The organism is Streptomyces sp. NPDC002867 (assembly GCF_053591895.1).
In genome coordinates this window covers 55,759-113,429 of the sequence record NZ_JBSFUR010000012.1, presented here as the reverse complement: position 1 = coordinate 113,429, position 57,671 = coordinate 55,759, and the positions used below count along the sequence as shown (strand labels likewise).

The window sequence follows — 57,671 nt, the reverse complement described above, 5'->3', positions numbered from 1 at the left end:
CGTCGTCGGCGGGGCGGATCTCGCCGCGCGAATCAGCCGCGTGCGGGGCACTGTACTTCCTGGCTTCCTTCCGGACGCCCCCGCCCACGGCCGCCAGGCCCGGCGGACAGGGGCGGCTCGGGCCAGGCCCGCGGAGTCAGGGGCAAGCCCCCAAGCACGACGGCCACCGAGGCGCAGGACGCCCGATCCGGGCCGAAGCCTCGGCCCGCGCCCGCCCGGGCGCAGGACGACGGGGTCCGGGGGGAGCCGCACATCGATACGGCGGGAAGGGGCGGGGTGGAGTAACTCAGGACGAGCCCGGCCACGGCCCGTGCGGGCCGAGCTCCGGCTCCGGGTCATGCGGCGCGAAGAGGCTCGTCAGCCCCAGGTGCACCGCCATCGCCGCCAACGGCCACGCCAGCAGCGCGTTCTTGGCGCCCAGTTCCAGATACGCGTCGAACGTCACGCCTTCGCCCACCTGGCGCGCGTGTTCCACCACGTCCTGCGTCGGGCCGAACCAGACGCCCACGCCCCAGCCGAGCAGCGAGGCCAGCAGGCCGCCGAGCGCGAGGGCCAGCACCAGGACGATTCCGCCGCGGCGGCGATACAGGAAGACGGCCGCCGCGCTCAGCGCGCCCAGCCCGGCCGCCAGCAGCACAAACGTTCCGTCCGCGCCGATGGCCTCCTCTCCCTCCGTGTCCTTGAGGAAGACGCCGCGCTCGTTGGAGACCAGGGGCACCCGCGGCGCCAGCCACAGCCACAGCAGCCCGAGCACCACACCGAGCACCGTCACGGCCACCAGCACCACGGCGCCGTCCTTGAGGTCCTTCCTCAGGTCGTCCGTGTCCGGCCCGTCCTTCGGGGCCGGCCCGTCGCCCGTCCAGGTCGCACCCGCGGGGACAGGGCCGGTGGGCGGTGCCTGCCAGGGGTTGTCGCCCGAGGGCTGCCGGTTCGGCCGGTGAGGAGGAGTCAGCGGTGCGGTCACACCGCCATCGTGCCAGGCTCACCCGAGTGACGCCTCACCGGACTGCCGCCCGCCGGTACGCCCACGTCGCCACCGCCAGCGACACCACGCCGACGGCCGCGCAGACCGCCAGGTCGAGGCCGACCGCCGCCCAGTCGGGGCGCGCGTCGAAGGTACGGGCGAGCGCCTCGACGCCGTACGTGGAGGGCAGCAGGTCGCGCGCGTACGAGATCGGTCCCGGCAGCCGGTCGGCCGGGAGCACCCCGAGCAGCAGTGCCGCCGACATGCCCAGCTGGCCGAGCAGCGTGGCCAGCTCCTGGCGCGGCGCGAGCAGGCCGAGGGCCGCGCCCAGGCCGGCGAGTGCCGCGCCGGACAGCGGGATCACCGCGGCCAGCACCCACAGGTGCGTCAGCGGCAGCTGGAAGAGCACGCTGCCGGCGACGGCCGTCACGACGGTGCCCGGCACGGTGAAGGAGGCGTACGCCCCGGCCGCCCCGAGCACCACCGCCGCGGGCGGCACCGGCAGCGTGGCGTAGTGGTCGAGGCCGCCCCCGGCACGCAGCTGCCCGAAGTACTGCGCGAGCAGGTTCAGCGCGACGAAGGCGACGACGAGCACGCTCGCGCCGGCGACGACCGCTTTCGCCTCGGCGCCGCCGTCGACGACCCCGCGCATCAGGACCATGATCCCGACGGACTGGAAGGTCGCGACGAACAGCAGCGGGATCCGGGCGACCCGCGCCCGGGACAGCTGCGCGCGGTACACCGCGGCGAGCGCCGGCAGCAGTCGCGCCCGTGGCGCGAGCGGTGCGGCGCCCTCCGGGACGGGGGCAGCCCCGCGCACGGTCCTCGCCGATGCGGCGGAGATGATGCTCACGCCTTGACCAGCCCCTTCGTCGCGTTCCCGCCGAGTGCCAAGTACACGTCCTCCAGACTCGGGGTGGCCAGCGTGAAGTCGTCGAGCGCCGCGAACGCCGCGCCGCCCGTCACCGCGGCGACCGCGGCCCGCGCCTCCTCCGGCGCGAGCCGCAGCACCCAGCGGCGGCCCGACTCCTGTGCGAAGTCCTGCAGCGCGGCGACCTCGGGAACGTCCAGCGGCGCCCGCTCGCGCCACACCAGCTCGACGCGGACCTCGCCCGCCACCCGCTCCTTGAGCCCGGAGGGAGTGTCGCAGGCGATGACGCGGCCCTGGTCGAGAACGGCGACGCGGTCGAGGACGGTCTCGGCCTCGATGACGTTGTGGGTGACGAGGAGCACGGTCGCACCGTGTTCGGCGCGACGGCGGTCGACGGCCGCCCACACGGCACGCCGGGCGACGGGGTCCATGCCGGTCGTCGGCTCGTCGAGGACGAGGACGGGCCGCTCGCCGACAAGGGTCGCCGCGAAACAGGCGAGGCGCCGCTGGCCGCCGGACAGCTTCTTGAGGGGGCGCGCGGCGAGGGCGGTGAGTCCGAGCTCGTCCAGGACGGCGTCGCGTTCGTCGCGTGCCTGCCGTACGGTCAGTCCGCGCAGCCGCCCGGTGGTCTCGGCGGCGAGGGCGACGGTCAGTTCGTCGAGGGCGGTGGACTCCTGGCCGAGGTAGCCGACGAGCCGGGCCGCCCGTTCGGGGTGGCGCACCAGGTCGTGGCCGAGGAGCTCGACGCTGCCGGAGTCGGGGCGCATGAGCCCGGTGAGCTGGCGGACGAGGGTGGACTTGCCGGCGCCGTTGGGTCCGAGCAGGCCGAAGATCTCGCCGCGCCGGACGTCGAGACTGATCCCGTCGGTGGCCCGCACCTCGGGTGTCCCGGGCGTGCCCCTCCTGCCGCGCGCGGCGGGGTACGTCTTGACCAGATCCCGCACCACGCACACCGTACTCACGAGGTACGAGACTACGGGGTCCGGCCGCCCCGGATGCCCTCGGGCCCCGACTGCTCCCCCGTCGGGGCGTGCTCGGCGGCCGTTCTCACGTCGATCTCGCGCCAGAATCCCGCGCGGATGGCATAGCGGTCGTGCTCGTCGATCTGGTCGTCCTTGTGGGCGAGAAGTCCGAAACGCGCGGCGTAGCGCAGCAGTTCACCGTCGATGCGGTGCGGGATGCGCGGGTACATGCTGGACAGGTTCTGCACGTGGCCCGCCTCGGGCAGCCGCTCCATCCAGCGGCGCGCGAAGACCTGGCCCACTTCGAAGGGGTCGCCGCCGACGGTGGTGATGTCCTCCTCGCGGTCGGCCCAGCGCTGCTCGGCACTGGTGAGCTGGGCGAGGGTGGGCAGGGACGCGCTCTCGGGCGGCTCGCCGAGGGCTCCCTGGCCGGAGCGGTCGATCCAGCCCTTGTCGGAGGACCAGCGCAGGGTGGCGTTCGCGGGGGTGGCCGGCGCGTGGTGCAGGCCGGGGGCGCGCAGTCCGGCGAGGTCCTTGGGCGTGGGCACGCCCTTGGAGGGGGCGGGTGCGGATGCGGTGCCGGTGGCGGCGTCGGCGGACGCGGTCGGTGTGCCGTTGCGTGGGGTGGTGTCGGCCGCGCGCTCGTCGGAGGCGGCGAGCGCCGACTCGGGCAGCGGCGCGGACAGGATGGCGGCGATCTCGGGGCGGGGCACGGGGGCCGGGGCGCAGATGCCGCTCAGCTCCTTGGCCCGTACGGCGCGGGTGATCCAGGCCCGGTCGAGAACGCGGCGTTCGTCGGCCTCGGCGACGAGGTCCTCGGACTGGTTGTAGTCGCCGTCGGCGGCCTGGACGGCCCACAGGTGGACGGCGACGCCGTGTTCCTTCGCGGACATCAGACCGGGCAGGAGGTCGCCGTCGCCGGTGACAAGCACCACGTCGGAGCAGGCGCGGTTCCTGGCCAGTTCGGTGAGTTCGGCGTGCATGGCCGCGTCGACGCCCTTCTGCGCCCAGCGGCCGTCGCTGCGGGTCAGGGCGCCCAGCCGGACGGTGACGCGCGGCATCACGCGCAGCCTGCGGTGCTCGGGCTGGGGCACCCGGTCGGGGGCGCCGTCGAACCAGTAGATGCGGAGCAGCGGGCGTTCGGTGTCGGCCTCGGCGAGGTCGCGCAGGCCTTGGATGAGGGCGGAATGATCGACGGTGATCCGCGACCGCGCCGGTTCTCCCGCGAGAAGGCTCGCGGCGGCGCCCAGCAGATATCCGGCGTCCACCAGGACGACGCAGCGGTCCACGCGTTCCACCCTCTTTCGGGGACTCTTTCGGCGACGTTCCGGAGCCCTTCCGCGATCACCGCTTGTGCGGTGGCCATCGGGAACTCGGAGGTCGGGAAAGGTCCGGATCAGGGATTGTTCCGGGTTTCCTTCGAGTCTGCCCGACTGCCGCAGGGTTGACGGCCGGAACTCGATCATCGGCGTGGCGGATCGGGCGAGTCCAGGACTCCGGCGGGCGATTACGGTCCGCAATGATCCAAAATGCGCGGGTTGTTCGGCTATGTGAGCCTGACAGCGGCCCTGGCCCCTAGAACCCACAGGAGGCACCCACCATGGCCAAGAACAAGAACCGTGAGCGCAGTCAGAAGTCCTCGCCGGCGGAGCGCGGCCACCAGGAGGCCACCAAGTCGTCCATGGAGGCGCAGGCCGAGCAGCGCGCGGCGCAGGTCACGCCGTCCGATGTCGCCCACAAGGGACGGCAGAAGCGCTTCGGCCACAACTGACGGACTTGATGGGCAGAAGGGGCGCGCCCCTGACGACGGGCGCGCCCCTTCTGCGTGCCGGCAGGCGGCTGAGGGGGTGTCCGGCGGATCTTGGCCGGACACCCCCTAGCCGGCCAGGCAGGACGGGCCGAGCAGCACCTTGAGGTCGCCGAACAGGGCGGGATCGGGCTGGACCCGGTGCCGGTCGAGCCGGAGCACCGTGGTCTTGCGCGGACCCTGGAGCTTGATCCGCACCTCGGTGTTGCCCTTGTGGTGGCTGAGGATCTCGCCGAGGCGGCTGACCATGGGCGGGGTGACCTTGACGGTCGGGATGGTCAGGACGACCGGCGCGTTGGTCCCGGCCGACGACAGGTCGGGGACCATCAGCTCCATGGCGACGAGCCGCGGGACGTCCTCCCGCTTGTCGAGCCGCCCCTTGACGAAGACCACGGTGTCCTCGACGAGCTGCGTGGACACGAGCTGGTACGTCGCCGGGAAGAACATGCACTCGATGGAGCCGGCGAGGTCCTCGACGGTGGCGATCGCCCAGGCGTTGCCCTGCTTGGTCATCTTGCGCTGCAGACCGGAGATGATGCCGCCGATGGTGACGACCGCGCCGTCCGCGTGCTCGCCGCCGGTCAGCTGGGAGATCGCCGCGTCCGTCTTGCCGCTGAGGACGTGCTCGATGCCGAACAGCGGGTGGTCGGAGACGTAGAGGCCGAGCATCTCCCGCTCCTGCGCGAGCAGATAGGACTTGTCCCACTCGACGTCGGAGAACTCGACGTCGAGTCCGAAGCCGGGCTCGCTGCTCTCCTCCTCGCCCATGCCGCCGAAGAGGTCGAACTGCCCCTCGGCCTCCTTGCGCTTGACCGCCACCACGTTGTCGATCATCGGCTCGTGGTGCGCGACCAGGCCCTTGCGGGTGTGGCCCATGGTGTCGAAGGCGCCGGCCTTGATGAGCGACTCGATGGTGCGCTTGTTGCAGACGACGGCCTCGACCTTGTCGAGGAAGTCGGGGAAGGAGCTGTACTTCCCCTTGGCCTTGCGGGTCTTGATGATCGACTCCACCACGTTCTGGCCGACGTTGCGCACGGCGGTGAGGCCGAAGAGGATCACGTCGTCGCCCTGGGCGGCGAAGTTGGACATCGACTCGTTGACGTTGGGCGGCAGGACCTTGATGCCCATGCGCCGGCACTCGTTCAGATAGACGGCCGACTTGTCCTTGTCGTCCTTGACCGAGGTGAGCAGAGCCGCCATGTACTCGGCGGGGTGGTTGGCCTTGAGGAACGCCGTCCAGTAGGAGACGAGTCCGTACGCGGCGGAGTGTGCCTTGTTGAAGGCGTATCCGGCGAAGGGGACCAGCACGTCCCACAGGGCCTGGATGGCCTCGTCGCTGTAGCCGTTCTTCCGGGCGCCGGCCTGGAAGATGGTGAAGTTCTTCGCCAGCTCGTCGGGCTTCTTCTTGCCCATGACGCGGCGGAGGATGTCGGCCTCGCCGAGCGAGTAACCGGCGATGATCTGGGCGGCCTTCTGGACCTGCTCCTGGTAGACGATCAGGCCGTAGGTGACGTCCAGGACCTCCCTGAGCGGCTCCTCCAGCTCCTTGTGGATCGGCGTGATCTCCTGCTGCTTGTTCTTGCGCAGGGCGTAGTTGGTGTGCGAGTTCATGCCCATCGGGCCCGGGCGGTAGAGCGCGGACACGGCGGAGATGTCTTCGAAGTTGTCGGGCTTCATCAGCCGCAGCAGGGACCGCATGGGGCCGCCGTCGAACTGGAAGACGCCGAGGGTGTCACCGCGCTGGAGCAGCTCGAAGGTCTTCGGGTCGTCGAGCGGCAGGGCGAGCAGGTCGATGTCGATGCCCTTGTTGGACTTCACCATCTTGACGGCGTCGTCCATGATCGTCAGGTTGCGCAGGCCGAGGAAGTCCATCTTCAGCAGGCCGAGCGACTCGCAGCTCGGGTAGTCCCACTGGGTGATGGTGACGCCGTCGGTGTGCCTGACCCACACAGGGACGTGCTCGGTGATGGTCTCGCTGGACATGATCACGCCGGCGGCGTGCACGCCCATCTGCCGGACCAGGCCCTCGACGCCCTTGGCGGTGTCGATGACCTTCTTCACGTCCGGCTCGTTCTCGTACATCCCGCGGATCTCGCCGGCCTCGCTGTAGCGGGGGTGCGAGGGGTCGGTGATGCCGTTGAGGTCGATGCCCTTGCCGAGGACGTCGGCGGGCATGGCCTTGGTGAGCCGGTCGCCCATCGCGTACGGGTAGCCCAGCACGCGGGCGGAGTCCTTGATCGCGTTCTTCGCCTTGATCTTGCCGTACGTGCCGATCATGGCGACCTTGTCGGCGCCGTACTTCTCGGTCACGTACCTGATCACCTCGACGCGCCTGCGCTCGTCGAAGTCGATGTCGACATCGGGCATGGAGACGCGCTCGGGGTTGAGGAAGCGCTCGAAGATCAGACCGTGCGGGATGGGGTCGAGGTCGGTGATGCCCATGGCGTACGCGACGATCGAACCGGCCGCGGATCCTCGGCCCGGGCCCACCGCGATGCCCTGGTTCTTGGCCCACATGATGAAGTCGGCGACGACGAGGAAGTACCCCGGGAACCCCATCTGGATGATGACGTCCATCTCGTACTCCGCCTGGCGCCGGCGGTCCTCGGGGATGCCGTCCGGGAAGCGGCGGTGCATGCCGCGCTGGACTTCCTCCTTGAACCAGGTGACCTCGGTGTGGCCCTCGGGGATGTCGAACTTCGGCATGAGGTCGCGCTTCTCGAACATGCCGGTGGTGTCGACCTGCTCGGCCACCAGGAGGGTGTTGCGGCAGCCCTCCTGCCAGGCGTCCGAGGAGTCGATCGCGTACATCTCGTCGGTCGACTTCAGGTAGTAGCCGGTGCCGTCGAACTTGAAGCGGTCGGGATCCGAGAGGTTCTTGCCGGTCTGGATGCACAGCAGCGCGTCATGGGCGCCGGCCTCGTGGGCATACGTGTAGTGCGAGTCGTTGGTGACCAGCGGCGGGATGCCGAGCTTCTTGCCGATCTCCAGCAGTCCGTCGCGGACGCGGCGCTCGATCTCGATGCCGTGGTCCATCAGCTCCAGGAAGTACCGGTCCTTGCCGAAGATGTCCTGGTACTCGGAGGCGGACTTGAGGGCCTCGTCGAACTGGCCGAGGCGCAGCCGGGTCTGGAGCTCTCCGGAGGGGCAGCCGGTGGAGGCGATCAGGCCCTCGGACCACTGGGAGATGGTCTCCTTGTCCATACGCGGCCACTTCTGCAGCCAGCCCTCCGCGTACGCGTCGGAGGAGAGGCGGAAGAGGTTGTGCAGGCCCGTCGCGCTCGCCGCCCAGATGGTCTTGTGGGTGTAACCACCGGAACCGGAGACGTCGTCCCGCTTCTGGTGCGGCTGGCCCCAGAGGATCTTGCGCTTGTTCCGCCGGGACTCGGGGGCGACATAGGCCTCGATGCCGATGATCGGGGTGACCCCGGCCTTCTTCGCGGAGTGGAAGAAGTCGTACGCCCCGTGGAGGTTGCCGTGGTCGGACATGGCGATGTGGGTCATGCCCATCTCGTTGCACGCGTCGAACATGTCCTTGAGCCGCGCGGCACCGTCCAGCAGCGAGTACTGGGTGTGGACGTGGAGGTGCGTGAAGGGCGGCTTGGTCACGGTGGCGGGCCTCCGGGCTGCAGTCTTCTGGGGGGCGGCCCCCAGACCCCCGCTTCGGGGGACAGCGTGGAAGTCTACGTCGCGGGACTGACACTTCGCGGGCACTCCTGCGTACCGTCATGCGTTGGACGGGGCGGAAAAGCTGTCCCGTTTGTCATGCACCAGGAGGCACTCCGCGATGCCGGTCCCGCAGCCCACCGCCGAGCAGCGCGGCGAGGAGATCCTCGCCGTCTTCGACACCGCTTTCGGCGAGCTCCTGGCCGCCGACCCGGCCGCCTTCAAGGTCAAGTTCCGCAAGATGGCGGCCTCCGCCTTCGCGTTCTACCGGGGCACGGCCTGCCTGTTCTACAGCGACCTCGAGAGCGAGCGGCACGGCGGGCCCTTCCTGGACGAGCGCACCGGCCGGGTGTGGATCCACGGCGATCTCCACGCGGAGAACTTCGGCACCTACATGGACGCCAACGGCCGCCTGATCTTCAACGTCAACGACTTCGACGAGGCCTATGTCGGCCCCTTCACCTGGGACCTCAAGCGCCTGGCCGCCTCGCTCGCCCTGATCGGCTACACCAAGGCGCTCGGCGACGAGCAGATCACCGACCTCGTGCGGATCTGTGCCGCCGCCTACCGCGAGCGCATCCACGCCCTCGCGACCGGCGCGAAGACCGAAGAGGTCCCGCCCTTCACCCTCGACACCGCCGAAGGTCCCCTGCTCGGGGCGCTGCGCACGGCGCGCTCGCTCACCCGGTTCTCGCTTCTGGACTCGATGACGGAGATCCGCGACTTCGAGCGCCGGTTCGCCGCGGGCGGCGGCTCGATCGAGCTGGACGCGGCCATGAGGTACAAGGTGCTCGCCGCCTTCGACGGCTACCTGGAGACGCTGCCGGAGTCGAGCCTGACCCGGCCCGACTCCTACCGGGTCAAGGACGTGGTGGGCCGGCGCGGCATCGGCATCGGCTCGGCCGGCCTCCCGTCGTACAACATCCTCCTGGAGGGCAACAGCGACGCCCTGGAGAACGATGTCGTGATCTACATGAAGCAGGCGCAGACGCCGGCCGTCTCCCGGCACATCACCGACCCCGCCGTCCGCGGCTACTTCCAGCACGAGGGCCACCGCACGGTGATCTCGCAGCGCGCGCTCCAGGACCACGCCGACCCGTGGCTGGGCTGGACGGAGCTGGGCGGCTCCGGCCAGCTGGTCGCCGAGGTCTCTCCGTACGCGGTGGACCTGGACTGGTCGGACATCGACGACCCGGCGGAGATCGCCGCCGTCGTCGCCGATCTCGGCCGGGCGACGGCGACGATGCACGCGGCGGCGGACGACGAGAGCGGGCACTCGCTGGTGCCGTTCTCCACCGAGCGCGCCATCGACGCGGCGATCGCGGCGGACGAGGACGGCTTCGGCGACCTGCTCGTCTCCTTCGCGCACGACTACGGCGCCCGGGCACGCGCCGACCACCAGATCTTCGTGGACCTGTTCCGCAACGGCAGGATTCCTGGCCTGCGGGCTCTTTAGGGATCTCTTACAGCAGGGCGTGGCACACTCACCGGCGATGGACATATCAGGGACGCGGCTCAGAGCGCTGCGGGCGGCGGTCTTCACGGCACTGGTCGTGACGCTGTCCGCCGCTTCCCATGTGCTGCTCTCGCGGGCCCCGCTGCCGCTGGCCACCGTCGCCGTGCTCGCGGCCGCCGTCTTCGCCGTCGCCTACGCGCTGTCGGGCGAGGAGCGCGGTTTCGGGCGGATCGCCGCTCTGCTGATCCCGCTGGAGCTGGCCGCCGACACGGTCTTCACCGCGGGCCAGCACGCGTGTTACGGAGCTGCCGGCGGCCCGGTCACCGGGTCGCTGCGCTCGGTCGGCCTCGACGTGCTGTGCGGCGGCAGCGTCGGCGCCCGGCTGCCGGGCGTCGCGCCGGGCGCGGAGGCAGGCGGCCTCGGCGGCGTGCTGGACTCGCCCGACCCCGCCGTGCCCTGGCTGCTGCTCGCCGCCCATGTCTCGGTGGGGCTGCTCGCCGCGGCCTGGCTGCGGCGGGGCGAGGCGGCGCTCGCCGCCCTGCTGCGCTCGGTGGGGACCTTCGCCTTCCGCCCGCTGCTGCTCGCGGCCGCCGCGCTGTGCGGCACCGAGGGCGCTCCGCGCACGACGGGCCGCCGGGGGCACCGCGAGCCCCGCTCCTCCCGTGCGCGCCTGCTGGTGCACTCCGTCGGACGGAGGGGACCCCCGCGTCCGGTCGCGCTCTGCGCGTGAACCGCGCTCTGCGCGCCCGGCCGGAAGTCCCTGTGCCACCCCCCGTCCCCATGGAGTGAATGATCATGAGCAAGCGCAACAGCCAGGCCAACAAGGCGGCGGCCCGTGAGCGGCTGCGTCTGGAGCGCGAGCGCCAGGCCAGGAAGGACAAGCTGCGCCGGCAGCTGATCGTCGCCGGCACGGGCGTGCTGGTCCTGGCGATCGCCGGCGGTGTCGGCTTCGGCATCATGCAGGCCAACAAGCCGTCCCACTGGGAGGCGGCCGCCGACGCGACCAGCGTCACCGCCCCGAAGAACACCGAGGGCAAGGACGGCACGAGTGTCGTCATCGGCAAGGCGGACGCGAAGAAGACGCTGGAGCTGTACGAGGACTCCCGCTGCCCGGTCTGTGCGGTGTTCGAGCAGGCCGTGGGCGAGACGGTCGACAAGGACGTCGAGGCCGGGAAGTACAAGATCAAGTACGTCGGCGCCACGTTCATCGACAAGGCCGACAACGGCGAGGGGTCGAAGAACGCGCTGAGCGCGCTTGGCGCCGCGCTCGACGTGAGCCCCGACGCCTTCATGGCGTACAAGTCGGCGCTCTACTCGGAGAAGTTCCACCCCGAGGAGAGCGACGACAAGTTCGCCAAGGACGCGTACCTGCTCGAGGTCGCCGACTCGGTGCCCGCGCTGAAGAACAACAGCGAGTTCAGGAAGAACGTCGAGAACGGGACCTTCGACGCCTGGGCGATGAAGATGTCGAAGACGTTCGACGACAGCGGCGTGGGCGGCACGCCGACGCTGAAGATGGACGGCAAGAAGATCACTGCCGAGGGCAGCGACAACGCGCCCATGACGGTGGAGCAGTTCACCACGGCGATCGACAAGGCCCTCAAGGGCTGAGGACACCCGCGGCGGGGCCGCGGTTGACCGTTTCCGAACGGGCGGGCGAACTTTCCGAGTTCGCCCGCCCGTTCGGCGTACCGATCAGTAGTCTGATCGGCCGTGACCAGTCGCATCTCCTCAACTCCCAGTCGCCGCACGGTCGTCAAGGCCGTTGCCGCCACCGCTGTCGCCGCTCCCGCACTCGCGGTCGCAGCGGCCCCCGCCACCGCGGCGGACCAGACCCCCTCCTTCCTCCACGGCGTCGCGTCCGGCGACCCGCTGCCCGACGGCGTCCTGCTGTGGACGCGGGTCACGCCGAGCGCGGACGCCGTGCCCGGCTCCGGCAGGGGCGCGGACACGCGGGTGGACTGGGAGGTCGCGGAGGACAGGGGCTTCGGGCGGGTCGTCGCCCGGGGCAGCGACACCTCGCGGGCCGCCTCGGACCACACCGTCAAGGCGGACGTCCGCGGTCTGCGTCCGGCGAGCACCTACTGGTTCCGGTTCAGGGCCGGTTCCGCCGTCTCCCCGGTCGGCCGCACGCGTACGGCCCCGGCCGCCGGCGCCGCCGCGGCCGGTGTGCGCTTCGGCGTGGTCTCGTGCGCCAACTGGGAGGCCGGCTGGTTCTCCGCGTACCGCCATCTCGCCGCCCGTCCGGACCTCGACGCGGTACTGCATCTCGGCGACTACATCTACGAGTACGCCACGGGCGGCTACCCGGCCGAGGAGTACGTCGTGCGGCGGCACGAGCCGGGACACGAGATCACCGGCCTCGCCGACTACCGCCTGCGGCATGCCACCTACAAGACGGACGCCGATCTGCAGGCGCTGCACGCCGCGCATCCGGTGATCGCGATATGGGACGACCACGAGTTCGCCAACGACACCTGGTCGGGCGGTGCGGAGAACCACACGCCGGGCGCCGAGGGCGCGTGGGCGGAGCGGGTGGCGGCGGCCAAGCAGGCCTACTTCGAGTGGATGCCGGTGCGCGCGTCGACCGAGGGCACCGTGTACCGCAGGCTGCGTTTCGGCAAGCTGGCCGATCTGCACCTGCTGGACCTGCGCTCGTTCCGCTCGCAGCAGTCGGGCATCGGTGACGGCGATGTGGACGACCCGGACCGCACGATCACCGGCCGGGCCCAGCTGGACTGGCTGAAGGCGGGCCTGGCGTCCTCCGACGCCTCCTGGAAGCTGGTCGGCACCTCGGTGATGATCTCGCCGGTCGCCTTCGGCTCCCTGCCGGCGCATCTGCTCGGGCCGCTCGCCGAGCTGCTGGGGCTGCCGCAGGAAGGGCTGGCGGTCAACGTCGACCAGTGGGACGGCTACACGGACGACCGCAAGGAGCTGCTGGCCCACCTGACGCAGCGCAGCATCCGGAACACCGTGTTCCTCACGGGCGACATCCACATGGCCTGGGCCAACGACGTGCCGGTCAGGGCCGCCACGTACCCGTTGTCCGCGTCCGCGGCGACCGAGTTCGTGGTGACGTCGGTGACCTCCGACAACCTGGACGACATCCTCCATGTGGCGCCGGGCACGGTCTCGCTGGTCGCGCAGGCCGCGATCCGGGCGGCCAACCGCCATGTGAAGTGGGTGGACATGGACGCGCACGGCTACGGGGTCCTGGACGTGACCGCCGAGCGGACGCAGATGGACTACTACACCATCTCGGACCGGACGAACCGTGACGCAACGTCGTCGTGGTCGCGCTCCTACCGCACCCTCAGCGGAACACAGAAGGTCGAGCGCGTGAATCAGCCGGTGCGCTGACGTAGACGAGGGGCTATTTTCAGCCACTCGTCACACGGTTAACAGAAGATCACATCACTACGACGGGTGGTGAGTTCCGCACCCATGAATGCGGACACACCACCCGTCGTCGTCACGCACTTCGTTACGCGCCGATCTCGCAGGCCGGACATGGCCGAAACTTTTCTCCCCGATGTCCGTAATAGCTCAACGATTGATTGGGCTTGATCGATCCTCATCAAGATCTGACATGCACCCGTAATCTCCCCGCGGTGGCCAGGAAAGGCCCCCTCTACAACCCCCCGCGAGGAGACGTCATGCGTGCTCTTGCCCGTATATCCCCCCGTCTGCGCCACCGCGCAGTCGGTACGGCGATCATGGCCGGAACCCTGGCCATCGCGCCGCTCTCCGCCCCCGGCAGCGTCGCCGCCCCCAAGTCCGCCGTCACCGCCGCCACTTCCGCCGAGGAGTGCGTCGAGGGCACGCACGAGCACGAGAGCGCCACGGCCCGCGAGACGCGTCCCGGCGCCGGCCACGTCAACGAGCCCAACGAGGTCACCGAGGCCAAGGCGAAGGCCATGGACGCGGACCTGAAGAAGAGACTGGAAGAGGCGCGCACGAACGCCCGCGGCCTGTCCACCGCCGCCGCGGTGAACATCCCGGTCTACTTCCACGTCATCCACGACGGCGACAAGGGCAAGCTGACGAGCGCCCAGATCAGCAGCCAGATGGCGGTCCTCAACTCGGCGTTCGCCGGGCAGGGCACCGGAAACGTCGACTCGGGCTTCCAGTTCACGCTGGCCGGCACCGACTACTCGAACAACCCGGCCTGGTACAACCTGGCCTCCGGCTCCACATCCGAGAAGGAGATGAAGTCCACCCTCCGCCGGGGCGGCGCCGGCGCGCTCAACTTCTACACCGCCAACCTCAGCGGCGGCCTGCTCGGCTGGGCGACCTTCCCGACCTCGTACAGCTCCAACCCCTCGATGGACGGTGTGGTCGTCCTCGACGCCTCGCTGCCCGGCGGCACCGCCGCCAACTACGACGAGGGCGACACCGCCACCCACGAGGTCGGCCACTGGATGGGCCTCTACCACACCTTCCAGGGCGGCTGCAACGGCAACGGCGACTACGTGAGCGACACCCCGGCCGAGAAGAGCGCCGCGTACCAGTGCCCGACCGGCCGTGACACCTGCGCCAGCAAGCCCGGCGTGGACCCGATCCACAACTTCATGGACTACACGTACGACGCGTGCATGTATCAGTTCACCTCGGGCCAGGTGCAGCGCATGAAGGACCACTGGACGGCGTACCGCGCCGGCTGACACGTCTCGCGCACGGGCACGGTGCGGCGGGTCCGCGGCACCGTGCCCGACGCCGGGTCAGGTCAGGCCAGGTCGGGTCAGGTCATCAGAGTGTGTCGAGGAAGCCGCAGAGCGGTCCGCCAGGTCCGCTCTGCGGCTTCCTCGTCGTAGTCGGGCAGATCGGGGTCCGTGTACAGGTGGCCCGCGCCCGCGTAGCGGTGGATCTCCACGTCCGCGCCCGCCCGCCGCATCTGCAGGTACCAGGTGTTCAGCCAGTCGTCGGGCTCGAAGGGATCGGGGTCCGCGACGTGCAGTTGGACGGGCAGGCCGTCCGCCGACGCGCCCTCCGCGATGTCGGAGGTGCCGTGGAGCAACAGCAGCCCGCGCGCCTTCTCGTCGCCCAGCGCGAGGTTCTGCGCGATCGCGCCGCCGAGTGAGAAGCCGGCGTAGACCAGCCCCTGGTCGGAATGGGGCGCGGCGGCGTGGATCGCCCGCCGCAGCAGCTCGTCCGTGCCGATCCTCTCCCTGAGCTCCCTGCCCTCCTCCACGGTCTCGGCGGTTTGCCCGTCGAACAGGTCGGGCACGCGAACCTCGTGCCCGGCCGCACGCAGCCGGTCGGCGGCCGCGTGCACCGCCGCGCGCAGACCGAAGGTCGAATGGAAAAGGATGATGTTCATCCGGCCATCCTCCCAGCCGCCTTCAGCCTCACGGAGTCAGGAGACATGGAGAACGTACTGCGCCCGTTGACCGTCGTCGGCGGATCGGTGGTGCTGACGCTGCTCGTCGGCTGGGCCGTCGACCGGCTGCTGCGCCGCGTGGACGACCGCCACCCCGAGACCCCGCTGTGGGGCATGCTGCGCCGCTGCCGCCTGCCGTTGCAGGTCGTGCTCCTCGGAGGACTGCTGCGCGCGTCGTACGGCGAGATCCACCAGCCGCTCGTACGGGACCGCAGCACGGGCATCGGGCACGTCCTGTCCCTGGTGCTGATCGGGGCCAGCGCGTGGCTGGTGACCCGGATCGTGTCGGCCGCCGTGGAGTCGACGTACGCCCGCTACGCGTCCTCGACGAGGGACCCGGCACGCGTCCGCCGCGTGCGCACGCAGGTCACGCTGATCATGCGCATCGTCACCGCGGTCGTGGCCGTCGTGGCCGTCGCCGCGATGCTTCTGACCTTCCCCGGCATGGAGAAGGTGGGCACCTCGATGCTGGCCTCCGCGGGCATCATCGGCATCGTCGCGGGCGTGGCCGCGCAGTCGACGCTCGGCAACCTGTTCGCCGGCTTCCAGATCGCGTTCGGCGACATGGTGCGCATCGGCGACACCGTGGTGGTCGACGGCGAGTGGGGGGTGGTCGAGGAGGTGACGCTCACCTTCCTGGCCGTGCGGACCTGGGACGAGCGGCGGATCACGATGCCCGTGTCGTACTTCACCAGCAAGCCGTTCGAGAACTGGTCCCGCGGCGGCGCGCAGATGACGGGCACCGTCTTCTTCCACCTGGACCACTCGGCACCGGTGGCGCTGATGCGGGAGAAGCTGCTGGAGATCCTGGAGGACTGCCCCGCCTGGGACCGCCGCGACTGGAGCCTCGCCGTCACGGACACCACGCCCAGCACGATCCAGGTGCGGGCCGTGGTGACGGCGAAGGACGCCGACGACGTCTGGACGGCCCGGTGCACGGTGCGCGAGCAGATGGTGGCCTGGCTGGGCGAGAAGCACCCGTACGCGCTGCCGCGCATCGCGACGTCGGCGGCCTCGCTGCCGCCGTCGGGCCAGTGGCCCGCGCACTCCTCCGCACCGGTGCCCGGCCCCGTCCCCGTACAGGACGACTCCCCGCGCACGGGCCGCGGCTGACGCCCCGGCCGCTGCGTCCGTGGCGCGGCGGCTGTCCCCACGGCGGGGACGTCCCTACTCTGGGCGCGTGACCTCTGTGCCGCAGCGCCTCGTCTGGGCGGTCGAACAGCTGGACGTACGGCCGGACGACCGTGTGCTCGAGATCGGCTGCGGCCCCGGCGTCGCGCTCGATCTGGTCGCCGGGCGGCTGACCACCGGCACCGTCACCGCGATCGACCGCTCGGCGCACGCCGTCGACGCGGCCCGCCGGCGCAACCGCGCGCACATCACGGACGGCCGCGCCGAGGTGCGGCAGCTCGCCCTCGCCGAACTTCCGCCCGACGGGGACCGGTTCGACAAGATCTTCGCGGTGAACGTCAACGTCTTCTGGACGTCCGCCGCCGACCGGGAAGTGGCCCTGTTGCGCGGCCTGCTGGCCCCGGGCGGCACGCTGTCGCTGTTCTACGAGCCCCCGGAGCACGGCAGGGCGCGCGAGCTGGAGGGCATTCTGCTGCCCAAGCTCACCTGGCCGGGTGCGATCACGGTGATCTCGACGGGCCGGACGGAGGGATCCACGCTGCTCGGCGTCCAGGTCACCGTGGTGTGACGAGGTCACTGCGGGCCGGCGCGGCGGCGGCTCACCGCAGACTGTGCACGTCCAGGTGCCGCAGCACCCGGTCCACGATCTCCGGGTCCGCGCCCGGTTCGTTGCGCGCCGAGAGCACCGCGTGGCGCGCGGCCGACATCATCTCCCGCTGGATGCGCCGCACCGTCGCCATCCGCTCGGCCCGCCTCGCGAACCAGTCGCGCCGCTCGTCGTCCACGATGTCCGGGCTGATCCGTGCGCCCATCTCGACGGCGCCACGGTGGAGCCGCTCGCTGACATCCTCGGGCAGGTCCTCCTCGGCCTCGATCTCCTTGAGCCGGGCCTTCGCCGCCCGCGCCGCCCGGACGGCGAGGCTGCGTTCCAGCTCGCGCTCGGCGCCGGTGTCCGCGCGCACCCCGAGCCGCCGAACCAGCCACGGCAGGGTCAGGCCCTGGCAGACCAGGGTCGCCATGATGACGGCGAACGCGATGAAGATGATCACCTCGCGCATCGGGAACCCCGTGCCGTGGTCCGTCTCCAGCGGGATCGCGAGGGCGAGGGCGACCGATGCCACACCCCGCATCCCCGCCCAGCACAGGACGACGGTCTCCCGCCAGCTGGTGGGCACGTCCTCGTCGTAGTCCCGCAGGTGGTGCATCCGTTTGGCGAGCCAGGCGGCGGGCAGCAGCCACAGCAGCCGTACGCCGACGACGACAGCGACGACCGCGGCGCTCCAGCCGAGCAGCTGCCCGAGCCGGCCGTCGGCGGTGCCGAAGACGTTGTGCAGTTCGAGGCCGATGAGCCCGAAGGCGACCCCGGTGACGAGGGTGTCGACGATCTGCCAGAACGTGCTCCCGGCCAGCCGGCCCATCACGTCGTCCGGGTCCGCGGTGCGCTCGGCGAGGAACAGCGCGGTGGTCAGGACGGCGAGGACGCCGGAACCCATCAGCTCCTCCGCCAGCACATAGCTGACGAACGGCACCATCAGCGAGAGGCCGACCTGCAGGGTCGCGTCGCCGAGCAGCCCCATCAGCTTGTCCGAGAGCCAGCCGAGCACGAGCCCCACCGCCACGGCGACCACGGCCGACAGCACCAGCTCCCCCGCCGCGACCCCCCAGGAGAACTCGCCGCTCACGGCCGCCGCGATCGCCACGTGGTAGAGCACGATGGCCGTGACGTCGTTGAACAGCCCCTCCCCCTCCATGATCGACACCAGTCGGCGCGGCAGCCCCAACGAGCCCGCGACAGCCGTGGCCGCCACGGGGTCGGGAGGTGCGACCAGCGCGCCGAGCACGACCGCCGCGGCGATCGGCAGGCCGGGGACCACGGCATGGGCGACGGCCGCGACCGCCGCGGTCGTGACGAACACGAGCGCGACGGCGAGCAGCAGGATGGGCCGGGCGTTCGCGGTGAACTGCCGCCAGGAGGTGCGCTGGACGGCCGCGTACAGCAGCGGCGGCAGCAGCAGCGGAAGGATGAGATCGGGCGGTACGTCGACGTTCGGTACGAACGGCAGCAGGGCCAGCACGATCCCGGCCAGCGTCATCAGCACCGGCGCGGGCAGCCCGAGCCGCTGTCCCAGCGGGACGGTCACCACGGCACCGAACAGCAGGGCGAACAACAGGGCCAATTGGTCCACGATGTGTCCTCCGCCGGCCTGGAACCTTGAGGATCAAGGTCTCAACCCTGACACGGGGACCGGCCGGGCCGCTTACACGGCTAGCCCGCCGGGGTGCTCAGGAACGCAGGTCGCGCCGCATGGACCGGTGCGGTATCCCGGCGTCGAGGAACTCGGCGCCGTACGCCTCGTAGCCGAGCCGCTCGTAGAAGCCCAGCGCGTGGGTCTGCGCATGCAGGTCGACCGCCGCGAGGCCCCGGTCGCGCGCCGCGTCCTCGATGGCGCGCACCAGCGCCACGCCCACGCCGAGCCCGCGCGCGTCCCTGGTCACCGCGAGCCGCCCGAGCGAGCCGACCGTGAGGTCGCCGCCGGTCCGGTCGGCGGCGGCCGCACCGTGCAGCAGCCGGCCGGTGCCCAGCGGCACACCGTCCGCGCGGACCGCGAGGACGTGGACGGTGCCGGTGTCCTCGGCGTCGTGGGCGTCGTACTCGATGTCCTCGGGCACCCGCTGCTCGGCGACGAAGACCTCCTTGCGGACGGCGAAGCACGCCTCACGGTCCTCGGGGCCGGCCGCGACCCGCACGGTGTACACGGTCACGCGCTCTCCGCGGCGATCGTCTCCAGGGCCTGCTGGAGGTCGTCCGGGTACTTGCTCGCGAACTCGACCCACTGCCCGTCCGACGGGTGCTCGAACCCGAGCCGCACAGCGTGCAGCCACTGCCGGGTCAGGCGGAGGCGCTTGGCCATCGTGGGGTCGGCGCCGTACGTCAGGTCACCGACGCAGGGGTGGCGGTGCGCCGCCATGTGCACCCGGATCTGGTGCGTGCGGCCGGTCTCCAGCTTGATGTCCAGCAGCGACGCCGCCCGGAACGCCTCGATGAGGTCGTAGTGCGTCACCGACGGCTTGCCCTCCGCCGTGACCGCCCACTTGTAGTCCAGGTTGGGGTGCCGGCCGATGGGGGCGTCGATGGTGCCGCTCAGCGGGTCGGGATGGCCCTGCACGAGCGCGTGGTAGCGCTTGTCGACCGTACGCTCCCGGAACTGCTGCTTGAGCAGTGTGTACGCCCGCTCCGACTTGGCGACCACCATCAGCCCGGAGGTACCGACGTCGAGCCGGTGCACGATGCCCTGGCGCTCGGCGGCTCCCGAGGTGGAGATGCGGTAGCCCGCCGCGGCGAGTCCGCCGATCACGGTGGTCCCGGTCCAGCCGGGGCTCGGGTGCGCGGCGACGCCGACCGGCTTCACGATCACGACGATGTCGTCGTCGTCGTGCACGATCTCCATGCCCTCGACGGGCTCGGCCACGATCTGCACCGGCGCGGGCGCCTGGGGCATCTCCACCTCGAGCCAGGCGCCGCCGCGCACCCGCTCGGACTTGCCGACGACCGAGCCGTCGACCTGCACCTTCCCGGCTGCGGCGAGCTCGGCCGCCTTCGTACGGGAGAACCCGAACATACGGGAGATGGCGGCGTCGACGCGCTCGCCCTCCAGGCCGTCGGGTACGGGCAGGGTGCGGATCTCGGGAAGGGTACTCACCCGTCGAGTATGCCTTGTCAGTCCTTGTGGACGGTCCCGTCGGGGTCCAGGCCCCGGAACGACAGCAGCACGATGAGCACACCGCCGCAGACGATCGCGGAGTCGGCGAGGTTGAAGACGGCGAAGTGCGCGGGCGCGATGAAGTCGACGACCGCGCCCTCGAAGACGCCGGGCGAGCGGAAGATCCGGTCGGTGAGGTTGCCGAGCGCACCGCCGAGCAGCAGGCCGAGCGCGATCGCCCAGGGCAGGCTGTACAGCTTGCGCGCCAGCCGGATGATCACGACGATCACGCTGGCCGCGATGAAGGTGAAGATGACGGTGAAGGCCTCGCCCATGCCGAAGGCGGCGCCGGGGTTGCGGACCGCCTCGAACTTCAGCAGATCGCCGATGATCTCGATCGGCGCGTGGTGCTCCAGCTTCTCCACCACGATGATCTTGCTGACCAGGTCCAGCAGATAAGCCACGAGGGCCACTGCGAAGAGCGCGACGACCCTGCGCCTGCCCTGGGGCTGCTCGGCAGGTGCCGCCGCCTCGTCGTCAACATCTGGCGTACCGATGATGCGCTCCGCCTCTGCCACGTGAGTCCCTCAACCTAGGTGCCTGACTGAGGACGAGGGTACGGCACAAGGGTCCGCCACACGGGTGCGGTGTCAGCTCCGCCGCTCCTGCTTCTGCTTGCACTCGACGCACAGGGTCGCGCGGGGGAACGCCTGCATACGGGCCTTGCCGATCGGTTTGCCGCAGCTCTCGCAGAGACCGTAGGTCCCCGCGTCCAGCCGCTGCAGCGCCCGCTCGGTCTGCTCCAGCATCTCCCGGGCGTTGGCGGCGAGCGCCATCTCGTGCTCGCGCGTGATGTTCTTCGTGCCGGTGTCGGCCTCGTCGTCGCCCGCTCCGTCGCCGGAGTCCCGCATGAGCCCGACGAGCGCGGTCTCGGACGAGGTGATCTCGGCGGTGAGGCGGGCCGCCTCGCCCGCGAGTTCCGCCCTCGCCTCGGCGACCTCCTCGGGGGTCCAGGGGTCCTCGCCGGGCCGTACCGCCAGCTCACCGGCCGGGGTCGCGGCCGCCGCACGGGCGGTGGGCACCGCCACCGCGCTTCCGGCTCCGCCCGACACCCTGCCCGCGGTCTTCTTCGCTGCCACCGTCCTGGCTCCTGTCTGCTGTGCGGCCTCGGCCGCGGATGCGGCTTTCTTCGTGGCCTTCCTGGCCGCCGACCTCTTGGCGGCGGCCTTCTTCCCCGACACGTCCCCGCGCACGCCGGGCTCCTCCCCGACGCCTGCCTCGCCGCCCGTGCCGGCCTGCGCGGCTTTGCCCTTGCCGGCACCGGGCCCGGTGCCGGCCTTGCGCCGCGCGGCCGTGCCGCCGGACCCCGCGGGCTCTTCGCCCTGAGCGGCCGCATGGGCCTTACCGCCACCGGCGACCGCCTGCGCACGCCGGCCCTTGCCCGCACCGGCACCGGCAGACGTGCCGCCCGGCACCGCAGACTCTCCGCTGTCAGCGGCCGCACGAGCCTGCCCGGCACCGGCAGCCTCACCGGCCACCGCCGTGCCGCCCGCCGCCGCAGGCTCGTCACCCGCCGGGACCGCCTGCACACGCCGGCCCTTGCCCGCACCGGCACCGGCACCGGCACCGGCCACATGGGCCTTCCCGGCACCGGAGGCCCCGGCGGCCTTGCGACGCGCAGCCGTGCCGCCCGGCACCGCAAGCTCTCCGCTGTCGGCGGCCGCACGAGCCTGCCCGGCACCGGAGGTCCCGGCGGCCCGGCGGTCCGCCGTGTCCGCCGCCTTCCTGGCGGTCGAGCGGGACGTGGTCGCCTTGGCCTCGGGAGCTGCCTGCGCTCGCCGTCCCCGCGCAGCCGACTGTCCGGCGGCGGCCTTCTTGGCGGCCGGGCCGGTCGCGGCCGGCCCGGCCTCCGCAGCCGCACCGGCGGTGGCCTTTCCGGTCGTGGCCTTGCGCGCCGCCTTCCTGGCGGGGGCTGCCTTCTCGGCAGCCTCACCACCGGCGGTGGTCTTCGCGCGCGCGGCCTTCCGCGCCGCCTTCTTGCCGACAGCCTCGGCCAGCTCGGCCGCATCCACGCGGCCGGCGGCGGTCTTGCCGCGTGCGCGCTTCACCGGCTCCGGGGCCTCCCGCGTACGTGTCGCCTTTCCGGCGGCAGTGGCCGCCTTCTTACCGGCCGACCCGGCCGACCCGGCCGCCCGCTTCGCGGCCCTGGTGCCGGGCGACGGGGCCTCGCCGGCCTCCGGCGCGGCCTGGGCACGCCGGGTCGTCCGGCCGGCCGACCCGGCCGCGGTCGACTTCTTCGCAGGCGCGGCCTCATCCGCGACGGCTCCCGCCGGCTCGGGGACGTGTTCCGCAGGGGTCTTCCGGGGCATGCGTCGCCCCGAGCGCGCCGTCCGGGACGTGGCGACGGAACGCGCTGACGCCGTCTTCTCGGCGGTCTTCTTCGCCACCATCACCGCGGCCCCTTCACATATTGTGATCTTGCTCGCGAATCGTGCTGGGACGATAAATCGACACCAGCCCTGCGGCAACGGGGCACGCCGCCGGTTCGGCCCCGCCCCGGGCTGCGAGGAGCCGGGCCTGCATCCGTTGTGCCCAGCTCCCCGCCCCGTAATCCGCTCCAGCGGCACGCCCCGGCCGCGGAAACGTCCGTATGGCCATTCGGGTCAACGGCACCGCCGCGCGGCTGCGCCGCGAAAAGCGGTCGGCCGTCCCTCGCCGCGGCCCGTACACTGGGCGGAGCGAAAGGCGTGGATGGGGACGAGTAGCGGCGTACGCAGCCATGAGCGACCCGGGGAAGGTGAGAGCCCGGGGGCGAGCGCGACGTGAAGCATCACCCCGGAGCCGCCGGAAGAAAGCCAGGAGGCGAGTAGACCCGGCGTCGCGACCCCAATGAGGGGGCGGTGACCTGTGCACCGCCAAGGAGGGTGGTACCGCGGAAGCCGCGCGAGCATCGGCTTTCGTCCCTCCGGACGGAACGACGAACAGTCCGCCGGAGGAGACGATGACACCGCCGCAGTACCGCCAGGTGCCCGCTCAGGTAGACCTGCCCGCGCTCGAGCACGCCGTGCTCGACTTCTGGCGCGAGAGCAAGATCTTCGCGAAGAGCCTGGAGCAGTCCGAGGGCCGCCCCGAGTGGGTGTTCTACGAGGGCCCGCCCACGGCCAACGGCATGCCCGGTGCCCACCACATCGAGGCCCGCGTCTTCAAGGACGTCTTCCCCCGCTTCCGCACCATGCGCGGCTACCACGTCGCCCGCAAGGCCGGCTGGGACTGCCACGGTCTGCCCGTCGAGCTCGCCGTCGAGAAGGAGCTCGGCTTCTCCGGCAAGAAGGACATCGAGGCGTACGGCATCGCGGAGTTCAACGCCAGGTGCCGCGAGTCGGTGACCCGCCACACGGACGCGTTCGCGGAGCTCACGACCCGCATGGGCTACTGGGTCGACCTCGACGACGCGTACCGCACGATGGACCCGGACTACGTGCAGTCCGTGTGGTGGTCGCTCAAGGAGATCTTCGGCAAGGGCCTGCTGGTCCAGGACCACCGTGTCGCCCCCTGGTGCCCGCGCTGCGGCACGGGCCTGTCGGACCACGAGCTGGCGCAGGGCTACGAGACGGTCGTCGACCCGTCCGTCTTCGTGCGCTTCCCGCTGACCTCCGGCCCGCTCGCGGGCGAGGCCGCGCTGCTGGTGTGGACGACGACCCCGTGGACGCTGGTGTCCAACACCGCCGTCGCCGCCCACCCCTCCGTCACGTACGTCGTCGCGACGAACGGCGAGGAGAAGCTGGTCGTCGCCGAGCCGCTGCTGGAGAAGGCGCTCGGCGAGGGCTGGGAGCCCACCGGGCAGACGTTCACGGGCGCGGAGATGGAGCGCTGGACGTACCAGCGCCCCTTCGAGCTCGTGGAGTTCCCCGAGCCCGCGCACTACATCGTCAACGCCGAGTACGTGACGACCGAGGACGGTACGGGTCTGGTCCACCAGTCCCCGGCCTTCGGTGAGGACGACCTCAAGGTCTGCCGCTCCTACGGCCTGCCGGTCGTCAACCCGGTCCGCCCCGACGGCACCTTCGAGGAGGACGTCCCGCTGGTCGGCGGCGTCTTCTTCAAGAAGGCCGACGAGGCGCTCACGGCCGACCTCCAGGCCCGGGAGCTGCTCTTCAGGCACATCCCGTACGAGCACAGCTACCCGCACTGCTGGCGCTGCCACACCGCCCTGCTCTACTACGCGCAGCCGTCCTGGTACATCCGCACCACCGCGATCAAGGACCGGCTGCTCGCGGAGAACGAGGCGACCAACTGGTTCCCGGACTCCGTCAAGCAGGGCCGGTACGGCGACTGGCTCAACAACAACATCGACTGGGCGCTCTCCCGCAACCGCTACTGGGGCACCCCGCTGCCCATCTGGCGCTGTGAGGACGACCACCTCACCTGCGTCGGCTCGCTCGCGGAGCTGTCCGAGCTGACCGGCACGGACCAGTCGGGGCTGGACCCGCACCGCCCGTTCATCGACGAGGTCACGTTCGCCTGCCCGCAGGACGGCTGCGGCCGGACGGCGACGCGCGTGCCGGAGGTGATCGACGCCTGGTACGACTCGGGCTCGATGCCGTTCGCGCAGTGGGGCTACCCCTACAAGAACAAGGAGATCTTCGAGAAGCGCTACCCGGCGCAGTTCATCTCGGAGGCGATCGACCAGACGCGTGGGTGGTTCTACACGCTGATGGCCGTCGGCACCCTTGTCTTCGACAAGTCGTCGTACGAGAACGTGGTGTGCCTCGGCCACATCCTCGCCGAGGACGGCCGCAAGATGTCCAAGCATCTGGGCAACATCCTGCAGCCGATCCCGCTGATGGATCAGCACGGCGCGGACGCGGTCCGCTGGTTCATGGCGGCTGGCGGCTCCCCCTGGGCGGCCCGCCGCGTAGGCCACGGCACGATCCAGGAGGTGGTGCGGAAGACCCTCCTCACGTACTGGAACACGGTCGCCTTCCAGGCCCTGTACGCCCGTACGGCGAACTGGGCGCCGTCGGCGGCGGATCCGGCCCCGGCCGAGCGCACGGTCCTGGACCGCTGGCTGCTGTCCGAGCTGCACGCGCTGGTGGACCAGGTCACGCAGGCCATGGAGGCGTACGACACCCAGCGCGCCGGCAAGCTGCTGTCCGCGTTCGTCGACGACCTGTCGAACTGGTACGTGCGCCGGTCGCGCCGCCGCTTCTGGCAGGGCGACAAGGCCGCGCTGCGCACGCTGCACGACGTGGTCGAGACCGTCACCCGGCTGATGGCGCCGCTGACCCCGTTCATCACCGAGCGGGTGTGGCAGGACCTGATCGTCCCGGTGACGCCGGACGCCCCCGAGTCGGTGCACCTGTCCTCGTGGCCGGCCGCCGACCTGGACGCGATCGACCCGACGCTGTCGTCCCAGATGGCGCTGGTGCGCCGGCTGGTCGAGCTGGGCCGCGCGACGCGGGCCGAGTCCGGTGTGAAGACCCGCCAGCCGCTGTCCCGCGCCCTGGTGGCGGCGGCCGGTTTCGAGTCCCTCTCCCCCGACCTGCACGCGCAGATCACCGAGGAGCTGAACGTCTCCTCGCTGGCGTCGCTGTCGGAGGTCGGCGGCTCGCTGGTCGACACGACGGCGAAGGCGAACTTCCGCGCCCTCGGCAAGCGCTTCGGCAAGGGCGTGCAGGACGTGGCGAAGGCGGTCGCCGCGGCGGACGCGGCGGCGCTGTCCCTGGCACTGCGCTCGGGCGAGGCCACGCTGGAGGTCGACGGCGAGACGATCACTCTGTCCCCGGAGGAGGTCATTATCACGGAGACCCCCCGCGAGGGCTGGTCGGTGGCGTCCGACTCGGGCGCGACGGTCGCCCTCGACCTGGAGATCACGCCGGAGCTGCGCCGGGCGGGCCTGGCGCGTGACGCGATCCGCCTGATCCAGGAGGCGCGCAAGAACAGCGGCCTGGACGTCGCGGACCGGATCGCGCTGCGGTGGAGCTCGACGGACGCCGAGGTGTCGTCGGCGCTGGCGGACCATGCGTCGCTGATCGCGGACGAGGTGCTGGCGACGGACTTCGCGGAGGGTGAGGCGGACGCGTCGTACGGCTCGCCCTTCGAGGACGAGGGCCTGTCGCTGACATTCCGCCTGCGGAAGGCGTAGCGCGCGGCGCGCGAGGGGCCCGGCGGCGCAAGCTGCCGGGCCCCGTCGTTTCCGGCGGCTCCGTGCCTGGGGCCAAGGTCGGGCCCGGGGGCTTCCCCTGCCCGCCCTCCCCCTACGGCCTGCGGCCGTGGGGCGGTACCCCCTCCCGTAACCGGCACAAGCCCCGGACCCCCGTACCGCGCTTCGCGCGGTCTCCTCCATCTCCCCCTACGGCCTGACGGCCGTGGGTGGGCCCCCGGACGGGCTGCACAGCGCACACGCAAAGGGCCGGGCCCGGAGCGCATACGCACTCCGGGCCCGGCCCCGCAGTCTGCCGACGGCTACGCGCGCTGCGCGCGCGGCCCCGTCAGTTGTCGTCCTCGTCGATCAGGAAGCCCCGCATCGGCGACGGCGCCTGCTGCATCGGCTGCGGCGCCTGCGGCCGCACCGGTGCCATCGGCTGGGTCATCGCCGGCGACATCTGCTGCTGACCGCCGTACGACGGGCCCGACGGCGACGGGCCGTGGCCGCCCATCGTCTGGTTGCCGCCGTAGGACGGTGCGCTCGCGCCGGCCGGAGCCATGGAGGGCGCCGGGGACGGCGGCAGCGACGCGGTCGCCGGGGTGCGCGGCGGCGCCAGCGAGTCGTCGGCCTGGGTCTCCAGCTGACGCAGCTGGCTCTCCAGGTACGACTTCAGACGCGTGCGGTACTCGCGCTCGAAGCCCCGCAGGTCCTCGACCTTGCGCTCCAGCGTGGCGCGCGCGGACTCCAGCGAGCCCATCGCGACGCGGTGCTTCTCCTGGGCGTCCCGCTCGAGGGCGTCGGCCTTGGCCCGGGCGTCACGCTCGAGACCCTCGGCACGCGAACGCGCCTCTCCGACGATCTTGTTGGCCTCGGAACGGGCCTCGGCGATCGCCTGGTCGGCCGTCTGCTGGGCCAGCGAGAGCACGCGCGCGGCGCTGTCGCCGCCGGGGCCCTGACCCATCGGGCCGCCCTGCGGGCCGCCGTGACCGCCCATGTGGCCGCCCATCGGGCCACCCATGGGACCGCCCTGCATCGGACCGGGGCCCATGGGGCCGCCGGGGCCCTGCGGGCCGCCGTGGCTGGGACCGGCCGGCAGCTGCGGAGCACCACCGGGCAGCTGGGGCGGACCCATCTGCGGAGGCTGCTGCTGGACCGGCGGTCCGGATATGGCAGCGGGCACGGGAGCGCCCGGACCGCGGCCGTCCTGCGGCTCCGGCGGCTTGCGCATTCCCTGCTGCTGGTTCTGCGCCGCCGCACGGGTCGCCGCGGCCAGCTTGGCGCGCAGGTCCTCGTTCTCGCGGAGCAGGCGGGTCAGTTCGGCCTCGACCTCGTCGAGAAAGGCATCGACCTCGTCCTCGTCATAGCCTTCTCGGAGGCGGACGGTCGTGAACTGCTTGTTCCGCACGTCCTCGGGGGTCAGCGGCATCTCTTCTTCACCTCTACGTAGTCGTCGGCAGTCGGCAGGACCGTATCGCTCACATCGAGTTCCCCACTCCACGAACGATGGAGATCAGGATGTAGACGATGATCATCAGAACGAAGAAGGACAGGTCGAGTGCCACGCCCCCGAGACGCAACGGCGGGATGAACCGCCGCAGAAGCTTGAGCGGTGGATCGGTGACAGTGTAGGTGGCCTCCAGAACGACCACCATCGCCTTACCGGGTTGCCATGAACGAGCGAACTGGAAGACGTAGTCCATGACAAGCCGGAAGATCAGGACAACGAGGAAGCACATCAGCGCGATGTAGACCACCTGTAGTGCGACGCTCATCCCGCGCTTCCCTCTCCCCTGGATCCCATCTCAGCCGGCCTCTCGGCCGGGTCGTTCCCGGTGTCGTTCTCAGCTCTGGTTAAAGAATCCGCCCTCTGCGATGCGGGCCTTGTCCTCCGCCGTGACATCGACGTTAGCAGGAGACAACAGGAACACCTTCTGCGTCACCCTCTCAATGCTGCCATGTAGACCGAAGACGAGACCCGCGGCAAAGTCGACAAGTCGCTTCGCGTCGGTGTCGTCCATCTCCGTCAGATTCATGATCACAGGCGTGCCCTCGCGGAAGTGTTCCCCGATGGTACGGGCCTCGTTGTAGGTCCGCGGGTGCAACGTGGTGATGCGGTAGGGCTCCCGCTCGGACACGACCTTGGGCATGATCACCGGTGCGTTCTTCTCCAGGTTCGGACGTTCGGGTGTGATGGATGCCACGGGCGCGATACGCGCCGGGCGTCCGCTCTCGACAGGCAGGGGGGCGGGCTCGCGCTGGGCGGGCGGCACCGTCACCCGGACCGGTTCCTCCCGCTCGACCTGGTGCGGGGGCTGGTGCCGCCGGTGCTCCCGCTCCGGCTCCGGCTCGGGTTCGAAGTCGTCATCGGGGTCGAAGCCCCGGCCGTCGTACCCATCGTCCTCCACGAGGCCGAGGTAGACCGCCATCTTGCGCATCGCGCCGGCCATTCTCTGAGTCCTCCGCTCTGTGGTGGATCGGCTTGCGTCACCAAGTGCCCGCGATCCACTGGGCCAGTCCGCTATGGGCGGAATGACCATATTTTCTACTGTGGTCCGACTTGCTTCGCGACGTTACCCGAGCCTGGGTCGGACTCCGAGTACCGCCGTACCGACGCGCACATGTGTCGCTCCGGCCGCCACGGCCTGTTCGAGGTCCGCACTCATGCCTGCTGACACCATGTTCGCAGCCGGATGGGCCACGCGCAGGCCGGATGACAATTCCATCAGCCGCTCGAACGCCGCCTGTTGCCGTCCCGCGTACGGTCCGGCGAGCGGCGCGACGGTCATCAGTCCGTCGAGCCGCAGTCCTGGTGAGTCCGCGATCGCCGCCGCCAACCCCTCGACGCCGTCCGGCGCGACGCCGCCCCGGGCGCCCTGCTGCCCCGACTCGGCGTCCAGTGCCACCTGCACGAGGCAGCCGAGTTCGCGCTCGGCGCGCTCGGCGGCCGCCGACAGGGCGGAAACGAGCTTGAGCCGGTCGACAGACTGCACGACATCGGCATAACTCGCGACAGAACGGACTTTGTTGGTCTGCAACTGACCCACGAAGTGCCAGTGCAGGTTCAGATCCGCACAGGCGTCGGCCTTCGGCGCCGCGTCCTGGTCACGGTTCTCCGCCACATGACGCACCCCCAGTTCATGGAGGAGGCGAACATCACTGGCCGGGTAGGTCTTGGTGACCACGATGAGGGTCACCTCCTCCCGCTTGCGGCCGGCGGCCGCGCAGGCGGCGGCGATCCGTTCCTCCACCTTCGCGAGACTGGCGGCGAGTTCGGTTCTGCGGTCGGTCATGCCTGTTCCCGGTCCTCTTCTTCCCGGCCCTCGAGCCAGACGTATCCGGCGAGCCGTCCGGTGGTCCGGTCCCGGCGGTACGAGTAGTGGTCGCGCGACTCGAGGGTGCAGACCCGCGATCCGCGCAGGTCCCTCACTCCGAGTGCGGTCAGCTGGGCGTGCACCGCGGCGGTGACGTCGACGGCCGGGGTGCCCCAGCTGGTCTCGGACCAGGCGGCGGGTTCCGCTTCGGCCACTTCTGCCCGCATTTGCTCGGGTACTTCGTAGCAGCGACCGCATACGGCAGGTCCGGTGCGGGCGATGATCCGTTCCGGTTCGGCGCCGAGCGAGACCATCGCCTCGACGGTCGCGGGCACGACGCCGGCGACCGTTCCGGGCCGGCCGGCGTGCGCCGCGCCCACGACGCCCGCGACCGGGTCGGCGAGCAGAACGGGGGTGCAGTCGGCGGTGAGCACCGCGAGGGCGAGTCCGCGGCGGGCTGTGACCACACCGTCAACCGGCGGGATCTCCGCGTCCCCCCACGGTGCGTCGACCCGGGCCACGTCCCTGCCGTGGACCTGGTTCATCCAGACGACCCCGGCCGGGTCGAGTCCGAGGGCCCTCGCGGCGATCGCGCGGTTGGTCCGCACCGCCTCGGGGTCGTCGCCGACCGCGCCGCCGAGGTTGAGCTCCTCGTACGGAACGGCGCTCACCCCGCCCCACCTGTCGGTGAAGGCGAAGTGCGCGCCGCTCTCGTCTATCGCGTCGTGCTGCACTGTCACTTCAGGAAGTCCGGAACATCCAGCTCTTCGGCCTGGGTGTCGTACGGGCGGGCCGAGGGCACCTGCGGCGAGGCCGGCGCCGTGAGGTCCTGCGCCACAGGGGCCGGCTCGGCGGGGGCCTGGGGCTCCTCGCGTACGGGCACGGTGCCGAGGCCGCTCGCCGGGCGGGAGCCCTCGGTGCGCTGCGGGGCCGCGGGCTCCTCGCGCTTGGCGGACGCGGAACCGATCACGTTCTCCCGGCGGGCCGGGGGCTGACCGCCGTCGAAACCGGCCGCGATGACGGTCACGCGGACCTCGTCGCCCAGGGCGTCGTCGATGACGGCGCCGAAGATGATGTTCGCCTCGGGGTGGGCGGCCTCGCTCACCAGCTGGGCGGCCTCGTTGATCTCGAAGAGGCCGAGGTCGCTGCCGCCGGAGATGGACAGCAGCACGCCGCGGGCGCCGTCGATGGACGCCTCCAGCAGCGGCGAGGAGATCGCCATCTCGGCCGCGGCCACCGCGCGGTCGTCGCCGCGGGCCGAGCCGATGCCCATGAGCGCCGATCCGGCCTCCGACATCACGGACTTGACGTCGGCGAAGTCGAGGTTGATCAGACCCGGGGTGGTGATGAGGTCGGTGATGCCCTGGACACCCGACAGCAGCACCTGGTCCGCGGACTTGAACGCGTCGAGGACGCTCACCTGGCGGTCCGAGATGGACAGCAGCCGGTCGTTGGGGATGACGATGAGGGTGTCGACCTCTTCGCGGAGCTCGGCGATGCCGTCCTCCGCCTGGTTCGCGCGCCTGCGGCCCTCGAAGGTGAAGGGGCGGGTGACGACGCCGATGGTCAGGGCGCCGAGCGAGCGGGCGATGTTGGCCACGACGGGCGCGCCGCCGGTGCCGGTGCCGCCGCCCTCGCCCGCGGTGACGAAGACCATGTCGGCCCCCTTGAGGACCTCCTCGATCTCTTCGCGGTGGTCCTCTGCCGCCTTGCGACCGACTGCCGGGTTGGCTCCGGCGCCGAGGCCTCGGGTGAGTTCACGGCCCACGTCGAGCTTGACGTCGGCGTCGCTCATCAACAGCGCTTGCGCGTCCGTATTGATCGCGATGAACTCGACGCCCTTGAGACCGACCTCGATCATTCGGTTGATGGCATTGACACCACCGCCGCCGACACCGATGACCTTGATGACTGCGAGGTAGTTCTGCGGTGCTGCCACGTCGAAGGCCTCTCGCCTCGATTTACGTGTCGCCGCCTCGCGGGGCTGCGCTGCGACGACTGATGTCGAATGGGGACGGCCCGACCAGCTTGCTGCCGACCCGAACCCTAACGGTGAAGTTTAGGGTTACCAGTGTGTCTGTTCCCTTGACTCTTCCGAACAGGACACTAAGTCGACAAGTGGCGCACGTTCAACGAACACGCCGAACCTCCCGTTTTTCTTTTCACCCTATGTGATCACGCGCAGCCGTGACCAACCAGGGTGCTGGCCTGCACATATGCGCGTCAACTCCCCGATACCGCAGGGGCGGTGGGGGCGCTCACGTCGAAGTGGCGTGCGGCGGGCGCTGCTTTCATCAGCGCCACGAGTGTGCGAGCCTTCGACTCGCCGTCCTCGGCGCTGCCCCACACCACGGTCCGATCTCCCTTGAGCTCAAGGGAGATGTGATCGTATGACCGCACCGTGAGGGTGGTCAGGTCACGGGCGAGCCGATGGGGCAGATCGCCCCGGACCCGTACGGCCTCCGCGAGCAGCCGGTCGGCCCCGAAACGCTTCAGGCTCGGGGATGCGGCCGTCCTCAACTCCAGTCTCGGGACACCCTTCGGGGCCGTCTCGACGGTGGCGAACCGGACGCTCTCCGCGTCCACTTCGATGAACTTTCCGCCCTTTTCGAGCACCAGGACCGGTCGCCGCTCGGTCACCTTCAGACCGATTCCGTGCGGCCACGACCGCACGACGTCGACCGTGTCGATGCGGGGCAGTTCGCGCAGCAGCCGCGCCTCGACGGCATCCGTGTCGACGGCGATCAGCGGGGCGCCGAGAGGCACCGCCGCCGCCTCCTCCACCTGCTGGGGTGTGAGCACCCGGGTACCGGTGGTCGACACGTGCTCGGCGCGCAGCCACTTCGAGCCGTACAGGAGCCAGATCGCCCCGACGACGAGGAGGGCGGCGGCGCCGGCGACGGCGAGAGCGCGCGGGCCCGGCCTGCGTGACCGGCCGGCGCCGTCGTCCGGGCGGGGCGGGCGGACCGGTCCCTCGGACCCGGCGGATCCGTCACGGGGGTTTCGTGCACCGCGTTCGGCGGTGGTCGGTCCGGCCACGCTCCCTGCCTTCTCACGCCTGGCGGCGTGCAGCAATCGCCTCGTACACCATGCCGACGAGGAGGTCGTCGGCGTCCCGGCGGCCGAACTCGGCGGCCGCGCGCGACATCTCGTAGAGCCGGTGCGGATCGGCGAGCACCGGGAGGACGTTGCCCTGGACCCACTCGGGGGTCAGTTCGGCGTCGTCGACCAGCAGTCCACCCCCCGCCTTCACCACCGGCTGGGCGTTCAGCCGCTGTTCGCCGTTGCCGATCGGCAGCGGGACGTATGCGGCGGGCAGGCCCACGGCGGAGAGTTCGGCGACGGTCATCGCGCCCGCGCGGCAGAGCATCATGTCGGCCGCGGCGTACGCGAGATCCATCCGGTCCACGTACGGTACCGGCACATAGGGCGGCATCCCGGGCATGTTGTCCACGTGCGGCAGTTCATTCTTGGGACCGACCGCGTGGAGGATCTGGATGCCGGAGCGCTGGAGCACCGGAGCGATCTGCTGGATGACCTCGTTGAGGCGCCGGGCGCCCTGCGAGCCGCCGGACACCAGCAGCGTCGGCAGGTTGGGGTCGAGACCGAAGGCGGCGCGGGCCTCGGGACGCACCCGGGCGCGGTCGAGGGTCGCGATGGAGTGGCGCAGCGGGATGCCGATGTAGCGGGAGTTGCGCAGCTTGCTGTCGGGCGTCGCGACGGCGACCCCCGCGGCGTACCGCGAGCCGATCTTGTTGGCGAGGCCGGGACGGGCGTTGGCCTCGTGGACGACGATCGGCACGCCGAGGCGCTTGGCCGCGAGGTAGCCGGGCAGGGCGACGTAGCCGCCGAAGCCGACGACGCAGTCGGCCTTGGTGCGCTCCAGGACCTGCTCGGCCGCCTTGATGGTGCCGCGCAGCCGTCCGGGGACGGTGATCAGCTCGGGTGTGGGCTTGCGCGGCAGCGGAACGGCGGGGATGAGCGCCAACTCGTAACCCCGCTCGGGAACGAGCCTGGTCTCGAGTCCGCGCTCCGTGCCGAGGGCTGTGATCCCCACGGTCGGGTCCTGCCTGCGCAGGGCGTCCGCGAGGGCGAGCGCGGGCTCGATGTGGCCGGCGGTCCCCCCGCCGGCGAGTACGACATGCACCGAAATTCACCGCTCTCCGGACGGACGCTTCTTGACGCGCCGTCTCATCGACTTCCATCTCACCCCGGGCCTCCGCGTGGCCAGGGCCGCTTTCGCGGCGGGATCCTGTCGCGCGAAGGCGATCAGGAGCCCGACGGCGAACATCGTCGGCAGCAGGGCCGACCCACCGTAGGAGAACAGCGGGAGCGGAACGCCGGCGATCGGCAGCAGACCGAGCACCGCACCGATGTTGACCACGGCCTGGGCCGTGATCCAGGTGGTCACACCTCCCGCTGCGTACCTCACGAAGGGGTCCTCCGTGCGTCCGGCAACGCGGATACCCGCATAGCCTAGAGCCGCGAACAACGCGAGCACCGACAGCGTCCCCGCCAGGCCCAGTTCCTCCCCGGCGACGGCGAAGATGAAGTCGGTGTGCGGTTCGGGCAGTTGGCCCCATTTTTCCACACTTGCACCGAGACCGGAACCAAACCATCCGCCGGAGGCAAGAGCATAGATGCCGTGCACGGCCTGCCAGCACTCGCCTTGGGGTCCGAGGTCGGTCGCACCCATGCACTCGAGCCGTGACATGCGGTTCTCGTTGGTCCTGATCAGCAGCAGACCGACGAACACGGCGATGCCGAGCACCCCCGTGAACAGGCGCGTGGGAGCCCCTGCGAGCCACAGCAGGCCGAACAGGATGGCGGTCAGGATGATCGCCGTGCCCATGTCGCCGCCGAGCATGATCAGGCCGAGGAGCAGGAACGTGACGGGGACGAGCGGGACGAGCAGGTGCTTCCACTGGGTCAGCAGCCGCCTCTCCTGCTTGCGGGCGAGCAGGTCGGCGCCCCACAGGATGAGCGCCAGCTTTCCGAACTCGCTGGGCTGGAGCTGGAAGGGGCCGCCGAGGTAGATCCAGTTCTGGTTGCCGTTGACCGCATGCCCTATCCCGGGGACCTGCACGAGGATCATCAGGAACACGGCGGCCAGCAGCAGGGGGTACGACAGGGCGCGGTGCAGTTTGACGGGCATGCGGGAGGCGAGGAACAGCAGTCCCGCGCCGATGAGGGCGGCGACGAACTGCTTGCGGAAGAAGTACGAGGCGGGAAGGGAGTACTCCAGCGCCTGGATCATGGACGCGGAGTAGACCATGACGAGGCCGAGCACCGTGACCAGAAGGCTGCTGCCGAGGATGAGGTAGTACGCAGTCAGGGGCCGGTCCCAGGCCCGCCGTGCCTGCTCGTACAGCCGTCGGGGGCCGCGGGGTCCGCCGCCGCGGGCCGCCTTGGGGGTGCGGGAGCTCCCACCCGCCCGGATCAGCCTCGCCCGGGGCGCGTCGGCCCGGCTGCGCAGCGCGATGCCGGCTGCGCCGGCGAAGGCGGGGGCGGGTACTGCGAGGCCCGCCCGCCACGCCACCGCCATGTGCCGGACCCGGTCCAGCGGCGCGCCCGTGGGGTGGGCACCGGCTCCCCGACGGCCGGCCGGCACAGCCGAGACGCGGCCGTCGGCCGCGGGGCGGGCGTCTGCCTGCGCGGCAGCGACGCCGTCGGCCACGGGGGCGGTCGCCGGAGCGCGGTCCACTCCACCGGGCCCGGCGCCGGTCGCCGCCGCTGAGACGCGGCCGTCGGCCGCGGAGTGGGCGCCGGGAGGGCGCGGGGCGCTCCCCCGCGGGGGTACGGACCCGGTCGTGCTGGGCGGCATCGTCGCTGTCCCCTCCAGTCGTGTCCGGCGGCAGCCGGACCTGGCGGCTGTCAGCCGTGCTCGGCGGCGAGTGCGCGGACCGCTTCCGCGAAGGCCTCGCCTCGCTCGTTGTAGTTGGTGAACATGTCCATCGAGGCGCAGGCGGGGGCCAGCAGAACCGTGTCGCCGGGACGGGCGAGCGAGGCCGCCTCCGCCACCGCCGCGGACATCGCCCCAGTGTCGGTCCGGTCGAGGTCGACGACCGGGACCTGTGGGGCGTGTCGCGCGAGGGCGTCTCGGATCAGGGCACGGTCGGCGCCGATCAGCACGACACCGCGGAGGCGAGCCGCCGACCTGGCGACCAGCTCGTCGAACGTGGCGCCCTTCGCGAGTCCCCCCGCGATCCACACGATCGGCTCGTAGGCGGCCAGAGACGCTTCCGTGGCATGGGTGTTGGTGGCCTTGGAGTCGTCGACGTACGCGACGCCCGCGACGTCCGCCACGTGCTCGATGCGGTGCGCGTCGGGGCGGAAGGCGCGCAGACCGTCGCGTACGGCCGCCGGGGCCACGCCGAAGGCGCGGGCGAGCGCCGCGGCCGCCAGCGCGTTGGCGATGTTGTGCGGCGCCGGCGGGTTGACGTCGGAGACCTCGGCGAGCTCCTGCGCCTGCTTCTGCCGGTTCTCGACGAACGCGCGGTCCACCAGAATGCCGTCGACGACGCCGAGTTGGGACGGCCCCGGCGTGCCCAGCGTGAAGCCGATGGCGCGGCAGCCCTCCTCCACGTCCGCCTCGCGCACCAGGTCCTCGGTCGCCGGGTCGGCGACGTTGTAGACGCAGGCGACCGTGTTGCCCTCGTAGATCCGGCCCTTGTCGGCGGCGTACGCCTTCATGGAGCCGTGCCAGTCGAGGTGGTCCGGAGCCAGGTTGAGGACCGCGGCGGAGTGGGCGCGCAGCGAGGGCGCCCAGTGGAGCTGGTAGCTGGAGAGTTCGACGGCGAGCACGTCGTACTGCTCGTCGCCGGTCACGACGTCGACGATCGGGGTGCCGATGTTCCCGATGGCGGCGGTCCGCAGACCGGCGGCCGACAGGATGGAGGCGAGCATCCGCGTCGTGGTCGTCTTGCCGTTGGTGCCGGTGACGGCGAGCCACGGCGGCGCGTCGGGGCCGCGCAGCCGCCAGGCGATCTCGACGTCGCCGACGACGTCGACGCCCGCCTCGGCCGCCGCCTCGAAGAGCGGGCTGGAGGGTTTCCAGCCGGGCGAGGTGACCACCAGATCCGTGCCCTCGGGCAGCGTCTCCGCGTCGCCGAGGCGCACCGTGATGCCCAGCTCGGCCAGTTCCGCGGCGCGCGCCCGGTGCGCGTCGCTGTCACCGCCGTCCACGACGGTGACGGCCGCGCCGAGGCCGGCCAGGGCGCGGGCGGCGCTGATGCCGCTCACCCCGAGGCCGGCGACGGTGATGTTCCTGCCCTGCCACTCGCTCACTTGTCGGCTGCCCATCCGGCGTAGAAGAGGCCCAGACCCACGATGACGCACATGCCCTGAATGATCCAGAAGCGGACCACCACAAGGACTTCGGACCACCCCTTGAGTTCGAAGTGGTGCTGCAGCGGTGCCATCCGGAAGACCCGCTTGCCGGTCATCCGGAACGAACCGACCTGGATCACCACGGACATGGTGATGAGGACGAACAGTCCGCCGAGGAGGGCGAGCAGGAACTCGGTGCGGGAGCAGATCGCCAGACCCGCGAGCGCGCCGCCGAGCGCGAGCGACCCGGTGTCGCCCATGAAGATCTTGGCGGGCGAGGTGTTCCACCACAGGAAGCCGAAGCAGGCTCCCATGAGGGCGGAGGCCACGACCGCGAGGTCGAGCGGATCTCGTACCTCGAAACAGGCGTTGGGATTGGTCAGTGTCTCCGCGTTGGCACAGGACTCCTGGAACTGCCACAGGCCGATGAAGGTGTACGCGCCGAAGACCATCACCGACGCGCCCGTGGCGAGCCCGTCGAGGCCGTCGGTCAGGTTCACGCCGTTCGACATCGCGAGGATCATGAACAGCGCCCAGACCACGAACAGCACGGGTCCGATGGACCAGCCGAAGTCGGTGATGAACGACAGCTTGGTGGAGGCGGGGGTGTTGCCGCGCTTGTCGGCGAACTGGAGGGACAGCACCGCGAAGGCGATGCCGACGATCAGCTGTCCCGCCATCTTCGCCTTGGCCCGCAGACCGAGCGACCGCTGCTTGACGATCTTGATGTAGTCGTCGAGGAAACCGACGAGGCCCATGCCGGCCATCAGGAAGAGGACCAGGACACCCGAGAAGGTCGGGTCCTCACCGGTGATGACCTTGGCGAGCGCGTACGCGATGAGCGTCGCCAGGATGAAGGAGATGCCGCCCATGGTGGGCGTGCCCTTCTTGCTGCCGTGCGTACGGGGGCCGTCGTCGCGGATGAACTGCCCGTATCCCTTGCGGGCCAGCAGCTTGATCAGCAGCGGGGTACCGATCAGGGTCAGGAAGAGACCGATGGCTCCCGCGAACAGGATCTGCCTCATCGGACGGCACCCTCACCCTCGGAGCTGTCGAAGCCCTCGAGCAGAGCCTGTGCGATCCGCTCCAGACCGACCGACCTGGAAGCCTTCACCAGCACGACGTCTCCCGGGCGCAACTCTTTGCGCAACAGGTCGACCGCCGCCTGCGCGTCGGACACGTGCACCGACTCCTCACCCCACGAACCCTCGTTGTATGCGCCCAGTTGCAACCAGGACGCTTCCCTGCCCCCGACCGCGACGAGCTTGCCGACATTGAGCCGGACGGCGAGCCGTCCGACCGCGTCGTGCTCGGCGAGCGCCTCGTCCCCGAGCTCGGCCATCTGCCCGAGCACCGCCCACGTGCGACCTCCCTTTGCCCGTGCGGCTTCGCCCATGGCGGCCAGTGCCCGAAGCGCGGCACGCATGGACTCGGGGTTCGCGTTGTAGGCGTCGTTGACGACCGTCACGCCGTCCGGACGCTCGGTGACCTCCATCCGCCAGCGGGAGAGGGTGCCCGCCTCGGAGAGCGCGAGGGCGATCTCGTCCACAGGCATGCCCAGCTCATGGGCGACGGCGGCCGCGGCGAGCGCGTTCGACACGTGGTGCTCACCGTACAGCCGCATGGTCACGTCACTGCACCCGGTGGGTGTGTGGAGCGTGAAGGAGGGCTGTCCGTGCTCCGTGAGCCGGACATTCTCGGCACGTACGGCGGCGTCGGCGGCCTCTCCGAAGAGCAGCACACGGGCCTCGGTACGCGACGCCATGGCGCGGACCAGCGGGTCGTCGGCGTTGAGGACGGCGACGCCGTCCTTCGGCAGGGACTCGACGAGTTCGCCCTTGGCCTGGGCGATCTGCTCGCGGCCGCCGAACTCGCCGATGTGCGCGGTCCCCACGTTGAGGACGAGGCCGATCCGGGGCGGGGTGAGCCCGGCGAGGTACCGGATGTGGCCGATTCCGCGCGCCCCCATCTCCAGCACGAGGTGCTGGGTCTCCTCGGTGGCGGTCAGGGCGGTGAGGGGCAGGCCGATCTCGTTGTTGAGGGAGCCCGGGGTCCAGACCGTGGGCGCCTTGCGCTGGAGCACCTGGGCGATCAGGTCCTTGGTGCTCGTCTTGCCGGCGGAGCCGGTCAGCGCGACGACGTGGGTGCCGAGCCGTTCGACGACGGCGCGGGCGAGCGCGCCGAGGGCCCTTTGGACGTCGTCCACGACGATGGCGGGCGCCTGGACCGGGCGGGTCGCGAGGACGGCCACCGCGCCCGCGTCGACGACCTGGCGCGCGTAGTCGTGTCCGTCGACGCGTTCGCCCACGAAGGCGACGAAGAGGCTGCCTGGTTCGATCTCACGGGAGTCCCGGACGACGGGGCCGGTGACCTGGACGGCCGGATCCGGTATGTCGTACGTCTGCCCGCCGACGATTTCGGCGATCTCGGCGAGGGAGAGGGCGATCACTACTTCATCCCTGACTGTTCTGGATTGCTTCGCGCAGTACCTGGCGGTCGTCGAACGGGCGGACCACTCCGGCGATGTCCTGGCCCTGCTCGTGGCCCTTGCCGGCGACGAGGACGGTGTCGCCCGGCTGGGCACGGGCGACGGCGGCCGCGATGGCCGCGGCGCGGTCGGCCTCGACCAGGACGTCGCCGCGCTCGTGGATCGGCACCTCGGCGGCACCGGCGAGCATGGCGGCGAGGATCGCGAGGGGGTCCTCGGAGCGCGGGTTGTCGGAGGTCAGTACGGCGGTGTCCGCCAGGCGCGCGGCAGCGGCGCCCATCGGTCCGCGCTTGGTCACGTCCCGGTCGCCACCACAGCCGAGGACGACGTGCAGCCGGCCCTCGGTGACCTTGCGCAGGGAGCGCAGGACGGACTCGACGGCGTCCGTCTTGTGGGCGTAGTCGACGACGGCGAGGTACGGCTGGCCCGCGTCGACGCGCTCGAGCCGGCCGGGCACACCGGGGACGGCGGCGATGCCGTCGGCGGCGGTCTGGGGTTCGATTCCGGCCACGGCGAGCGTGACGATCGCGGCGAGCGTGTTGGCGACGTTGAACGGGCCGGGCAGCGGCGCCTCGGCGCGCACCCGCTCGCCCTTGGGACCGACGGCGGTGAACGTCGAGCCGACGGCAGTGACTTCGACGTCCTCGGCGCGCCAGTCGGCGTCCGGGTGCCCCTCGGCGGAGAAGGTGGTGACCGGCACGGTCGCCTCCCCGGCCAGCCTGCGGCCGTACTCGTCGTCGAGGTTGACGACGCCTTCCCGGCTGCGGCGCGGCGTGAACAGCTGCGCCTTGGCCTGGAAGTAGTCCTCCATGCCGGAGTGGAACTCCATGTGCTCGGGGCTGAGGTTGCTGAAGACGGCGACGTCGAAGACGCAGCCGTCGACCCGGCCGAGCACGAGGGCGTGGCTGGAGACCTCCATGGCGACCGAGTCCACGCCGCGTTCCCGCATGACGGCGAAGAGGGCCTGGAGGTCGGTGGCTTCCGGGGTGGTGCGCTCGGACTTGATGCGCTCGTCACCGATGCGCATCTCGACCGTGCCGATCAGCCCGGTGGCGCGGCCGGCCGCGCGCAGGCCGCCCTCGACGAGGTAGGCCGTGGTGGTCTTGCCGGAGGTGCCGGTGATGCCGATCTGGAGCAGGCCCTCGCCGGGCCGGCCGTAGATCTCGGCGGCGAGTTCGCCCATCCGGCCGCGCGGGTTGTCGGTGACCAGGACCGGCAGTCCGGTGGCCGCGGCGCCTTCGGCGCCCGCCTCGTCGGTGAGGATCGCGACGGCCCCGAGGTCGGCGGCCTGCGCAGCGAAGTCGGCTCCGTGGAACCGGGCGCCGGGCAGGGCCGCGTACACGTCACCGGGGCGCACCGCCCGCGAGTCGTGGGTGATGCCGGTGATCTCTCCCCGGGCCTGCGTCTGCACCCCGAGCCGGGCGGCCAGGTCCCCGAGGTCTGTCGGGCGGGGCCGCGTCGGGCGGGGCGCCCCCGGGTGGTGTTTCGCGGGGTCGTCCTGCTGCGTGGTTCGGTACTGATCAGCGTGTGGCACGGCGGTGAGCGTACCGGGCTCGGGCGGCCCGGGGGAAAAAGAGGGGGCGTCCCCGGCTCGGTTCCCGGGTCGCGGGGTGATCGTTGTCACTGGTGGTTCCTCCGGTCACTCGCCGGGATCGAAGGTCACGGGCAGTCGTGCGGGTGCCTTGCCGGTCGGTGCGACCTGCAGGGTCTTCAGCGCGAACTCCATGACCTCTTGGTAGACGGGGCCGCAGATCTGGCCGCCGAAGTAGCTGCCCTTGGTGGGGTTCTGAATGGCGCAGTAGACGGTGATCTCCGGGTCGTCGGCGGGGGCGAACCCGGCGAAGGAGGCGGTGTAGCCCTTGTAGCGGCCGAGTTCGGGGTCGACGCGGTTGGCCGTTCCGGTCTTTCCGGCGACGCGGTATCCGGGGATGCGTGCCTTGGTGCCGGTGCCCTCCTCGTCGTCGACGACGGATTCGAGCATGGTGGCGAGCGTCTTCGCGGTCTTCTCGCTGACCACTCGGGTCTTCCCCGGCTCGGGTGCCGCCGTGAAGTGCCCGTCGGGACCCCTGGTGCCGCGGACGAGCGTGGGCTCGATGCGTACGCCGCCGTTGGCGATGGTCGAGTAGACGGAGGCGGCCTGCATCGCGTTGATGGACAGGCCCTGGCCGAAGGGGATCGTGTACTGCTGCGAGGTGGACCAGTCGGCGGGCTCGGCGAGGATGCCGGCGGTCTCGCCGGGGTAGCCGAGGCCGCTGGTGCTGCCGATGCCGAACTTGCGCAGGTAGGAGTGGAGCACCTGGTTGGCCTCGCGCTGGGTCTTCCCGAGCTGTCCGGTCGCGAGGATGGTGCCGATGTTGCTGGACTTCGCGAGGACGCCGTTGAGCGTGAGGTACCAGGTGGGGTGGTCGATGTCGTCCTTGAAGAGCCGGTCGCCGCGGTGCAGGCGGTTGGGGACGACGACATGGGTGCCCGGGGTGGCCTTCTTCTCCTCCAGCACGGCGGCCATGGACATGACCTTGGCGGTGGAGCCCGGCTCGTACGCGTCCTGCAGGGCGGCGTTGCCCATGGCGGTGGCGTTGGCCTGGCCGAGGTCGTTCGGGTCGAAGCCGGGGGCGTTGGCCATGGCGAGGATCTCGCCGGTGCGGGTGTTCTGCACGATCACATAGCCGCGGTCGGCCCGGGACTTGCCGACCTGGTCCTCGATGGCCTTCTGGGCGGCCCACTGGATGTCCCGGTCGATCGTGAGCTCGATGTCGGAGCCGGGGACGGCGGGCACCTCGCGGGAGCCGGCGGTCGGGACGCGCCGGCCGCCGGACTGGGCGTAGGTGACCGTGCCGTCCTTGCCCGCGAGCGTCTTGTCGAGCATGGACTCGATGCCACCGCCGCCGCGGCCCTCGCCGTTGACGTAACCCAGTATCCCGGCGGCGAGATCGCCGTTCGGGTACACGCGCTTGCTGCTGGGCTCCTGGAAGACGCCCGCCAGGACATTGGCGCCGCGGCCGCCCCTGCGCTTGTCGGCGGCGGCCTTCTGTGCGTAGACGCTCTTGAGGTCCTTGATCTGGTTCCACACCTGCGGGGTCTGGCGGCGGGCCAGGACGGCGTAGCGGGACCCCGGCTTCCTGAGCTTCTCGGCCAGCGTGGCGGCGTCGGTCTGGAGGATGGGGGCGAGCAGCGCGGCCGCCTGTTCGGGCGCGTCGGGGGCCTTGCTCTCCTTCGGCGTGAACATCTTGGGGTCCGCGGTGATGTCGTGCGCGTCGACGGAGGTGGCGAGCGCGATCCCGGCCCGGTCGGTGATCTCGCCGCGCTCGGCGGCGAGTGTGTAGCTGAAATAGCGGTTCTTCTCGGCCTTGGCCGCGTAGGCGCTGGCGTCGACGGCCTGCACCTGGAGCAGCCGTACGACGAAGGCCAGCATCACGAGCGTGAGGCCCAGGCTGACCAGCCGCAGGCGGGGCCGGGGGCTGCCCAGCGTGATGGTGCGCGGGGCGGGGCGTACGCCGCGGGGCGCGGGGCGCCGGGCGGGCCGGCCGGAGGGCGGAGCGGAGGGACGCCGGGCGGAGCCCGGCACGCGCCGCCGCGGGGGCTGCTTGGAGGGCACTGCGTCACCTGCCGGTGGTCGTCGGGGTCGGCTGCGGGGACGTGCGGGACGGGCCGGCGGCGGGGTCGGTCCCCTGGGGGGCGGCGCCCTGTGGCGAGGACGGCGCGGGGGACGACGCGGCCGGGCCCGGCACGGTCGGGGCGGAGGGGGCCGGGGACGCCGGGGGCGCGGCCGTGGGCGACGCCGAGGGCGTGACGGAGGGGTCCGCCGTCCCGGGGACCTGCTGCGGTTCCGGGTCGGGCGAGGGCAGGGCGGTGGCCTTGCCGGGAACGCCGCGCACCTTGCCGTCCGGGCCGAGGAAGGCGGGGCTGCCGCCGGGGACCATGCCCAGCTCGCGGGCGCGGCGCTCGAGGGCGTCGGGGGCGGAGTAGCTGTCGACGTCGCGCTGGAGCGCCTGCTGCTGGTCGGTGAGCTCGGTGGTCTTCTTCTTCAGCTCGCTCAGCTCGAAGGAGCCCTGGCTGAGGGCGGAGTTGAGCATCAGCAGGGTGATCAGACCGCCGGACAGGAGCAGCACGACCAGCAGGACGAAGGGGGTGCGGGCGGCGGTGCTCGGCCCCGACGGCATCAGCCTCGCGAGCCGTGCGGCCCTCCCTTTCAACTGCTTGGCCGCTGTGCTCAAGGTGTCCTCCGCATCGCTTCCGTGCCGCCGTTCACCCGGGTGTGCCGCTCAACCGCGCCTGTGGGCCCCGCTCACGCGACGTCCTCGCGGATGCGCTCCGCCGCTCTCAGACGCGCCGGCGCCGCGCGGCGGTTCTGGGCGACCTCTTCGTCGGTGGGCAGTTCGGCGCCGCGGGTCAGCAGCTTCAGCCGTGGCTGGTACTCCTCCGGGACGACGGGCAGGCCGGGGGGCGCGGTGTTGGCGGCGCCGGCCGCGAACACCTGCTTGACCAGCCGGTCCTCGAGCGAGTGGTACGACAGGACCGCGATGCGCCCACCGACGCCGAGCGCGGCGACGGCGGCGGGAACGGCGCGCTCCAGCACGCTCAGCTCCCCGTTGACCTCGATGCGCAGCGCCTGGAAGGTGCGCTTGGCCGGATTGCCGCCGGTCCGCTTGGCGGCCTGCGGCAGCGCGTCGCGGATGAGCTCGACGAGCCGGGCGCTGTTGCTGAACGGCTCCCTCTCCCGCTCGCGCACGATCGCGGACACGATCCGCTTGGCCTGCTTCTCCTCGCCGTACGCGCGCAGGATCCGCACGAGCTCGCCGGCCGGGTAGGTGTTGAGCACCTCCGCGGCGCTCATCCCGGTCGTCTGGTCCATGCGCATGTCGAGCGGGGCGTCCTGGGCGTACGCGAAGCCGCGGTCGGCCTCGTCCAGCTGCATGGAGGAGACACCGAGGTCGAAGAGGACGCCGTCGACGCGTGGGACGCCGAGACGGTCGAGGACGCCGGGCAGCTCGTCATAGACGGCGTGGACGAGGGTGGCGCGGTCACCGAATCGGGCGAGCCGCTCGCCGGACAGCCGCAGGGCCTCCTTGTCCCGGTCCAGGGCGATCAGCCGTACCTCGGGAAACTGCGTCAGCAGGGCCTCACTGTGTCCGCCGAGGCCGAGGGTGCAGTCGACGACGACCGCACCGGGCCTCTGCAGGGCCGGGGCCAACAGGTCCAGGCACCGCTGGAGCATCACCGGGACGTGTCGGGTCTGGCTCATGCGCCCTCTCAGGTCCGGCGCGGGCGGGTCAGGGCCGGGCCGTGCGTACGCCGCGCACGCGGGGAAGTGTGGGGAAATGTGCGGGATGCCACCGAATGTGCTGGTGGCGTCCGTGAACTGCGCGTCACTTTAGTCCACTGGTACGCCCGGTCAATCAACCGGCCAGCGCGTCGCACCTGCCTCGATTGCCCGCTTGTGGGTTACCTCACAACAAGGCTCGTTGACGTTCTTTGTCCGGCCTCACAGCGGGCTCGCACGCCGCGTGACCGTTACCTTCGAGCCATGTCGACTTCTGCCAAGCAGTCCCCCGCCGAGGCCGTCCGCGCCGGCGGAACCGTCACCGACCGCCTCGTCGAGGCGAACCAGCGCTACGCCGCCGACTTCCGCGACCCCGGAATGGACGCCCGTCCGGTCCTCCAGGTCGCGGTGGTGGCCTGCATGGACGCCCGGCTCGACCTGCACGCCGCGCTCGGCCTGGAACTCGGCGACTGTCACACCATCCGCAACGCGGGCGGCGTGGTCACCGACGACGTCATCCGCTCGCTCACCATCAGCCAGCGCGCCCTCGGCACCCGCAGCGTGATACTCGTCCACCACACCGGCTGCGGTCTGGAGAGCCTCACCGAGGACTTCCGGATCGAGCTGGAGGAGGAGGTCGGCCAGCGGCCGGCCTGGGCGGTCGAGGCGTTCCGCGACGTCGACCAGGACGTGCGGCAGTCGATGCAGCGGGTGCGCACGTCGCCGTTCCTGCTGCACACGGACGACGTCCGCGGCTTCGTCTTCGACGTCACGACGGGTCTGCTCAGGGAGATCGACCCTGCTGCGTGACCGGTCGGCCACCCGATAAATGGGTCAACCCCGGCATATCCCTCTCAGTTGTCCACAGGCGAGTGACACGGCACGGTGACGCCAACAAGAATGCGGGTGTGACACCGTCCGGAACTTTCCGGAGACGGTGTCCGTGTTTCGGGGTGGGCCGTGCCGTGTCGTGCGCACAGGCCCTATGAACGGGCCGAGGAGGGCCGGGTGACGACCTATGACGATCGAGCGAGCCTCACGGATCTGACCACGACGGCGGAGCGTGTCCGCAGGTCGGTGGAGAGCGTGATCGAGGGCAAGCCTGAGGTCGTACGGCTTTCTCTGACAGTGCTGCTCGCCGAGGGACATCTGCTCATCGAGGATGTCCCCGGCGTGGGCAAGACCATGCTGGCCAAGGCGCTGGCGCGCTCCATCGACTGCTCGGTGCGGCGCATCCAGTTCACGCCCGACCTGCTGCCCTCGGACATCACCGGTGTGTCGATCTTCGACCAGCAGCGGCGCGAGTTCGAGTTCAAGCCGGGCGCGATCTTCGCGCAGATCGTGATCGGCGACGAGATCAACCGCGCTTCGCCCAAGACCCAGTCCGCGCTGCTGGAGTCCATGGAGGAGCGCCAGGTCACCATCGACGGGCACAGCTACGAGCTGCCCGACCCGTTCATGGTGGTCGCCACGCAGAACCCGGTGGAGATGGAGGGCACGTATCCGCTGCCGGAGGCCCAGCGCGACCGCTTCATGGCGCGCGTGTCCATCGGGTACCCGAGCGCGGCCGCCGAGCTGCAGATGCTCGACGTGCACGGCGGCGTCTCGCCGCTGGACGACCTCCAGCCGGTGGCGCACGCCCACGACATCGTGAAGCTGATCGAGGCCGTGCGCGCGGTGCACGTCGCCGAGTCCGTCCGCAGGTACGCGGTGGACCTCGTCGCGGCGACCCGCAGCCACCCCGACCTGAGACTGGGCGCGTCCCCGCGCGCCACCCTGCACCTGCTGCGCGCCGCCAAGGCGTCCGCCGCCCTCAGCGGCCGGGAGTACGCCCTGCCGGACGACGTCCAGGCGCTGGCCGTGCAGGTGCTGGCCCACCGTCTGCTGCCCACCGCCCAGGCCCAGCTCAACCGGCGCACCGCCGAGCAGGTCGTGCTGGACATCGTGCAGCGCACCCCCGTGCCCACGACCGGCAGCGCCGACGGCGCCTACGTGACGGGCCCGGCGGGTCAGCCGCCGCTGTACGGGCAGCAGCCCGGCGCCCGGCGGCTGTGATGTCCGCCGCACGGCCCGCTGCTCCCCCGGGCCCGGAGGGCGAGGACAAGGGCGGAGTACGGGCCGCGCTCGGCGGGCTCACCACGCGCGGCCGCTCCTTCCTCGCCGCCGGAGTGGCCGCCGCGGCCTGCGCGTACGTGCTGGGCCAGAGCGATCTGCTGCGGGTCGGGCTGCTCCTGGCCACCCTCCCGCTGATCTGCGTCGCCGTGCTCTACCGCACCCGCTACCGGGTCGCGGCGAGCCGCCGGCTGTCCCCCTCGCGGGTGCCGGCCGGCGCGGAGGCGCGCGTGCATCTGCGCATGGACAACGTCTCGCGGATGCCGACGGGTCTGCTGATGCTCCAGGACCACGTGCCGTACGTACTCGGCCCCCGGCCCCGGTTCGTGCTGGACCGGGTCGAGGCGGGCGGCCGCCGCGAGGTGTCCTACCGGGTGCGGTCCGACCTGCGGGGCCGCTATCCACTCGGCCCGCTCCAGCTGCGCCTGAGCGACCCGTTCGGGATGTGCGAACTGACGCGTGCCTTCAGCGCGTTCGACACGCTCACCGTCATCCCGCGCACCGAGGTGCTGCCCGCCGTGCGGCTGGCCGGCGAGGCGTCCGGCTACGGCGACGGCCGCCAGCGCACCCTGGCGCTGGCCGGTGACGACGACATCATCCCGCGCGCCTACCGCTACGGGGACGACCTGCGCCGGGTCCACTGGCGCTCGACCGCGCGCTACGGCGAGCTGATGGTCCGGCGCGAGGAGCAGCCGCAGCGCGCCAGGTGCACGGTGCTGCTCGACACCCGCCGGATCGCCTACCAGGGCGGGGGCCCGGACTCGGCCTTCGAATGGGCCGTCTCGGGAGCCGCGTCCGCGCTGGTGCACCTCATGGAGCGCGGCTTCGCGGTCCGGCTGCTGACGGACACGGGCAGCTCGGTGCCGGGCGCCGGAGCCGACGGCTTCGCCGGCTCCCAGGAGTCCGCGGACTCCGCCGGTCTGATGCTCGACACGCTCGCGATCGTCGACCACTCCGACGGGGCGGGGCTGTCCCGCGCGATCGACGTCCTTCGCGGCGGCGACGGCGGCGGCAACGAAGGACTGCTCGTCGCCTTCTTCGGCGATCTCGACGAGGAACAGGCGGCGCTCGCCGCCCGGATGCGGCAGCGCAGCGGCGCCGCGGTCGCCTTCGTCCTGGACGGAGGGACGTGGGTGACCGGCGGCGCGGTGCCGGGTGCGGTCGACGAGCGGCTGCGGCAGCTGCGCGAGGCGGGCTGGACGGCGCTGCCCGTGCGGCCGGGCACACCGCTGACCGATCTGTGGCAGCAGGCGGGCCGGGAGCGCACCCAGGCTCCCGGCGGTACGAACGGGTTCTCGGGGGGTTGGTCATGAGCGGTCGGGCGCGGCTCGCCCTGTGCTCCTACGCCGCCACGCTGATGGCGGCGGGAGCGCTGCTGCCGCTGGTCGATCCGGCCGGCTGGATGCTGCAGGCGGCGTTCCTGCTGGCGCTGCAGAGCGGCGTCGGCGCGCTGGCCCGGCGGGTGCCGCTGGCCGGAGCACTGACGATCGGCGTGCAGGCGCTGGTCACCCTGCTGGCGCTCACTGTGGTCTTCGTCCGCGAGGCGGCGATCCTCTGGCTGATTCCGGGCCCGGAGGCGTTCGCCCGGTTCGGAGACCTGTTCGCCGCGGGCTACGACGACGTGAGCCGGTACGCGATTCCCGCGCCGGCCACCGACGGCATCCGGCTGATGCTCATCGGCGGGGTGCTGGTGATCGGTCTCGCGGTCGACGCGCTGGCCGTCACGTACCGCAGCGCGGCCCCGGCCGGTCTGCCGCTGCTCGCGCTCTACACGGTCGCGGCGGGTCTGTCCGACGGCGGTGCGGGCTGGCTCTGGTTCCTGCTGGGGGCCTCCGGCTATCTGCTGCTCCTGCTGGCCGAGGGCCGCGACAGGCTCTCCCAGTGGGGACGTGTGTTCGGGGGACCCCCGCCGAACCGGGCGCGGCCGGGCGGCCCGCTCGAGTCCGGCGGGGCGGCCCACGCCCCGGTCCGCACCGGCCGGCGCATCGGCGTGGTCGCGCTGGGCGTGGCCCTCGTCGTACCGGCCGCGCTGCCCGCTCTGGACGGCGGCCTGTTCGATGGGACGGGCAGCGGTCCCGGCCGGGGCGGGAGCGGCGGTGGCACGATCTCCGCGGTCAACCCGCTGGTCTCGCTTCAGGACAGCCTCAACCAGCCGCAGGACCGCGAGGTCCTGCGCTACCGCACCAATGCGCCCGACACCCAGGGCATGTACCTGCGCATCGTCGCCCTCGACCGCTTCGACGGCACCGCGTGGCGCTCCTCCGAGCGCAAGGTGCAGGGCGTGCCGGATCGGCTGCCGGAGCCGGACGGGCTGAGTCCGGCGGTCGGTGTCACCGAGATCAAGACGAACCTGTCGGCCGCTGGTTCGTACAAGCAGAGCTGGCTGCCGATGCCCTATCCGGCGACGAAGGTGGCCATCGCCGGTCGCTGGCGTTTCGAGCCGGCCGGGCGGACCCTGGTCGGCGACCGCGGCCAGACGACGGGCGGCGTGCAGTACTCGGTGAACAGCCTGGTCATACGGCCCACCCGGGAGCAGCTCGCGCAGGCGATGGCGCCGCCGTCGGAGCTGAAGCGCGAGTACACCCAGGTGCCCGACGTCCTGCCGGCGTCGGTCGAGGAGACCGCGCTGCGGGTGACCAGGGGCTCCGCCAACGACTTCGAGCGGGCGACGAAGCTTCAGGAGTGGTTCGCCGAGGACGGCGGCTTCACGTACAACACGCAGGTCCGCTCGGGCACCGGCGTCGCCGCGATCAGCCGCTTCCTGAAGCAGAAGGAGGGCTTCTGCGTCCACTTCTCGTTCTCGATGGCCGCGATGGCCCGGACGCTGGGCATCCCGGCGCGGGTCGCGGTGGGCTTCACGCCGGGCAGCCCGCAGTCCGACGGCACGATGTCGGTCGGTCTGCGCGACGCGCACGCCTGGCCCGAGCTGTACTTCGAGGGCGTGGGCTGGACCAGGTTCGAGCCGACCCCGACCCGCGGCTCGGTTCCGGAGTACGCGCAGGAGCGGGCGCCGTCGGGCGGTGCCACCGACCCGGCGCGGCCGGAGGCCGGTGACACGGCCGAGCCGTCGGCGCAGCCGGTCGCCCCGGACGCCTGCCCGGAGCACGAGCGCCGCCTCGGCGAGTGCGGGGCGGCCGCGCCGCGCGACATCGAGCCGGAGACGGACGCGGGCTTCCCGTGGCAGGCGGTGCTCTTCACGGGCCTGGGCGTGGTCGCGGTGCTGGTCCTGCTCCTGCTGCCGCTGCTGTTGCGGATCGCCACGCGGACGCGGCGGCTGAGCGCGGTGGGCCAGGCGCCGCCGAAGTCGGGCGCGAAGTCGGGGCGGAAGGGCTCCGGGGCCGTCGATCCCGTCGGTGACGGTGCTCCCGCTCCCGCAGGCGCCGGTTCCGTGGCGCCGGTGGACGATCCGGCGGGGACGCTGGCGGTCTGGCAGGAGATCACGGACACGGCCTGGGACCTCGGCATCCTGCCCGACGAGTCGCAGACGCCGCGGAAGGCCGCGGCCCGCATCGTCCGGCTGGGCAAGCTGACGGACGAGCCGGCGGCCGCGATGCACCGCACGGCCCGGGCGCTCGAACAGGTCCTGTACGCCCCCGTTCCGCGCCCGGCCACGGGACTGGCGGACGACGCCCACCTCATCCGCGCGGGCCTGCGGGAGGGTGTGAACCGGCGGACCCGGCTGCGGGCCCTGCTGCTGCCCCGGTCATCGGTACGCGTGATCTGGGCACTGTCGGCCCGCTGGGAGTCCCTGCGCCCCCGCTTCACCCTCCCCGACCGGCTGACGCGCTTCCCCCGCCCGACCCGCCAACGGGGCTGAGCCGTCGCCTCTCGGACGAAGAGGAGGCCTGGGCCCTGGATTCGTTGGGGGCCAGGCCTCCCTGCAGGCCTCGGCTCGGGCCGGGGGCCGGGGCGGCGCGGGGGCGGGGCCTCGGGCGCCCCAAGGGCCCGCGAAGGCTACCCCCTGAGGCGTCGGCCCGGGCCAGACCTCTGAGCCTGGGCCGGGGGCCAAGTCACCCACGGGCCTCCGCTCGGACTCGGCCCTGTGGAATCGCGGGGCAGGCGCCCCGAGGGCATCGGCGCAGACCAGAAACGGTGACACGCACGGATGAGGGGCGACGCTCTACGCGTCGCCCCTCATCCGTGCGTGTCGGTCCGGCAGCCGCCGGATCACTGGCCCTGTTGCTCGTCCCGGCGGCGCTGCCACCGCTGTTCGATCCTGTCCATCATCGACCTTCGCGGGTGGGACTGCCGGCGCCCGGCCGAACCTCCGGGAGCCTGCTGCTCGCCCGGCTTGGGCGCCTTGCGCCACCCGGTGACCGCGAGAACCGCGCAGCCGAGCATCACGAGGAAACCCACGACGCTGACCCAGATCTGCTGCGCGACCATTCCGGCCATGAGGAGCGCGATACCCACCAGGAAGCCTGCGACTGCCTGGTAGACCCGTCGCCGGGTGTACGTACGCAGCCCGCTTCCCTCGAGCGCTGTAGCGAACTTGGGATCTTCGGCGTACAGCGCTCGCTCCATCTGCTCGAGCATTCGCTGCTCGTGCTCCGAGAGCGGCACGGAGTCCTCCTCGTCGTCGGTCGCGGGGGCGACCGGTATGCGGCCCTTTCAGGATAGGCAGGGATTCGCCCCCGTGAAACCCGCCCTCTCACCAAACCAGTCCGGGCCGCCATGCCCGATCGAAGCTACTGAGGCGTTGATTCCCCAACCTCCGATCCGTCATGCCGGACGGTGTCCCCCGATCATACGGGGCGAAGCCCACGATCGGGGGGTCTGTGCCGTAGTCCATCTGCGGCTGCGCCGCTGATCAGCCGCGCTTCTCTCCCAGGACGTGCAGCTGGGTGGCCACGGAATGGAAGGCGGCGAGTTCGGCGGCAGCCTCCTCAAGCTTCAGGAGCGCTTCCAGGGCCCCGGGCTCTGTGTCCACCAGGACCCCGGGGACCAGGTCGGCGAAGATCCGCACGCCGTGGACGGCGGAGACCTCCGCCCCGGCACCGGCGACCAGCTCCGTGAGCTGGTCGGCGGTGAACCGGCGCGGCACCGGGTCGCCCGCACCCCAGCGCCCGTCGGGGTCGCTCAGTGCCTGGCGCGCCTCGGTGAAGTGACCGGCCAGCGCCCGGGCCAGGACCGCCCCGCCGAGCCCGGCGGCGAGCAGGCTGATCGCGCCGCCCGGACGCAGGGCGTCCACGGCGTTGCGCACGCCCTCGGCCGGGTCGTCCACGTACTCCAGGACGCCGTGGCACAGCACGGCGTCGAAGCTGCCGCGCTCGACCACGTCGAACACGCCGTGGACGTCTCCCTGGACGCCGCGCACCCGGTCCGCGACCCCGGCCTCGGCCGCCCTGCGCTCCAGGGCGAACAGCGCGTTGGGACTGGGGTCGACGACGGTGACGCGGTGGCCGAGGCGGGCGAGGGGCACCGCGAACTTACCGGTGCCGCCGCCGGTGTCGAGGACGTCCAGGGAGTCCGTACCGACCGCCTTGACCCGGCGGTCGATGGCGTCCCTGAGGACTTCCCACACCACGGCGGTGCGGAGCGAGGCGCGGGAGGGTCGCGATGGGGTCTCCCCACCGGAGGCAGGGGAAGGATCCGGCACGGCAGTTGACTCCTCGGGCGATGTGCTGGTGAGACGCCGTCCACCCTATTGCCTCCGCCGGTCCGGCAGCGCCCCGTCCCGTCTCATGGCTCCTCCCGGCTCATGACTCCTCCCTCCCGTCTCATGGCTCCTCCCGGCTCATGACTCCTCCCTCCCGGCCGGTCCCGCCGGCCCGCCGGTCGCACCGGGCCGCTGCACCGCCTGTGACGGCTGATGCGGGTGCTCCGCCCTCGGCTGGGGCAGCACCGGCTGCAGCACCAGCAGCCGCTCGACGAGGCGCAGGAACATCGCGGCGTCGCGCAGCAGGTCGTCGGCGTCACGGGCGCTCGCCGCGCCCCGTATCCCCGCCTCGGCCCGGGCCCGGCGCTCCGCCCCCGAGGCGAAGAGCAGGCTCCACTCGGCCAGCTCGGGCGCTATCTCGGGCAGGACCTCCCAGGCGCTGCGGATGCGCTGCCGGCGGCGGGGGTTGGTCTCCGGCCGGCCACGGGCGGCGAGCACGGCGGCGGCCGTGCGCAGGGCGGCGAGATGGGCTGTGGCATAGCGCTCGTTCGGCACGTCCAGGACGGCGGCCTCCTCGAGACCTGCGCGCGCCTGGGCGAGCAGATCGAGGGCGGCGGGCGGCGCCGAGGCCCGTCGCAGGACGGGGTGGACGTCGTGGGCGGGACCGGTCAGTGAGGGGGCAGGGCCGGTGGCGCGGCGCTGGGACGCGGCAGCTGCGGAGTGGCTGGCCATGACGAGCCTCCTGTCGTCGTGTGACGGCACTGTGGCCGTATGTGTCCATCGTGAGGGTCACCACTGACAATCCGCCCCGACCTGCGACTTTGCCTCGATCACCGGTTCGGGGTACTTTTGAACTGACCAGTCAGTTCAAAGAATGGGTGGCAGTGCGCGAACAGGGGGTGGGGGCCGTGGAGAGCCCGCACGGGGCGGCGGTGGCCGCCGATGGGTTCGGACTCAAGGGGCCACGCGGCTGGGCCTTCCGCGGGGTCGGCATCGAGGCCGCGCCCGGGTCGCTCGTCGCGATCGAAGGCCTGTCGGGGTCGGGACGCACGTGCCTGCTGCTCGCGCTCACCGGCCGGATGCGCCCCTGCGAGGGCCGTGCCGAGGTCGGCGGGCTGGAGCTGCCGCGCAGGATGGCCGCCGTCCGGCGGATCAGCGCGCTCGGACCCGTGCCGGGCGTCAGCGATCTCGATCCCGCGCTGACCGTCGCCGAGCACCTCCGTGAGCGCGCTCTGCTGCAGCGCCGCTTCGACGGCTCGCTGCGCGCGCTGCTGCGTCCGCGCGCCGAACGGGCCGCCGAGGCGCGCGGCCGTGTCGACCGCGCCCTGGAAATGGCGGGGCTGGACATGGCCGCGCTCCCCAAGCAGGAGCGGACGGCCGTGCGCGACCTGGAACGGCTGGAGGAGCTGCGCCTGTCCGTCGCGCTCGCGCTGATCGGCCGCCCTCGGCTGCTCGCCGTCGACGACATGGACCTGAAGCTCTCGGACGCCGACCGCGCGGAGGCGTGGGCGCTGCTGCGCGCGGTCGCCGGGGGCGGCACCACCGTGCTGGCGGTGTGCAGCCAGGCCCCCCAGGACGCGACGGTCATCCGCACGACCCCCGCGCAGGCCGGGGACGCCGGCGAGCCCGCCGAGGCCACTCACGCCGACGAGGACCCGAAGGCCACTCACGCCGCCGAAGCCATGCCTCGCGGCGATCACAAGGACACGACCGAGGAGGGGGCGGCCGATGCGCTCGCCGAAACTGGCCGCGCTTGAGCTGAGGCGCTTCGGCAGGGGAAAGCTGCCGCGCGCCGCTCTCGTCGCCGTACTGCTGCTGCCGCTGCTGTACGGAGCGCTGTACCTGTGGTCCTTCTGGGACCCGTACAGCCGTCTCGACAAGATCCCCGCCGCCCTCGTCAACGACGACAGGGGCGCGACCGCCGACGGCAAGAAGGTCCGTGCCGGTGACGAGATAACGGAGGGCCTGCGCGACAGCGAGGTCTTCGAGTGGCACGAGGTGAGCGACGCCGACGCCCGCAAGGGCGTCGAGGACGGCACGTACTACCTCTCGCTCACCATGCCCGAGGACTTCAGCCGGCGGATCGCCTCCAGCTCGGGCGACTCCCCCGAGACGGGCGCGCTCCGGGTCCGTACGAACGACGCCAACAACTACATCGTCGGGCAGATCTCCCGCACGGTGTTCTCCGAGGTGCGCACGGCCGCGTCGACGAACACCTCGCGCGGCTTCCTGGACCGCATCTTCATCTCGTTCTCCGACATCCACGACGCCACCGCCGAGGCGGCCAAGGGCGCCGACAAGCTGAAGGACGGTGTCGGCAAGGCGAAGAAGGGCTCGAAGGACCTCGCCGACGGCCTCAAGGACGCGAAGGCCGGCAGCGGGAAGCTCGCCGGAGGCATCACCAGACTGAACAAGGGCGCCGGCGAGCTGGAGACCGGTTCCCGGCAGGTGGCGGCGGGCACCCAGGAGCTGGCCGACAAGGTCAACGGCATCGCCGCCGACGTCCGTCCGTACCTCAAGGACAACGGCAGGACGATCGGCGACACCGCCCGCCTCGTGGCGGACTCCTCCCGCGCGGTGCGCCACAACCTGGACATCCTCGCGAAGCACGCCCCGGCCACGGCCCGGCTGGCCCACAAGTCGGCCGACGAGCTGAGCGAGATGTACCGCACGCGCTGCGAGGAGAACCCGCTCCCCGACCCCAGCTTCTGCCCCGCCCTGAAGCGCGCCGAGGTCACCGCGGCCGACGTGGCGGCGATCGCCGACGACGTGAACGCGCTCGTCGCCGACAACAACGGCGATCTGAAGGCGATGACCGGTCACCTCAAGAAGCTCGAGAAGCAGGCGGACGACCTCGCCGCCCGCTCCCCGGGGCTGGACGAGGACCTGGAGTACGCCGTCGGCAAGATCAACGAGCTCAACAAGGGCGCGCACAAGGTGGCCCGCGGAGCGGACCAGCTGCATACCGGCCTCACCAGCGCGAAGACCGGTTCCACGGACCTCGACGCGGGCGTCGGCCGGCTCAAGAAGGGCGCGGGCGAACTGGACGGCGGGCTGTTCCGGCTGTCCGGAGGTTCCAAGGATCTGGCGGGCGGGCTGCACGACGGCGTCGGCAGGATTCCGGACTACGACGAGAAGGACCGCGACCGGCGAACGGAGGTCATGGCCGACCCGGTCCAGCTGGCCGCCCAGTCGCTGCACAAGGCGCCCAACTACGGCACCGGCTTCGCGCCCTACTTCATCCCGCTGTCCCTCTGGGTGGGGTCGATGGTCGCGTACATGATCATCCAGCCGCTGAACCGGCGGGCGCTCGCCGCGGGCTCCTCCGCCTGGCGGATCGCGCTGGCCGGCTGGCTGCCGGTGGCCGCGATCGGTCTGCTCCAGGTCGCCGCCCTGATGTCCGTGCTGCACTGGGGACTCGGGCTGCGTGCCGCGCGGGCCGCGGGCACCGTCGCCTTCCTGGCACTGGTCACCTGCTGCTTCGCCGCGATCATCCAGTGGCTCAACGCCCGCTTCGGCGCGGCGGGCCGGATCCTCGTCCTCGCGGTGCTGATGCTCCAGCTGACCAGCGCGGGCGGCACCTACCCGGTCCAGACGAGCCCGGCGTTCTTCAGCGCCGTCCACCCGTTCCTGCCCATGAGCTACGTCGTGGAGGCGCTGCGCCGGCTCATCACGGGCGGCGGTATCGGCCCGGTCTGGCAGGCGAGCGTCGTGCTCGCCGCCTTCACGGCGGGTGCCCTCGCACTCACCGCGGTCTCCGCCCGGCGCAAGCAGGTGTGGACACTCGACCGGCTGCACCCGGAGCTGAGTCTGTGACCGCGGTGCGACCTGTGAGAGCGGTGCGACCTGTGAGAATCGACGCCATGGACAGCACGAGCACCAGACGCCGGGCGACGCGTGCCAAGCTCTACGAGGCCGCCGTGACCCTCATCGCCGAACAGGGGTTCTCCGCCACCACGGTGGACGAGATCGCCGAGCGCGCCGGGGTCGCCAAGGGCACGGTGTACTACAACTTCAAGAGCAAGACCGAGCTCTTCGAGGAGCTGCTCCGCTTCGGTGTCGGCCTGCTGACCTCCTCGCTTCAGCGGGCGGCGGACGAGACGGCCGAACGCGGCGGCACCAAGGTCGAGGCGCTGGACGCGATGATCAGGGCCGGTCTGGTGTTCATCGACCGCTACCCGGCCTTCACCCAGCTGTACGTGGCCGAGCTGTGGCGCACCAACCGGGCCTGGCAGTCCACACTGCTCGTCGTCCGGCAGGAGGCGGTGGCCGTCGTGGAGAGGGTGCTGCGGGAGGGCGTCGAGGCGGGCGAGCTGAGCGACGAGATCGACGTCCCGCTCACGGCCGCCGCTCTGGTCGGGATGGTGCTGGTGGCGGCGCTCGACTGGCAGGCGTTCCAGCGGGAGCGGTCGCTCGACGACGTGCACGGGGCGCTGTCGCTGCTGCTGCACGGAAGGGTGAGCGGCCGACGCGACTGAGCGCGAGGGCCCGGGCCGGATGTTCCGGCCCGGGCCCTCGCGTACGTCCCCCGTGTCCCCCCGTGTCCCCCGTTCCTCCCCCGGTTCCCCCGTTTCCCCTGTCCCCCGTTCCCCCGTGGTCCGGAGAGCCCGTCCCCCGTCCTTCCCCCGTGGTCGTGGGCTCTCCGGCGTTCTCCCCGTTCCGGCAGGGGTGCCGCGCCGTTCCGAAGCCCCGTGTCGTCGGTGCCGGCGCCGCGCCCCTCCCGTGGTCCCCACTCTTCCGTCCGCGCAGGTGGGAGCCCATCCGCGCGGGTACTCATCTCAGCACCTAGGTACGGATACTCAGCCCTGTGTGCTCATCCCCACCCCGCACCGCCTCGGCCTGGTCACGATCGCGTCCGTGTCCGTACTCCCCCTCGTCCTCACCAGCGGCTGGGCCGCAGGGGTCAACGCTGGGCATCGTCACAGCGGCCGAAGCGCATGGCGGCCGCGGGCGTGGTCCACAGGCCACGGGAATGAGTGTCGGCGGCGGTCGATAGAGTCGGCCGCATGGCACGAATTGCGGTGATCGGCGCCGGCATGGGCGCGATGGCGGCTGCCGCCCGGCTGGCCACGGCGGGCCACCGGGTGACGGTGTACGAGCGGTCGGCGACCCACGGAGGTTCAGTGGGCCGCCTCGATCGCGACGGCTTCGCCTTCGACACCGGGCCCGGTCTGCTCCACCTGCCCGCCGTGTGGCGCGATCTGTTCGTCAAGACGGGCAAGGAGCCGCTGGAGCGGTGCGTCGATCTGGTCCAGGTCGATCCGGCGAGCCGGCACGTCTTCCCCGACGGCACGGACGTGTCTTTGCCGAACGCTTCGCGGTCCGGCATCGTCTCCGCGCTCGACGCCGCCCTGGGGTCCGGTGCCGGTGAGCGCTGGGGCGAGTTCCTCGGGCGGGCCCGCGAGACATGGGAGCGCTCACGGCGGCCGCTGCTCGAGGAGCCGCTGCCCGCCGACCGCTCGCCGCTCTCCCGGGACCCCTATCCG

General features: G+C 71.7%; 46 protein-coding genes and 1 pseudogene (1 of these 47 running past the window's edge). 17 read left to right on the top strand and 30 right to left on the bottom strand.

Translation table 11 applies throughout. The features are described 5' to 3' along the window. Window positions 1-286: 286 nt before the first annotated feature. From ACWD0A_RS14750 to ACWD0A_RS14735, 4 genes are read right to left on the bottom strand one after another with little or no spacing between them, the layout of a single operon-like run. Complete coding sequence (locus tag ACWD0A_RS14750; protein ID WP_451298024.1) at window positions 287-964, bottom strand: ABC transporter permease; 678 nt, start codon at window positions 962-964, stop codon at window positions 287-289. A 34-nt stretch (window positions 965-998) separates the two neighbouring features. Beyond that, window positions 999-1,817, bottom strand: coding sequence for an ABC transporter permease (locus ACWD0A_RS14745; protein WP_451298022.1), 819 nt, complete (start codon window positions 1,815-1,817; stop codon window positions 999-1,001). Beyond that, the gene (locus ACWD0A_RS14740; RefSeq protein ID WP_307717876.1) at window positions 1,814-2,788 is read right to left on the bottom strand and encodes an ABC transporter ATP-binding protein; all 975 of its coding nucleotides are present in this window, start codon (window positions 2,786-2,788) and stop codon (window positions 1,814-1,816) included. Before ACWD0A_RS14740 ends, ACWD0A_RS14745 begins: the two co-directional genes overlap by 4 nt. 20 nt (window positions 2,789-2,808) lie before the next feature. Continuing rightward, the gene (locus tag ACWD0A_RS14735) at window positions 2,809-4,095 is read right to left on the bottom strand and encodes an NYN domain-containing protein (protein ID WP_307715975.1); all 1,287 of its coding nucleotides are present in this window, start codon (window positions 4,093-4,095) and stop codon (window positions 2,809-2,811) included. A 302-nt stretch (window positions 4,096-4,397) separates the two neighbouring features. Between ACWD0A_RS14735 and ACWD0A_RS14730 the strand changes: the two genes are divergently transcribed. Continuing rightward, entirely contained in the window at window positions 4,398-4,568 is a 171-nt protein-coding gene (locus ACWD0A_RS14730) for a hypothetical protein (RefSeq protein WP_307715974.1), read from the top strand. 105 nt (window positions 4,569-4,673) lie between these two features. Here ACWD0A_RS14730 and dnaE read toward each other — a convergent pair whose 3' ends face one another. Further along, a complete protein-coding gene (gene dnaE / locus ACWD0A_RS14725) occupies window positions 4,674-8,213 on the bottom strand; it encodes a DNA polymerase III subunit alpha (RefSeq protein ID WP_451298020.1) in 3,540 nt (1,179 codons plus the stop codon). A gap of 178 nt (window positions 8,214-8,391) precedes the next feature. Between dnaE and ACWD0A_RS14720 the strand changes: the two genes are divergently transcribed. From ACWD0A_RS14720 to ACWD0A_RS14700, 5 genes are all read left to right on the top strand, one after another. Then, complete coding sequence (locus ACWD0A_RS14720; RefSeq protein WP_451298018.1) at window positions 8,392-9,726, top strand: DUF2252 domain-containing protein; 1,335 nt, start codon at window positions 8,392-8,394, stop codon at window positions 9,724-9,726. A gap of 37 nt (window positions 9,727-9,763) precedes the next feature. Further along, the gene (locus ACWD0A_RS14715; RefSeq protein ID WP_451298016.1) at window positions 9,764-10,456 is read left to right on the top strand and encodes a hypothetical protein; all 693 of its coding nucleotides are present in this window, start codon (window positions 9,764-9,766) and stop codon (window positions 10,454-10,456) included. 65 nt (window positions 10,457-10,521) lie between these two features. Continuing rightward, complete coding sequence (locus ACWD0A_RS14710; RefSeq protein ID WP_451298014.1) at window positions 10,522-11,337, top strand: thioredoxin domain-containing protein; 816 nt, start codon at window positions 10,522-10,524, stop codon at window positions 11,335-11,337. 102 nt (window positions 11,338-11,439) lie between these two features. After that, on the top strand, window positions 11,440-13,086 hold the full coding sequence (locus ACWD0A_RS14705; RefSeq protein WP_451298012.1) for an alkaline phosphatase D family protein: 1,647 nt from the start codon (window positions 11,440-11,442) through the stop codon (window positions 13,084-13,086). Between the two features lie 296 nt (window positions 13,087-13,382). After that, window positions 13,383-14,390 (top strand): zinc metalloprotease, encoded by a 1,008-nt coding sequence (locus ACWD0A_RS14700; RefSeq protein WP_451298010.1) that lies wholly within the window; start codon window positions 13,383-13,385, stop codon window positions 14,388-14,390. Window positions 14,391-14,475: 85 nt separating this feature from the next. Here the strand turns inward: ACWD0A_RS14700 and ACWD0A_RS14695 are convergent. Continuing rightward, a pseudogene (locus ACWD0A_RS14695) lies at window positions 14,476-15,046 on the bottom strand (dienelactone hydrolase family protein). 45 nt (window positions 15,047-15,091) lie between these two features. On the opposite strand from ACWD0A_RS14695, the gene ACWD0A_RS14690 reads away from it, so the two are divergent. Together ACWD0A_RS14690 and ACWD0A_RS14685 are read left to right on the top strand one after the other, a co-directional pair. Further along, window positions 15,092-16,219 carry a mechanosensitive ion channel family protein gene (locus ACWD0A_RS14690; RefSeq protein ID WP_451298008.1) on the top strand — a complete coding sequence of 376 codons (1,128 nt, stop codon included), beginning with the start codon at window positions 15,092-15,094 and terminating at the stop codon, window positions 16,217-16,219. A gap of 67 nt (window positions 16,220-16,286) precedes the next feature. Next, window positions 16,287-16,805 (top strand): SAM-dependent methyltransferase, encoded by a 519-nt coding sequence (locus tag ACWD0A_RS14685; RefSeq protein WP_451298006.1) that lies wholly within the window; start codon window positions 16,287-16,289, stop codon window positions 16,803-16,805. A gap of 31 nt (window positions 16,806-16,836) precedes the next feature. Here ACWD0A_RS14685 and ACWD0A_RS14680 read toward each other — a convergent pair whose 3' ends face one another. The 5 genes from ACWD0A_RS14680 to ACWD0A_RS14660 all read right to left on the bottom strand — a co-directional run bounded on the left by ACWD0A_RS14680 (window position 16,837) and on the right by ACWD0A_RS14660 (window position 22,388). Continuing rightward, entirely contained in the window at window positions 16,837-18,423 is a 1,587-nt protein-coding gene (locus tag ACWD0A_RS14680; protein WP_451298004.1) for a Na+/H+ antiporter, read from the bottom strand. A gap of 97 nt (window positions 18,424-18,520) precedes the next feature. After that, entirely contained in the window at window positions 18,521-19,000 is a 480-nt protein-coding gene (locus ACWD0A_RS14675) for a GNAT family N-acetyltransferase (RefSeq protein ID WP_451298002.1), read from the bottom strand. Further along, a complete protein-coding gene (locus ACWD0A_RS14670) occupies window positions 18,997-19,938 on the bottom strand; it encodes an RluA family pseudouridine synthase (protein WP_451298000.1) in 942 nt (313 codons plus the stop codon). Before ACWD0A_RS14670 ends, ACWD0A_RS14675 begins: the two co-directional genes overlap by 4 nt. Before the next feature lie 17 nt (window positions 19,939-19,955). Then, window positions 19,956-20,516: a signal peptidase II gene (gene lspA / locus ACWD0A_RS14665; protein ID WP_451297998.1), complete on the bottom strand. Its 561-nt coding sequence runs from the start codon at window positions 20,514-20,516 to the stop codon at window positions 19,956-19,958. Window positions 20,517-20,588: 72 nt separating this feature from the next. Then, entirely contained in the window at window positions 20,589-22,388 is a 1,800-nt protein-coding gene (locus ACWD0A_RS14660; RefSeq protein WP_451297996.1) for a TraR/DksA family transcriptional regulator, read from the bottom strand. Window positions 22,389-22,939: 551 nt separating this feature from the next. Between ACWD0A_RS14660 and ileS the strand changes: the two genes are divergently transcribed. Continuing rightward, entirely contained in the window at window positions 22,940-26,083 is a 3,144-nt protein-coding gene (gene ileS, locus ACWD0A_RS14655) for an isoleucine--tRNA ligase (RefSeq protein ID WP_451297994.1), read from the top strand. Between the two features lie 346 nt (window positions 26,084-26,429). Here the strand turns inward: ileS and ACWD0A_RS14650 are convergent, their stop codons facing one another. The 16 genes from ACWD0A_RS14650 to rsmH form a co-directional block, all read right to left on the bottom strand. Beyond that, window positions 26,430-27,512 (bottom strand): DivIVA domain-containing protein, encoded by a 1,083-nt coding sequence (locus ACWD0A_RS14650; protein WP_451297992.1) that lies wholly within the window; start codon window positions 27,510-27,512, stop codon window positions 26,430-26,432. Between the two features lie 49 nt (window positions 27,513-27,561). Continuing rightward, a complete protein-coding gene (locus ACWD0A_RS14645; RefSeq protein ID WP_177148724.1) occupies window positions 27,562-27,858 on the bottom strand; it encodes a YggT family protein in 297 nt (98 codons plus the stop codon). Between the two features lie 69 nt (window positions 27,859-27,927). Beyond that, window positions 27,928-28,533 carry a cell division protein SepF gene (locus ACWD0A_RS14640; protein ID WP_177148723.1) on the bottom strand — a complete coding sequence of 202 codons (606 nt, stop codon included), beginning with the start codon at window positions 28,531-28,533 and terminating at the stop codon, window positions 27,928-27,930. Window positions 28,534-28,656: 123 nt separating this feature from the next. Next, window positions 28,657-29,376, bottom strand: a complete 720-nt coding sequence (locus tag ACWD0A_RS14635) for a YggS family pyridoxal phosphate-dependent enzyme (protein ID WP_451297990.1) — start codon at window positions 29,374-29,376, stop codon at window positions 28,657-28,659. Further along, a complete protein-coding gene (gene pgeF / locus ACWD0A_RS14630) occupies window positions 29,373-30,137 on the bottom strand; it encodes a peptidoglycan editing factor PgeF (RefSeq protein ID WP_307715956.1) in 765 nt (254 codons plus the stop codon). The genes ACWD0A_RS14635 and pgeF overlap by 4 nt, the downstream gene beginning before the upstream one ends. Next, the gene (gene ftsZ / locus ACWD0A_RS14625; RefSeq protein WP_451297988.1) at window positions 30,134-31,336 is read right to left on the bottom strand and encodes a cell division protein FtsZ; all 1,203 of its coding nucleotides are present in this window, start codon (window positions 31,334-31,336) and stop codon (window positions 30,134-30,136) included. Before ftsZ ends, pgeF begins: the two co-directional genes overlap by 4 nt. Before the next feature lie 284 nt (window positions 31,337-31,620). Next, window positions 31,621-32,436: a cell division protein FtsQ/DivIB gene (locus tag ACWD0A_RS14620; protein ID WP_451297986.1), complete on the bottom strand. Its 816-nt coding sequence runs from the start codon at window positions 32,434-32,436 to the stop codon at window positions 31,621-31,623. 13 nt (window positions 32,437-32,449) lie between these two features. Continuing rightward, window positions 32,450-33,544 (bottom strand): undecaprenyldiphospho-muramoylpentapeptide beta-N-acetylglucosaminyltransferase, encoded by a 1,095-nt coding sequence (gene murG, locus ACWD0A_RS14615; protein ID WP_307715953.1) that lies wholly within the window; start codon window positions 33,542-33,544, stop codon window positions 32,450-32,452. A gap of 6 nt (window positions 33,545-33,550) precedes the next feature. Then, window positions 33,551-34,942: a putative lipid II flippase FtsW gene (gene ftsW, locus ACWD0A_RS14610; protein WP_451298131.1), complete on the bottom strand. Its 1,392-nt coding sequence runs from the start codon at window positions 34,940-34,942 to the stop codon at window positions 33,551-33,553. Between the two features lie 329 nt (window positions 34,943-35,271). Beyond that, entirely contained in the window at window positions 35,272-36,699 is a 1,428-nt protein-coding gene (murD, locus tag ACWD0A_RS14605; RefSeq protein WP_451297984.1) for a UDP-N-acetylmuramoyl-L-alanine--D-glutamate ligase, read from the bottom strand. Continuing rightward, window positions 36,681-37,751, bottom strand: coding sequence for a phospho-N-acetylmuramoyl-pentapeptide-transferase (gene mraY, locus ACWD0A_RS14600; protein WP_307715951.1), 1,071 nt, complete (start codon window positions 37,749-37,751; stop codon window positions 36,681-36,683). Before mraY ends, murD begins: the two co-directional genes overlap by 19 nt. After that, the gene (locus ACWD0A_RS14595) at window positions 37,748-39,175 is read right to left on the bottom strand and encodes a UDP-N-acetylmuramoyl-tripeptide--D-alanyl-D-alanine ligase (RefSeq protein ID WP_451297982.1); all 1,428 of its coding nucleotides are present in this window, start codon (window positions 39,173-39,175) and stop codon (window positions 37,748-37,750) included. The genes mraY and ACWD0A_RS14595 overlap by 4 nt, the downstream gene beginning before the upstream one ends. Before the next feature lie 4 nt (window positions 39,176-39,179). Beyond that, complete coding sequence (locus tag ACWD0A_RS14590) at window positions 39,180-40,838, bottom strand: UDP-N-acetylmuramoyl-L-alanyl-D-glutamate--2,6-diaminopimelate ligase (RefSeq protein WP_451297980.1); 1,659 nt, start codon at window positions 40,836-40,838, stop codon at window positions 39,180-39,182. Window positions 40,839-40,853: 15 nt separating this feature from the next. Continuing rightward, window positions 40,854-42,809, bottom strand: a complete 1,956-nt coding sequence (locus ACWD0A_RS14585) for a peptidoglycan D,D-transpeptidase FtsI family protein (RefSeq protein ID WP_451297978.1) — start codon at window positions 42,807-42,809, stop codon at window positions 40,854-40,856. A 4-nt stretch (window positions 42,810-42,813) separates the two neighbouring features. Beyond that, window positions 42,814-43,428 carry a septum formation initiator family protein gene (locus ACWD0A_RS14580; protein WP_451297976.1) on the bottom strand — a complete coding sequence of 205 codons (615 nt, stop codon included), beginning with the start codon at window positions 43,426-43,428 and terminating at the stop codon, window positions 42,814-42,816. Between the two features lie 71 nt (window positions 43,429-43,499). Further along, the gene (gene rsmH, locus ACWD0A_RS14575) at window positions 43,500-44,456 is read right to left on the bottom strand and encodes a 16S rRNA (cytosine(1402)-N(4))-methyltransferase RsmH (RefSeq protein WP_451297974.1); all 957 of its coding nucleotides are present in this window, start codon (window positions 44,454-44,456) and stop codon (window positions 43,500-43,502) included. Between the two features lie 282 nt (window positions 44,457-44,738). On the opposite strand from rsmH, the gene ACWD0A_RS14570 reads away from it, so the two are divergent. From ACWD0A_RS14570 to ACWD0A_RS14555, 4 genes are all read left to right on the top strand, one after another. Next, window positions 44,739-45,284 (top strand): beta-class carbonic anhydrase, encoded by a 546-nt coding sequence (locus tag ACWD0A_RS14570; protein WP_451297972.1) that lies wholly within the window; start codon window positions 44,739-44,741, stop codon window positions 45,282-45,284. 198 nt (window positions 45,285-45,482) lie between these two features. Then, window positions 45,483-46,529 carry an AAA family ATPase gene (locus ACWD0A_RS14565; RefSeq protein WP_177152776.1) on the top strand — a complete coding sequence of 349 codons (1,047 nt, stop codon included), beginning with the start codon at window positions 45,483-45,485 and terminating at the stop codon, window positions 46,527-46,529. Continuing rightward, window positions 46,529-47,899, top strand: a complete 1,371-nt coding sequence (locus ACWD0A_RS14560; RefSeq protein ID WP_451297970.1) for a DUF58 domain-containing protein — start codon at window positions 46,529-46,531, stop codon at window positions 47,897-47,899. Before ACWD0A_RS14565 ends, ACWD0A_RS14560 begins: the two co-directional genes overlap by 1 nt. Continuing rightward, a complete protein-coding gene (locus ACWD0A_RS14555; protein WP_451297968.1) occupies window positions 47,896-50,403 on the top strand; it encodes a transglutaminase TgpA family protein in 2,508 nt (835 codons plus the stop codon). Before ACWD0A_RS14560 ends, ACWD0A_RS14555 begins: the two co-directional genes overlap by 4 nt. Before the next feature lie 350 nt (window positions 50,404-50,753). On the opposite strand, the gene ACWD0A_RS14550 is transcribed toward ACWD0A_RS14555, so the two are convergent. From ACWD0A_RS14550 to ACWD0A_RS14540, 3 genes are all read right to left on the bottom strand, one after another. Further along, window positions 50,754-51,149 carry a DUF3040 domain-containing protein gene (locus ACWD0A_RS14550; protein ID WP_177152779.1) on the bottom strand — a complete coding sequence of 132 codons (396 nt, stop codon included), beginning with the start codon at window positions 51,147-51,149 and terminating at the stop codon, window positions 50,754-50,756. A gap of 247 nt (window positions 51,150-51,396) precedes the next feature. Continuing rightward, on the bottom strand, window positions 51,397-52,113 hold the full coding sequence (locus ACWD0A_RS14545) for a class I SAM-dependent methyltransferase (RefSeq protein ID WP_373429449.1): 717 nt from the start codon (window positions 52,111-52,113) through the stop codon (window positions 51,397-51,399). Window positions 52,114-52,323: 210 nt separating this feature from the next. Further along, window positions 52,324-52,917, bottom strand: coding sequence for an SAV_6107 family HEPN domain-containing protein (locus ACWD0A_RS14540; RefSeq protein WP_451297966.1), 594 nt, complete (start codon window positions 52,915-52,917; stop codon window positions 52,324-52,326). 176 nt (window positions 52,918-53,093) lie between these two features. Between ACWD0A_RS14540 and ACWD0A_RS14535 the strand changes: the two genes are divergently transcribed. The 4 genes from ACWD0A_RS14535 to ACWD0A_RS14520 form a co-directional block, all read left to right on the top strand. Further along, window positions 53,094-53,942, top strand: a complete 849-nt coding sequence (locus ACWD0A_RS14535; RefSeq protein ID WP_451297964.1) for an ATP-binding cassette domain-containing protein — start codon at window positions 53,094-53,096, stop codon at window positions 53,940-53,942. After that, on the top strand, window positions 53,914-56,001 hold the full coding sequence (locus tag ACWD0A_RS14530) for a YhgE/Pip family protein (RefSeq protein WP_451297962.1): 2,088 nt from the start codon (window positions 53,914-53,916) through the stop codon (window positions 55,999-56,001). The genes ACWD0A_RS14535 and ACWD0A_RS14530 overlap by 29 nt, the downstream gene beginning before the upstream one ends. A gap of 47 nt (window positions 56,002-56,048) precedes the next feature. Beyond that, a complete protein-coding gene (locus ACWD0A_RS14525) occupies window positions 56,049-56,663 on the top strand; it encodes a TetR/AcrR family transcriptional regulator (protein ID WP_307715937.1) in 615 nt (204 codons plus the stop codon). 528 nt (window positions 56,664-57,191) lie between these two features. Continuing rightward, window positions 57,192-57,671 carry the 5' end (the start) of a phytoene desaturase family protein gene (locus ACWD0A_RS14520; protein WP_451297960.1) on the top strand. The gene runs 1,017 nt beyond the window's last position, so 480 of the gene's 1,497 nt are visible here — the first part of the coding sequence; its start codon is at window positions 57,192-57,194; its stop codon lies beyond the right edge, outside the window.

Coding starts and splice junctions, on each gene's coding strand:
- ileS (WP_451297994.1), top strand. CDS start 22,940: ATGACACCGCCGCAGTACCGCCAGGTGCCCGCTCAGGTAGACCTGCCC.
- ACWD0A_RS14690 (WP_451298008.1), top strand. CDS start 15,092: ATGGAGAACGTACTGCGCCCGTTGACCGTCGTCGGCGGATCGGTGGTG.
- ftsW (WP_451298131.1), bottom strand. CDS start 34,942: ATGGCGGTGGCGTGGCGGGCGGGCCTCGCAGTACCCGCCCCCGCCTTC.
- ACWD0A_RS14660 (WP_451297996.1), bottom strand. CDS start 22,388: ATGGTGGCGAAGAAGACCGCCGAGAAGACGGCGTCAGCGCGTTCCGTC.
- ACWD0A_RS14700 (WP_451298010.1), top strand. CDS start 13,383: ATGCGTGCTCTTGCCCGTATATCCCCCCGTCTGCGCCACCGCGCAGTC.
- ACWD0A_RS14710 (WP_451298014.1), top strand. CDS start 10,522: ATGAGCAAGCGCAACAGCCAGGCCAACAAGGCGGCGGCCCGTGAGCGG.
- ACWD0A_RS14570 (WP_451297972.1), top strand. CDS start 44,739: ATGTCGACTTCTGCCAAGCAGTCCCCCGCCGAGGCCGTCCGCGCCGGC.
- ACWD0A_RS14720 (WP_451298018.1), top strand. CDS start 8,392: ATGCCGGTCCCGCAGCCCACCGCCGAGCAGCGCGGCGAGGAGATCCTC.
- ACWD0A_RS14715 (WP_451298016.1), top strand. CDS start 9,764: ATGGACATATCAGGGACGCGGCTCAGAGCGCTGCGGGCGGCGGTCTTC.
- mraY (WP_307715951.1), bottom strand. CDS start 37,751: ATGAGGCAGATCCTGTTCGCGGGAGCCATCGGTCTCTTCCTGACCCTG.
- murD (WP_451297984.1), bottom strand. CDS start 36,699: ATGGGCAGCCGACAAGTGAGCGAGTGGCAGGGCAGGAACATCACCGTC.
- ACWD0A_RS14555 (WP_451297968.1), top strand. CDS start 47,896: ATGAGCGGTCGGGCGCGGCTCGCCCTGTGCTCCTACGCCGCCACGCTG.
- rsmH (WP_451297974.1), bottom strand. CDS start 44,456: ATGAGCCAGACCCGACACGTCCCGGTGATGCTCCAGCGGTGCCTGGAC.
- ACWD0A_RS14650 (WP_451297992.1), bottom strand. CDS start 27,512: ATGCCGCTGACCCCCGAGGACGTGCGGAACAAGCAGTTCACGACCGTC.
- ACWD0A_RS14560 (WP_451297970.1), top strand. CDS start 46,529: ATGTCCGCCGCACGGCCCGCTGCTCCCCCGGGCCCGGAGGGCGAGGAC.
- ACWD0A_RS14730 (WP_307715974.1), top strand. CDS start 4,398: ATGGCCAAGAACAAGAACCGTGAGCGCAGTCAGAAGTCCTCGCCGGCG.
- ACWD0A_RS14525 (WP_307715937.1), top strand. CDS start 56,049: ATGGACAGCACGAGCACCAGACGCCGGGCGACGCGTGCCAAGCTCTAC.
- ACWD0A_RS14530 (WP_451297962.1), top strand. CDS start 53,914: ATGCGCTCGCCGAAACTGGCCGCGCTTGAGCTGAGGCGCTTCGGCAGG.
- ACWD0A_RS14645 (WP_177148724.1), bottom strand. CDS start 27,858: ATGAGCGTCGCACTACAGGTGGTCTACATCGCGCTGATGTGCTTCCTC.
- ACWD0A_RS14540 (WP_451297966.1), bottom strand. CDS start 52,917: ATGGCCAGCCACTCCGCAGCTGCCGCGTCCCAGCGCCGCGCCACCGGC.
- ACWD0A_RS14635 (WP_451297990.1), bottom strand. CDS start 29,376: ATGACCGACCGCAGAACCGAACTCGCCGCCAGTCTCGCGAAGGTGGAG.
- ACWD0A_RS14640 (WP_177148723.1), bottom strand. CDS start 28,533: ATGGCCGGCGCGATGCGCAAGATGGCGGTCTACCTCGGCCTCGTGGAG.